At 66.4% G+C, this 57,671-nt stretch carries 47 protein-coding genes, 1 other RNA gene and 1 pseudogene (1 of these 49 running past the window's edge); 9 read left to right on the forward strand and 40 right to left on the reverse strand.

Going from position 1 to position 57,671, the window contains the following annotated elements:
• On the forward strand, positions 1-217 hold a 217-nt coding region (locus BLU54_RS24060), incomplete at its 5' end, for a hypothetical protein (protein ID WP_211435391.1).
• A 1,617-nt stretch (positions 218-1,834) separates the two neighbouring features.
• Here BLU54_RS24060 and phaR read toward each other — a convergent pair.
• The 7 genes and pseudogenes from phaR to BLU54_RS21690 all read right to left on the reverse strand — a co-directional run.
• Positions 1,835-2,311 (reverse strand): annotated as a pseudogene (phaR, locus tag BLU54_RS24325) (polyhydroxyalkanoate synthesis repressor PhaR); the annotation flags it as partial.
• Positions 2,312-2,389: 78 nt separating this feature from the next.
• Positions 2,390-3,133: a 3-ketoacyl-ACP reductase gene (locus tag BLU54_RS21665; RefSeq protein ID WP_091913006.1), complete on the reverse strand. Its 744-nt coding sequence runs from the start codon at positions 3,131-3,133 to the stop codon at positions 2,390-2,392.
• 44 nt (positions 3,134-3,177) lie between these two features.
• The gene (locus BLU54_RS21670) at positions 3,178-4,356 is read right to left on the reverse strand and encodes an acetyl-CoA C-acetyltransferase (protein WP_091913008.1); all 1,179 of its coding nucleotides are present in this window, start codon (positions 4,354-4,356) and stop codon (positions 3,178-3,180) included.
• A gap of 48 nt (positions 4,357-4,404) precedes the next feature.
• Positions 4,405-6,078, reverse strand: a complete 1,674-nt coding sequence (phaC, locus tag BLU54_RS21675; protein ID WP_235838079.1) for a class I poly(R)-hydroxyalkanoic acid synthase — start codon at positions 6,076-6,078, stop codon at positions 4,405-4,407.
• A 558-nt stretch (positions 6,079-6,636) separates the two neighbouring features.
• Positions 6,637-6,897: a hypothetical protein gene (locus BLU54_RS21680; RefSeq protein WP_091913014.1), complete on the reverse strand. Its 261-nt coding sequence runs from the start codon at positions 6,895-6,897 to the stop codon at positions 6,637-6,639.
• A 58-nt stretch (positions 6,898-6,955) separates the two neighbouring features.
• Complete coding sequence (gene pgeF, locus BLU54_RS21685) at positions 6,956-7,852, reverse strand: peptidoglycan editing factor PgeF (protein ID WP_091913016.1); 897 nt, start codon at positions 7,850-7,852, stop codon at positions 6,956-6,958.
• A complete protein-coding gene (locus BLU54_RS21690; RefSeq protein WP_091913018.1) occupies positions 7,852-9,048 on the reverse strand; it encodes an RluA family pseudouridine synthase in 1,197 nt (398 codons plus the stop codon). Before BLU54_RS21690 ends, pgeF begins: the two co-directional genes overlap by 1 nt.
• Positions 9,049-9,756: 708 nt before the next feature.
• On the opposite strand from BLU54_RS21690, the gene BLU54_RS21700 reads away from it, so the two are divergent.
• Positions 9,757-10,566: an outer membrane protein assembly factor BamD gene (locus tag BLU54_RS21700; RefSeq protein ID WP_091913020.1), complete on the forward strand. Its 810-nt coding sequence runs from the start codon at positions 9,757-9,759 to the stop codon at positions 10,564-10,566.
• A 560-nt stretch (positions 10,567-11,126) separates the two neighbouring features.
• On the opposite strand, the gene BLU54_RS21705 is transcribed toward BLU54_RS21700, so the two are convergent.
• Positions 11,127-13,439 (reverse strand): ATP-dependent DNA helicase, encoded by a 2,313-nt coding sequence (locus BLU54_RS21705; RefSeq protein WP_091913171.1) that lies wholly within the window; start codon positions 13,437-13,439, stop codon positions 11,127-11,129.
• A gap of 209 nt (positions 13,440-13,648) precedes the next feature.
• A complete protein-coding gene (locus BLU54_RS21710; RefSeq protein ID WP_139169793.1) occupies positions 13,649-14,599 on the reverse strand; it encodes a colicin transporter in 951 nt (316 codons plus the stop codon).
• Positions 14,600-14,880: 281 nt separating this feature from the next.
• Here BLU54_RS21710 and BLU54_RS21715 point away from each other — a divergent pair, with 281 nt between their 5' ends.
• On the forward strand, positions 14,881-17,259 hold the full coding sequence (locus tag BLU54_RS21715) for a Tex family protein (RefSeq protein WP_091913024.1): 2,379 nt from the start codon (positions 14,881-14,883) through the stop codon (positions 17,257-17,259).
• A 557-nt stretch (positions 17,260-17,816) separates the two neighbouring features.
• On the opposite strand, the gene BLU54_RS21720 is transcribed toward BLU54_RS21715, so the two are convergent.
• The 18 genes from BLU54_RS21720 to ndk all read right to left on the reverse strand — a co-directional run bounded on the left by BLU54_RS21720 (position 17,817) and on the right by ndk (position 37,635).
• On the reverse strand, positions 17,817-19,715 hold the full coding sequence (locus tag BLU54_RS21720; RefSeq protein WP_091913026.1) for a potassium transporter Kup: 1,899 nt from the start codon (positions 19,713-19,715) through the stop codon (positions 17,817-17,819).
• Between the two features lie 42 nt (positions 19,716-19,757).
• Complete coding sequence (locus BLU54_RS21725; protein ID WP_091913028.1) at positions 19,758-20,318, reverse strand: phosphoribosyltransferase; 561 nt, start codon at positions 20,316-20,318, stop codon at positions 19,758-19,760.
• A 5-nt stretch (positions 20,319-20,323) separates the two neighbouring features.
• Entirely contained in the window at positions 20,324-21,664 is a 1,341-nt protein-coding gene (locus tag BLU54_RS21730; protein ID WP_091913030.1) for an adenylosuccinate synthase, read from the reverse strand.
• Positions 21,665-21,853: 189 nt separating this feature from the next.
• On the reverse strand, positions 21,854-23,014 hold the full coding sequence (locus BLU54_RS21735; protein ID WP_091913032.1) for an ATP phosphoribosyltransferase regulatory subunit: 1,161 nt from the start codon (positions 23,012-23,014) through the stop codon (positions 21,854-21,856).
• 93 nt (positions 23,015-23,107) lie between these two features.
• The gene (locus BLU54_RS21740; RefSeq protein ID WP_235838080.1) at positions 23,108-23,311 is read right to left on the reverse strand and encodes a DUF2065 family protein; all 204 of its coding nucleotides are present in this window, start codon (positions 23,309-23,311) and stop codon (positions 23,108-23,110) included.
• A gap of 11 nt (positions 23,312-23,322) precedes the next feature.
• Positions 23,323-24,213 carry a protease modulator HflC gene (hflC, locus tag BLU54_RS21745; RefSeq protein ID WP_091913037.1) on the reverse strand — a complete coding sequence of 297 codons (891 nt, stop codon included), beginning with the start codon at positions 24,211-24,213 and terminating at the stop codon, positions 23,323-23,325.
• A gap of 12 nt (positions 24,214-24,225) precedes the next feature.
• On the reverse strand, positions 24,226-25,554 hold the full coding sequence (gene hflK / locus BLU54_RS21750; protein WP_170845264.1) for an FtsH protease activity modulator HflK: 1,329 nt from the start codon (positions 25,552-25,554) through the stop codon (positions 24,226-24,228).
• A gap of 109 nt (positions 25,555-25,663) precedes the next feature.
• Positions 25,664-26,824 (reverse strand): GTPase HflX, encoded by a 1,161-nt coding sequence (gene hflX / locus BLU54_RS21755; RefSeq protein WP_091913039.1) that lies wholly within the window; start codon positions 26,822-26,824, stop codon positions 25,664-25,666.
• 87 nt (positions 26,825-26,911) lie between these two features.
• Positions 26,912-27,154: an RNA chaperone Hfq gene (hfq, locus tag BLU54_RS21760; protein ID WP_091913177.1), complete on the reverse strand. Its 243-nt coding sequence runs from the start codon at positions 27,152-27,154 to the stop codon at positions 26,912-26,914.
• Positions 27,155-27,351: 197 nt separating this feature from the next.
• Positions 27,352-28,692: a ribosome biogenesis GTPase Der gene (gene der, locus BLU54_RS21765; protein ID WP_091913041.1), complete on the reverse strand. Its 1,341-nt coding sequence runs from the start codon at positions 28,690-28,692 to the stop codon at positions 27,352-27,354.
• A 275-nt stretch (positions 28,693-28,967) separates the two neighbouring features.
• Positions 28,968-30,170 (reverse strand): outer membrane protein assembly factor BamB, encoded by a 1,203-nt coding sequence (gene bamB / locus BLU54_RS21770; protein ID WP_091913043.1) that lies wholly within the window; start codon positions 30,168-30,170, stop codon positions 28,968-28,970.
• Positions 30,171-30,291: 121 nt separating this feature from the next.
• A complete protein-coding gene (locus tag BLU54_RS21775) occupies positions 30,292-30,921 on the reverse strand; it encodes a YfgM family protein (protein ID WP_091913045.1) in 630 nt (209 codons plus the stop codon).
• Between the two features lie 452 nt (positions 30,922-31,373).
• Complete coding sequence (gene hisS, locus BLU54_RS21780; RefSeq protein WP_091913047.1) at positions 31,374-32,744, reverse strand: histidine--tRNA ligase; 1,371 nt, start codon at positions 32,742-32,744, stop codon at positions 31,374-31,376.
• A gap of 27 nt (positions 32,745-32,771) precedes the next feature.
• Positions 32,772-34,049 (reverse strand): flavodoxin-dependent (E)-4-hydroxy-3-methylbut-2-enyl-diphosphate synthase, encoded by a 1,278-nt coding sequence (gene ispG, locus BLU54_RS21785; protein ID WP_091913050.1) that lies wholly within the window; start codon positions 34,047-34,049, stop codon positions 32,772-32,774.
• Between the two features lie 59 nt (positions 34,050-34,108).
• Positions 34,109-35,197: a helix-turn-helix domain-containing protein gene (locus tag BLU54_RS21790; RefSeq protein ID WP_091913052.1), complete on the reverse strand. Its 1,089-nt coding sequence runs from the start codon at positions 35,195-35,197 to the stop codon at positions 34,109-34,111.
• Positions 35,198-35,199: 2 nt separating this feature from the next.
• Positions 35,200-35,982, reverse strand: coding sequence for a hypothetical protein (locus tag BLU54_RS21795; RefSeq protein WP_091913054.1), 783 nt, complete (start codon positions 35,980-35,982; stop codon positions 35,200-35,202).
• A gap of 26 nt (positions 35,983-36,008) precedes the next feature.
• Positions 36,009-37,127, reverse strand: a complete 1,119-nt coding sequence (gene rlmN / locus BLU54_RS21800; RefSeq protein ID WP_170845265.1) for a dual-specificity RNA methyltransferase RlmN — start codon at positions 37,125-37,127, stop codon at positions 36,009-36,011.
• Between the two features lie 82 nt (positions 37,128-37,209).
• Positions 37,210-37,635: a nucleoside-diphosphate kinase gene (gene ndk, locus BLU54_RS21805; RefSeq protein WP_091913056.1), complete on the reverse strand. Its 426-nt coding sequence runs from the start codon at positions 37,633-37,635 to the stop codon at positions 37,210-37,212.
• Positions 37,636-37,863: 228 nt separating this feature from the next.
• Here ndk and BLU54_RS21810 point away from each other — a divergent pair, with 228 nt between their 5' ends.
• Positions 37,864-38,565 (forward strand): Bax inhibitor-1/YccA family protein, encoded by a 702-nt coding sequence (locus tag BLU54_RS21810; RefSeq protein ID WP_091913058.1) that lies wholly within the window; start codon positions 37,864-37,866, stop codon positions 38,563-38,565.
• A gap of 356 nt (positions 38,566-38,921) precedes the next feature.
• On the opposite strand, the gene rlmD is transcribed toward BLU54_RS21810, so the two are convergent.
• From rlmD to BLU54_RS21870, 11 genes are all read right to left on the reverse strand, one after another.
• A complete protein-coding gene (gene rlmD / locus BLU54_RS21820) occupies positions 38,922-40,298 on the reverse strand; it encodes a 23S rRNA (uracil(1939)-C(5))-methyltransferase RlmD (protein ID WP_091913062.1) in 1,377 nt (458 codons plus the stop codon).
• 416 nt (positions 40,299-40,714) lie between these two features.
• Positions 40,715-41,500: a 3'-5' exonuclease gene (locus BLU54_RS21825; RefSeq protein ID WP_091913068.1), complete on the reverse strand. Its 786-nt coding sequence runs from the start codon at positions 41,498-41,500 to the stop codon at positions 40,715-40,717.
• 4 nt (positions 41,501-41,504) lie between these two features.
• Positions 41,505-42,779 carry an RNA polymerase sigma factor RpoS gene (gene rpoS, locus BLU54_RS21830; protein ID WP_235838081.1) on the reverse strand — a complete coding sequence of 425 codons (1,275 nt, stop codon included), beginning with the start codon at positions 42,777-42,779 and terminating at the stop codon, positions 41,505-41,507.
• A gap of 36 nt (positions 42,780-42,815) precedes the next feature.
• Positions 42,816-43,715, reverse strand: coding sequence for a peptidoglycan DD-metalloendopeptidase family protein (locus tag BLU54_RS21835; RefSeq protein WP_091913069.1), 900 nt, complete (start codon positions 43,713-43,715; stop codon positions 42,816-42,818).
• Between the two features lie 5 nt (positions 43,716-43,720).
• A complete protein-coding gene (locus tag BLU54_RS21840; RefSeq protein WP_091913183.1) occupies positions 43,721-44,572 on the reverse strand; it encodes a protein-L-isoaspartate(D-aspartate) O-methyltransferase in 852 nt (283 codons plus the stop codon).
• A complete protein-coding gene (gene surE / locus BLU54_RS21845) occupies positions 44,569-45,315 on the reverse strand; it encodes a 5'/3'-nucleotidase SurE (protein WP_091913070.1) in 747 nt (248 codons plus the stop codon). The genes BLU54_RS21840 and surE overlap by 4 nt, the downstream gene beginning before the upstream one ends.
• Positions 45,316-45,365: 50 nt before the next feature.
• Entirely contained in the window at positions 45,366-45,968 is a 603-nt protein-coding gene (recR, locus tag BLU54_RS21850; protein WP_091913071.1) for a recombination mediator RecR, read from the reverse strand.
• Between the two features lie 690 nt (positions 45,969-46,658).
• The gene (locus BLU54_RS21855) at positions 46,659-46,985 is read right to left on the reverse strand and encodes a YbaB/EbfC family nucleoid-associated protein (protein WP_091913072.1); all 327 of its coding nucleotides are present in this window, start codon (positions 46,983-46,985) and stop codon (positions 46,659-46,661) included.
• Between the two features lie 86 nt (positions 46,986-47,071).
• On the reverse strand, positions 47,072-49,822 hold the full coding sequence (dnaX, locus tag BLU54_RS21860) for a DNA polymerase III subunit gamma/tau (protein WP_091913086.1): 2,751 nt from the start codon (positions 49,820-49,822) through the stop codon (positions 47,072-47,074).
• A gap of 224 nt (positions 49,823-50,046) precedes the next feature.
• An RNA gene (ffs, locus tag BLU54_RS21865) (signal recognition particle sRNA small type) lies at positions 50,047-50,145 on the reverse strand.
• 44 nt (positions 50,146-50,189) lie between these two features.
• Complete coding sequence (locus tag BLU54_RS21870; RefSeq protein ID WP_170845266.1) at positions 50,190-50,876, reverse strand: response regulator transcription factor; 687 nt, start codon at positions 50,874-50,876, stop codon at positions 50,190-50,192.
• Positions 50,877-51,368: 492 nt separating this feature from the next.
• On the opposite strand from BLU54_RS21870, the gene BLU54_RS21875 reads away from it, so the two are divergent.
• Positions 51,369-52,568: an alpha/beta fold hydrolase gene (locus tag BLU54_RS21875; RefSeq protein WP_091913090.1), complete on the forward strand. Its 1,200-nt coding sequence runs from the start codon at positions 51,369-51,371 to the stop codon at positions 52,566-52,568.
• 11 nt (positions 52,569-52,579) lie between these two features.
• Here BLU54_RS21875 and ribA read toward each other — a convergent pair whose 3' ends face one another.
• Together ribA and BLU54_RS21885 are read right to left on the reverse strand one after the other, a co-directional pair.
• Positions 52,580-53,251 (reverse strand): GTP cyclohydrolase II, encoded by a 672-nt coding sequence (gene ribA / locus BLU54_RS21880; protein WP_091913091.1) that lies wholly within the window; start codon positions 53,249-53,251, stop codon positions 52,580-52,582.
• Positions 53,252-53,271: 20 nt separating this feature from the next.
• Complete coding sequence (locus BLU54_RS21885) at positions 53,272-54,573, reverse strand: NCS2 family permease (RefSeq protein WP_091913185.1); 1,302 nt, start codon at positions 54,571-54,573, stop codon at positions 53,272-53,274.
• A 541-nt stretch (positions 54,574-55,114) separates the two neighbouring features.
• Between BLU54_RS21885 and BLU54_RS21890 the strand changes: the two genes are divergently transcribed.
• The 4 genes from BLU54_RS21890 to BLU54_RS21905 all read left to right on the forward strand — a co-directional run.
• Positions 55,115-55,402, forward strand: coding sequence for an HU family DNA-binding protein (locus tag BLU54_RS21890; protein ID WP_091913092.1), 288 nt, complete (start codon positions 55,115-55,117; stop codon positions 55,400-55,402).
• 132 nt (positions 55,403-55,534) lie between these two features.
• Positions 55,535-55,852: a hypothetical protein gene (locus tag BLU54_RS21895; protein WP_091913094.1), complete on the forward strand. Its 318-nt coding sequence runs from the start codon at positions 55,535-55,537 to the stop codon at positions 55,850-55,852.
• Positions 55,853-55,896: 44 nt separating this feature from the next.
• Positions 55,897-56,133 carry a DUF2795 domain-containing protein gene (locus BLU54_RS21900; RefSeq protein WP_091913096.1) on the forward strand — a complete coding sequence of 79 codons (237 nt, stop codon included), beginning with the start codon at positions 55,897-55,899 and terminating at the stop codon, positions 56,131-56,133.
• A 1,024-nt stretch (positions 56,134-57,157) separates the two neighbouring features.
• Positions 57,158-57,671 carry the 5' portion of a BPSL1445 family SYLF domain-containing lipoprotein gene (locus tag BLU54_RS21905; RefSeq protein ID WP_091913098.1) on the forward strand. It continues 71 nt past the right edge of the window, so 514 of the gene's 585 nt are visible here — the first part of the coding sequence; the start codon lies at positions 57,158-57,160; the stop codon falls past the right edge of the window.

Consider the following 57,671-nt stretch of genomic DNA (forward strand, 5'->3'; position numbering starts at 1 on the left):
CGGGGTTGCCGGGGTTGCCGGGGTTGCCGGGGTTGCCGGGGTTGCCGGGGTTGCCGGGGTTGCCGGGGTTGCCGGGGTTGCGATCGCTTCCGACCGTTCGATCGATTCGGCCTGCCGTTTCAGCCAACGGTCAAGGCTAGGCGTGCACGACGAGGCGGCGTACTTGTCGGCGCCCTGTGCCTCGTACGACGCCTGTCTCGCGCTTCGCCTGATGTAAGCCTGCCGGGCCGCTCGCCTTCCTGCGCCAGGACGCGGCGCGACGTCAGCGTGAGACACGCTGGCATCCGCGGTGACTTAGCGTAATAGGAGCGCACGTACTCTGGTGATCGTCCGGACTCGCCTCTTGCCGACCACGCGTGCACCGCGCTGCCGTGCCTCAGCTTGGGACTGACGGCGCAGACGCCGCGAACCTGGTGCGATCTGACGGGGATCGGAAGCGCTGGCGCAACGGTCGCGCAGTGATCGCACGCGGCCGATCGACGTGATCGTGCACGACGCATTGCAATGAACGGTGCTCGAGGCACATCTCGATCGGATGCCGTATCCAACCCCGTTGCCCCTGACCGCAATCAAGCAAGGGACCGGGCGATGGCGATGCCGGCACCTGCCGCAGAGGTAGGTGCGGCCGTGCTGCCAACACTCGTGCAAAAACGCAATGCTAACGGCGCCCCCTTGAACAGCGGTGCATCGATGCGTGCCAGATCGCGCTCAGTGTTCGCGCAAGGCATGGCGCGCCGTTCGCCGGCCCTGTAGGAAGGTCCGCCAGGAAGGTCCGCCGCGTATCTGTCGCGGCGAGCAACGGCTGGTCCACCGAGCATTGCCGTCCGTCGGATGGTCCACCGCCGATGACAAAGAATTTGAGACGCGGCACTGCTATTGGGCGCGAGGACGCAGCAGGTGGCGCTTGACGTCCCGATGCCACGACCTGCGGGAAATCGGGCCATGCAGAGGGCTGGCCGTGGCCACTCTTGGGCCGTGACCAGGGCCAAGCTTGGCTCAAAGACGAGAGTACCTTGCGGGGCATAGGCTGCAACGGGCCTGCGCGTCGAAGCCTAGTCCTGCGCCCCGGCGTCCTCGACTTGCCCCACTTCCTGACAGGCATTCCCAAGCGCGAGGTGCGAAGCGCTTTCTCGGCCGGTCGCTGGCCGCGGCCACGCTGCCGCGACTGCTCGCCCGCTCCAACGACTGGCGTTCCAATGTCTGGCGTACTGAGGACTCGGGCACTGAGGACTCGGGCACTGAGGACTCGGGCACTGACCACGCGCGCACTGACCACGCGCGCACGGACGACACGGGCACGGACGCCGCGATCCCAACCGCCGCCCCGCCAGCGGCTCCTACTCGGCGTAGGAAATATCGAGCGCCACGATCCGCTCCGCTAATATCAGCGGCGGCCGGTTGCCATCGCTTGAACCGCGAAGCCGGCGGCAAGGCCGGACCGTAGTCAGGCAGCGAGTCAGCCTTTCCCGTTGCGCCCGGCACGAGCATTGCCGGCTGTCCGCCCGCCCGATTCGCTTTTTGACTTGGCCGGCTCGCTCTGTTGTTCGCCTTGGACGCGACGGTTTGGGTCGCCGGGCGCAGTGCCCGCTGCTGGTTCCACCGGGTCGGGCGCATCGCCGCGCGCTCGGCCACCGTCGCCTTCCCCGACTGCATCGGGCGGCACTACATCCGCCTCGGCCGCTTCGACCGCCTCGGCTGCCTCATCAGCGTCGTCGGCCGGCGCGTCGGGGTCGGGTGCTTCATCCGCCTGCGGCTGATGGCCCGGCGAAGCGGTCGCATCCGCAGGCGCACTTGCCGAGCCGAAGCCGAACCCGGGCGCGAAGCCGCCGAACAGACGCTGCGACTGCGCCTGCATCTGTTCGATCATCTGGCGCGACTGATCCATGTAGCTCGTCATCAGCGTCTGCATGGCGGGCGGCTGCCCACGCAGCATCTGCGACCAAGCATCCGTGGTCCCCGCGGACGGCATCTGCCCGGCCAGGCGCTCTTGCATCTCGACGAAGAACTGCATGTTCTTCTCGAGATAAGCACCCATCATCCCCTGCATCGCATGACCATAGAACCGGATCATCTGCGCAAGCATGGCACTGGACAACATTGGCATGCCGCCGGCCTCTTCTTCCAGAATGATCTGGAGCAGGATGCTGCGCGTCAGGTCGTCGCCGCTCTTCGCGTCGACGACGACGAACGGATGCGCGGCAATCACCAACTGCTTTACGTCGGTCAGCGTGATGTAGCTGCTGGTCGCCGTATCGTACAAGCGTCGGTTCGGATACTTCTTGATCAGTCGTTGCGAAGCTTGTGCTGCCATCCGTTTTCCTGTGATGCGGCGCGCCGGAATGGGCGCCAGCGGCCGGTGGCCTTCGCGGCGGCCACCGACGAAAGGCGGTCAACCCATATGCAGGCCGCCGTTCAAAGAAAAGTCCGCGCCCGTCGAAAAGCCGGAGGCCTCCGAAGCCAACCAGCCGACGATGGACGCGATTTCCTCCGGCCGCCCGAGACGCTTGACCGGAATCGTGGCAACGATCTTCTCCAGCACGTCCGGACGGATGCCGCGCACCATGTCCGTGCCGATGTATCCCGGCGACACTGTGTTCACGGTGACCCCGCGGGTCGCGACTTCCTGCGCCAGGGCCATCGTGAAGCCATGGATCCCTGCCTTTGCAGTTGAATAATTGGTCTGGCCGAACTGGCCTTTCTGCCCATTCACCGACGAAATGTTGATGATCCGACCGTAGCCACGGTCGACCATGCCGTCGATGACCTGCTTGGTCACGTTGAATAGACTGGTCAGGTTCGTGTCGATGACCGCGGTCCAATCGGCATGCGTCATCCGCCGGAAAATCACGTCACGGGTGATACCGGCGTTGTTCACGAGCACGTCGACCTCGCCCACTTCCGCCTTTACCTTGTCGAAGGCAGCCTTGGTCGAATCCCAATCGCCGACGTTGCCTTCGGAAGCAACGAAGTCGAAACCCTGGGCACGCTGATCGGCCAGCCAGCTGTCGCGGCGCGGCGAGTTGGGGCCGCAACCGGCGACGACGCGATATCCGTCGCGATGCAGGTGCTGGCAGATCGCAGTGCCGATGCCGCCCATTCCGCCAGTCACATAGGCGATGCGTTGCTGGTTCATTCTCCCCCCTTTCTCGTTTTCGGCGCCGCGTCAGCGTGCCGGGTTCAGCGTTCCAATGCCATGGCGACGCCCATGCCACCACCAATGCACAGCGAAGCAAGCCCACGCTTTGCTTCACGGCGTTTCATTTCGTAAAGCAAGGTGACCAGGATGCGGCAGCCGGACGCGCCGATCGGATGGCCGAGCGCGATCGCGCCGCCGTTTACATTGGCTTTCGACGTGTCCCAGCCCATCTGCTGATGGACGGCGATCGCTTGCGCGGCGAACGCTTCGTTGATTTCCATCAGATCGAGATCTTCCGGTCGCCAGCCGGCACGCTCCAGACACCGACGCGACGCCGGCACCGGCCCCATGCCCATCACCGCCGGATTGACGCCTGCGTTGGCATACGCGCGGATCGTCGCCAGCGGCGTCAGCCCCAGGGATTCGGCGCGCTCACGCGACATCACGACCACCGCGGCGGCGCCGTCGTTGATTCCAGATGCATTTGCCGCGGTTACCGTGCCTTCCTTCGCAAATGCAGGCTTCATCGCGGCGAGCGTTTCAGCCACGACGCCATGCCGGACGAATTCGTCATGCGAGAAGCGCAGGGCCTCGCCTTTCTTCTGCGGGATCTCGATAGGAACGATCTCTTCGTCGAAGCGCCCACTCTTCTGCGCGGCCTCCGCCTTGTTCTGCGAGTCGGCTGCGAAGCGATCCTGTGCCTCGCGCGTCACGCCGTATTCCTTCGCGACGTTCTCGGCCGTGACGCCCATGTGGTAACGGTTGAAGATGTCGAACAAACCGTCGTGGATCATCGTGTCGACAAGCTTGCCATCGCCCATCCGGATGCCATCACGCGAGTTCATCAACACGTGCGGCGAAGCGCTCATGTTCTCCTGGCCACCCGCCACGATCACGTCGGCCTGCTCCAACGCAATGGCCTGGGCGGCGAGCATCACGGCCTTCAACCCGGAGCCACAGACCTTGTTGATCGTCATCGCAGGCACGCTGACATCCAGGCCGGCGGCAAGCGTCGCCTGCCGCGCCGGGTTCTGACCCGCGCCGGCCGTCAGCACCTGACCGAAGATGACCTCATCGACATCCGTCGCCGGCACGCCACCGCGCGCCAATGCCTCGCGGATCACTGCCGCGCCCAGCTCGGGCGCCGCCACCTTGGCCAGGCTGCCACCGAAACGGCCAATCGCAGTCCGCGCCGCCGAAACAATCACAACTTCTTTCATCACTCCCCCCATTGAATTCGTTTGGCCGACCTGTGCGCCTCGTACTGCTCAGGCCGGCTCGGCCACGTAGCGCCCGGGCGCGGGCTCGATCGGCTCATAGCCCGCTGCGCCAAGCGACTCGCGCGCCGGCACTTCGCCGCCGCCGTGTTGGCCCAGCCACGCATGCCATGCGGGCCACCAACTGCCCGCGGCTCGGGTTGCCTGGCCGAGCCACGCGTCGGCCGATGCGTCGGCAGCCGCCGATGGCGCCGCCCAATAATGGCGCTTGTTCGCAGCCGGCGGGTTGATCACGCCCGCGATGTGGCCCGAGGCGCCCAGCAGGAAGGTACTCTCCCCGCCGAGCAGCTGCCGAGACGCATAGGCGGTCTGCCACGGCACGATATGATCCTCGCGCGAGGCAAAGATGAACGCCGGACAGCGTATCCGGCCAAAGTCCACCGGCACGCCACATACCTCCAACGCATCCGGCTCCCTCAGGCGATTCTCCAGATAAGTATGACGCAGATACCAGCCGAACATCGCGCCGGGTAAATTCGTACTGTCCGCGTTCCAGTACAACAGATCGAATGCGGGCGGCGTCTTGCCGAGCAGGTAATTATCGATGACAAACGGCCAGACGAGATCGTTGGGACGCAGCATCGAGAATGTCCGCGCGAATTCGGTACCGCGCATCAGACCTGGCTTGGGCGCGAGCGAACCGATCGTGCGCTCGCGCATCGAGACATGGTCCTCGTCGATGAAAACGTCGAGAACACCGGTGTCGGCAAAGTCGAGCATCGTGGTGAGCAACGTGATCGACTCGCACGGCTGTTCGCCGCGCGCAGCGGCGACGGCTGCGGCAGTGGCGAGCAAGGTGCCGCCCACGCAGAAGCCCATCGCGTTGACGGTGTCGGATGCGCTGATCGCGCGTGTCGCATCGATTGCTGCCAGAACGCCGTCGCCGATGTAGTCGTCCCAACTGAGGCCGGCCAACGATTCGTCGGGGTTGCGCCAGGACACCATGAAGACCTGGAACCCTGCCTCCAGTGCGCCGCGGACCAGCGAGTTCTTCGGCTGCAGGTCGAGAATGTAGAACTTGTTGATGCACGGCGGCACGATGATCAGCGGGCGTGCCTGGACGGACGGCGTGACCGGACGATATTGGATCAACTGAAACAGGCGGTTCTCGTACACCACCGCGCCCGGCGTGACCGCCAGTGATTCGCCCACCTTGAACGGGGTCGGATCGACCTGAAGAATCTGTCCGTTGGCCGCATCGCTCAGCCATTGGCCGATACCCTTGCGAAGCGTCTCGCCCTCGCTCTCGACCAGCGCCTGCATTGCGCGTGGGTTGGTCATCAAGAAATTGCTCGGTGCCGCCGCCGCGGTCCACTGCTCGACCATGAAGCGGATGCGCTCTCGCTGCTTGCGCCCCCCCTCCACCGCATCGGCCAACGCATGCAGGTAACGGCTGTTGAGCAGGTAGATTGCGGCAATGCCGGCCGAGCCGGGCTGCGCCTGCCAGGCGGTATCGACGAAGCGCTTGTCATCGAACCCTGACGGCACCTCGCCACGCGCGAGAGCCGCGTTGAGCGCCGCGAAGTCCCGGGCGTACGAGGCCTGCAGCGCCGCCAGCCGCTCTGGATCGATCAGATTTTCCAGATCGCCGCCAAAGGACAGCAGGTGCGCCGGCTGCGCCGCGGCTGGCGCTTGGGTATCGTGGTCTGCAGTGGTGGTTGACATGGTGGACTCGATTCCTTGCGCAGCGCGTGGCCGGACGTGACTTGAGATGGCGTAGCGTGGCGTGAGCATCACCCGCAGCGGCGCCGCGACGATACAAGGCTGCACAGATACAACTCTGCGACAACCTGAGGCCGCCGAGCCGCATCGTCAGTCAGTCGTGCATGCATCGATGACGCGCATGCTGTTCGAGCGTCGACGACACACTGGTAAAACTGCCATGCCGAGCCGACCGAAACAGTGCGCCGGCACTCACGCCGCCACTAACGCTTCTACTCCACGCTTACGCTACCGCTCCACGCTTCGGCTCATTTTTGCCCGCGCGATCTACCCTGTCAACGCATCTTCTGAGGCATAGGCCATCTGGACGACTGCCTTGGCGTGCGTCCTAGGGTTTTCCTTAGCATTGCTTTGCAGCGGCTTGCCGATGGTCGAAGGTCCTGCCGCAGGCACCGCCGCGCCAGGCAATGCGTGCTTCGGCCCAGGATCTGCAGGGTCAGGATATGCAGGTCAGGTGGCGCGGCAATCGGCAAGGCGCAAGGCGATATGGCGATATGGCGATTAGGCGCCAGTTGCCTGGTCGGCGCGCGAGGCGTGATGTACCGATCCCTGAACAAGCGTCGGAAAGCGGTCGCGCTCAACGCTCTTACGCCAGGCAATCGGATCGAACAGCACGCGGTGCGGCGAAAACGTATGGCGCAAGCGTTCGAGCAACAGTCCTGCATGATCCGAGACAGCGGCGCCAACGGAGCCGGGCCGGGCATCGTCCCCCGTGATCGAGGGCGACGAGGCGCCCGCCAAACTCGGCGCCGAAATCTTCATAACTGACAGGTAGGCAACCATCTGTCCGCGACAGAAATCGCAGCGCTGCTGCGTCGGATCAAGCCAGCCAGATCGCGGCCGCCATGCGGCCAGTGCGCCCGTCTCGACGATAGGAATAGAAGCGTGGCTCCGAGACCGTGCAAAATCCGCCGCCCGAGACGTCCTCGATGCCCTTGCGCAGCAGTCGGAGGCGGGCCAGCCGGTACAGATCGCAGAAGTATTTGCCGTCTCGTTGGCCCGGCTGAAACGCAGCGAGCGTCTCGGCCTGCTCATGCGCTTGCGCGCGTGCAAGGAACTGCTCGCGCACTTCCGCACCCACCTCGAATGCCTGCGGACCGATGGCGGGGCCCAACCATGCCACGACGTCGTCGTGAGCCGCCGGAACGCTTCCGGTCGCCGTCCGACGCAGCGCGTCGACCGCGCGCTCGATCACGCCATCGGCCAGGCCGCGCCACCCCGCGTGCGCGGCCCCCACCGCTCTGCCGGCGCGGTCGGCGAGCAATACCGGCAGACAATCGGCCACCATCACCACACAGCACGCCGCCGGGTCGTCGGTCACGCTGGCGTCGGCGCGTGCCGTTGCGCCAGCCGCGGCGAGCGCGGCGTCCATGCAATCGACGGCTGCGTCGGCGCTTGCATGGACGACCTCCGATCCATGCACCTGCTCCAGCCATGCGATGTTTCGACCGTGACCGACATAGGCGCTGAAACGCGCGCGGTTATTCGCCACATGCGTGCGGTCGTCGCCGACGTGATACGCCAGGTTTAGCCCGTCGCCGGTCGTGCGCGTCGCTCCTGCCGACGTGCCTCGCCCGGCGTCGAATGGCGCAGTGCTGACGCCACCTGCGCGCGTGGTGAAGACGGCCCGAACGCGGGCCGGCGGCTGCCAGTCCGGAATCAGGCATTCCGACGCATCCAGCGGCGTGACGTCGGCTGGAACGTGATCGATGCCCATCAGCGCAGGTCTCCAAGCGGCGGGAGCGAGAGATCGCTCGCATCGGCGGCGGACACAATGTCGTCCGGCAGCGCCGACGTCCAGTGGACCGTTTCGCCGCTGACCGGATCCTGTAACGCCAAGCGCCACGCGTGCAGCGCCTGGCGCGCGATTGGCGACGCCGCGCCGGCACCTGGCAGACCTCGCATGTATAGCGTGTCGCCCAGTAACGGATGGCCAATATGACGGCAATGGACGCGGATCTGATGGGTCCGGCCGGTTTCGAGATCGCAGCGAAGCGCGGCGACCGGTCGTCCGCGCCAGGCGCCATAGGCGACCGTCTCGAAGTGCGTGCGGGCCGGCTTGCCAGCCTGTCCTTCGACAACCGCCATGCGCAGCCGATCGCGGCTGTCACGGCCAATCGGCGCATCGATGGTGCCGTGAGACGGCGGCTTGCCCCACACCAACGCGAGGTACTGGCGTTTCACCGTACGCGCTTGCAACTGCCGGACGAGATCAGTCTGCGCCTGCAGGGTACGCGCGACCACGATCAAGCCGGACGTGTCCTTGTCGAGCCGGTGCACGATGCCGGCGCGCGGCAATGCAGCCGCCGCATCGCCATAGCGATGCAACAGGCCGTTGAGCAGCGTGCCGGACCAATTGCCGGCACCGGGGTGGACGACCAACCCTGCTGGCTTGTCGATCACCGCCAGTGCATCGTTCTCGAAAACCACCTCCAGCGAAACCGGCTCCGGTCGGAACGCCTGCTGATCGGCCCCGAGTGTCGGTCGAACCACGATGGTCGCACCTTCAATCGGCGTGTCCCGTTTGCCGGCGACGCGGCCGTCGATCTCTACGCGCCCCGCCTCCAGCCAGTCCTGAAGTCGACTGCGGGAATATTCGGTGAAGAGACGTGCAAGCACTTTGTCCAGGCGGTGACCCGCCCATTCGTTCGGCACCTGCGCCCGGATGGGCGACGCTTCGACGCTTGCTGTAGCAGCCGCCTCGTCGTCCTCGTCAAGATCACCGCCCGGCGGCGCTATACCCAAGACCCCGCTTGTGACGGCTTCGCTGTCTGCAACTGCCGCGTCACGAGGCCCGGCAATCGCCGGGTCCGGGGCGTTCGAATGCAGGCCGGATGCCGCGTATGGCGACACCGTGGCTGGGTCGGCGAGCACCGATGGGCGGGCAGTCGACGAAGGAGAAGTGCTTTTCATGACGAACAACGTTTGGATGGTGCGCGGCGCTGGCTACCCGAGGCTACCTGCACAGGCAGTTGGCGCCCGGCAGGTCCGGCCGTCCGATGGCTGGGAACAAGACCGCAGACTACACGCACGCAGCGCAATTCGGAACCCGGCCATACGTCCGGCACGCCGAGCGCGCGATCGATGCATCGGTTGCACCTTGCGGCGGACGCGCGCGGGCAGCAAAACCGGACAGGACCGGTGGCGTCGATGCGCGCGTGATATGGCGCCGACGGCGGTCGAAAGCACGGACCGTCAAGCGATGGTCGCGGCATCGGAGCGGTGCAACGCTCCTAGCCCCATCTTCCCGCCCAACGCAGTCTGGCGGAGGGGCGCGAGCGCCGAGTCATCTCGCCAGCATCGCAGCGAATCTTCCCGGCGTCGGTGCGTCGGTGCGTCGGTGCGTCGGTGCGTCGGTGCGTCGGTGCGTCGGTACGTCGGTACGTCGGTACGTCGAGGCGCCTAGCGCGCGGCGGAACCCACCCAGTTGACGTGTCGCAGGGCGCCGGGACCGGGACGCGGCGACACGTTGGCAGGGTCGCGACAGCGCTACCTCGCAGTTGCCGGCGCCGATAATGAACGGCCAGCTTCACTTATCCCATACGGGCTACGTCGGCGCGGCGGGCGCTTAGGCTATAATCGCCCGCTGCACGTGCCCCGACGACCGACGTTCCAGACGACATGCGAGCCCAGCAATTCTTCAAAATGGTGACCACGGTCACCGCCGCCGCGGCGATCGCGGGCTGCGGTGGTCTGCCGGAAAAGACCGACGAGACGGCGGCGCTGTCGACCAACGACCTCTACGCGCAAGCGCGTGACGCTTACGAGAGCGGCGACTGGTCGAAGTGCTATCGCTACTTCGACGTCCTGCAAGGGCGCGACCCCTTCGGTCCGTACGCGCAGCAGGCGCAGCTCAATGTCGCCTATTGTTACTACCGCGACAACGATACGGACAATGCGAACCAGGCGGTCGACCGCTTCATCAAGCTGCATCCGGATCATCCGAATGTCGATTACGCCTACTACCTGAAGGGCCTGATCAATTTCAACGATGATCTTGGCCTGTTCGGTCGTTTCAGCGGACAGGACCTGTCCGATCGCGATCCAAAATCGATGCGCGATTCGTACGAGGCGTTCAAGACGATCGTCGATAATTTCCCGAAGAGCCGCTACGCGCCCGATGCGGCGCAACGCATGCGCTATATCGTGAATGCGCTGGCGACTCACGAAGTGCACGCAGCGCAGTATTACTACAAGCGTGGCGCATATGTGGCGGCGGTCAATCGCGCCCAGCAGGCGCTGACGCTCTACCAGGGCGCGCCCGCCACCGAGGAAGCGCTGCACGTGATGGTGCAGGCCTACCAGGCACTGGGCGAGACGCAACTGGCCGGCGACACGCAGCGCGTGTTGGCGGCGACCTTCCCGGACAGTCCGTATGTGACGGGCAAGCCGCGTGACGGCGCAAAGCGACCCTGGTGGCGTCTCTGGTAAACCGGACGCCGCGGCTCAGCCAGCTGGACTTGCAAGCGCGGCGCGTCCGTTTCGACTGACGCCCGCCTATACGGCCCTTCGCGTTGCGCTTGTTACCTGCGATCCGGCCGTGGCGATCGAAACGCGGCGTCGGCGGTAGCAGGAGGCATCTTGCCCGCCCGCAAGTTCGCTCGCCCTCTCGCCAAGCAAACGTCCTCGCCACAGGGCAGCAGTATCTTCTCAGCACGTCCATAACCGCGCTGTGCTCTGGTGGCCCGGGTCATCCAAGAACGATTGCACTGCGCCGCGATGCATGTTTTCGGCTGCTCGATCAAACCGACCGCCGCGTTCGCTGACCGTTGCCACATGGACGCAGCGCCCTGGGCATGCACACACTCATCCCGTACAGCGTGCCAAGCGGATCTCGGCCTATCCGGCGATGTATGCTGGCAACTCGGGTTGGACGAGGCGGTGGGGTTTGAGTCTCTGGGACATCGATGAATGGTTCGGGTCCAACCTAATCAGTATATATTTTAGATGGAACGTGTTCGTGGAGGCTTCCCCACGCCTTGCTGACGCGTTCAGCCCTGCGCGCTCGCCTCGTCCTCGAGGAAGGCTTTAACCAGGGTCTCGTCGCGGCTGCGCGAGAACGGCGGCAGACTTTGCCAGATGCGCCGCCCATACGGCTTGTCGACCAGACGCGGATCGCAAATCATCAACACACCGCGGTCGCTTTCAGAGCGGATCAGCCGCCCCGCCCCCTGCTTGAGGGTGATGACCGCCTGCGGCAACTGATGGACTGCGAACGGGCTCAGCCCACGCTTGGCCAGCGCGTCGAGGCGCGCAGCCAAGACCGGATCGTCGGGTGAGGCAAACGGCAGTTTGTCGATAATGACCAGCGACAGCGCGTCGCCGCGCACGTCGACACCTTCCCAAAAGCTCTGCGAGCCGACGAGCACTGCATTGCCAAGGGCCCGGAAGCGGTCGAGCAATTCGGTTCGACTGGCATCGCCCTGCTTCAGCAGCGGGAACGTCAAGCCCTTGGCCAGCAACGCTTGCCGAAGCGATTCGCTGAGACGCTCGACCGCGCGCAACGTCGTACACAAAACGAACGCACGACCCCGCGATGCCTCGATGAGCGGCAGCGAAGCTGCCAATACGGCGTCCATGTAGTCCGGTGACGATGGCTGAGGCAATCCCTTCGGGACGTAGAGCAAGCCCTGCCGCGCGTAGTCGAACGGACTTGGCAGCGTCATCGACCGCGTGGCGTCCAGCCCCATCTGTGCCGCGTAGTGGCTGAAGTCCTGCTTCACCGACAAGGTGGCCGACGTGAAGATCCACGCGCGGGGCGGGCCTCGCCGTTGCCGACGGAAGATCGGCGCCACGGAAAGCGGTGTCTGGTGCAGTTGCACCGCCTGCGAGAAGACTTCGAGCCATCGCACGGTCTCTGGCGCAGCGTCGTCGCCGCGCTTTGCGCGGTCTGCTTCCCGCTGGGCCTGGGCCTTTGCGCGCTGTGCTTCGAGTCGCGCCACATCTTCGGCGTTCTGCAGGCTCCAACCTTCCTTAGATGCCGTGGCCGCCGCGAGCAGATCCCGTCCGGCATCGTCGGCGCCCTCCTCCACTTCCGCAGCCGCAACGCCAGCCCGCCAGCGGGCCAGGCCATCTTGCAGCTTGCGCGCCCGCTTGGCGCAGTTGTCGAGCGACTCGGCGCGGGCCGCCTGTTGCATGGTCAGATCGGCCAGATCGTCCAGTGCGTCCTCGAGCGCGTCGAGCGCTTCGTGGAACGGATGTGCGTCTCCCAGTTGTTCCAGCGATGCTCGAAGATTGCCGGCACCGAAGGCGAGCCGCAGATCCCTCACCCGTTGCTCCAGCGCAGTCGTCAGATCGCGCCAATCCCCGGCGTCGCGGGCGAACGCGAGCCCCTCGGTCAAGGTATCGCGGGCCAGCTCCAGCAGTTGCCCGGTGGAGATCGTTTCGCCGAAAAACAGCGTCGCGGTCTCCGGCAGCTGATGCGCCTCGTCGAAGATCACGGTGTTCGCGCTTGGCAACAACTCGGCCATCCCGGAGTCGCGCAGCCGGATGTCGGCGAAGAACAGATGGTGATTGACGACAACGACGTCGGCCTGCTGCGCTTCGCGCCGCGCCAACATGACATAACACTTTTTATAGTGCTCGCATTCCTGGCCGAGACAATTATCCCGAGTCGACGTCACCATCGACCAGATCGGTGCATTCTCAGGAACGCTGGCCAATTCGGCCTTGTCCCCGCTCTGCGTGACCTTGGAGAAGCGAACGATCTCGCTCAGGTGATGCGCATCTTGACGCGACGGCAGGCGCGCGCCGTCGGCGGTGCGCTGCAAATAATGCAGACATAGATAATTCGAGCGGCCTTTTAGCAAGGCCACCGCGACCGGTGCCGCAAGTGCGTCGCGCACGGTCGGCACGTCTCGGGCGAACAGCTGGTCCTGCAGGTGCTTGGTGCCGGTGGAAACGATTACCTTGCCGCCCCACCGCAGCGCAGGCACCAGATACGCGAAGGTCTTGCCGGTCCCGGTGCCTGCCTCGACGATCAGCGTATTGCCATCGTCCAAAGCCCCGGACCGAACTGGCCCGTCGCCCTCGACCGGGTCGGCAGCCCTGTTTCCGCCGCGGCCTTGCTCCGCGCCCGCTCGCCCCCCGGGTTCGCCGCCCTCGCCCGCGAGGCCGTTCGCGCCGTCGTCCAGTTGAGTGTCGGATGCGGTATGGGATCCGGTGTCCGAGGCGCCGTCCATCGCCGCATCGCGGTCATCCTCGGCCTCGTCGCGCGGATCGCTGCCGTATCCGCTAGTGGCGCGAACCCGGCCCAGCGCGGGCGGCGTGCTTGCTTCGATGGCCGCCGCGATGGCCAAGGCCATCCGCAACTGCGACTCCCGCGGCCGGAAGCCGGGGATGCGGGTGGACAACGAGCCGTCCTCACCGAACAACTCGGCCAGTTCTTCGGCGCGCGATCGACTGAGCGCGAGCCCCGCCTTGCGCAGTGCGGTCCGCGCCTCGCGTGCAACTTCGCGCGCGTCGAAGCCGCGCTCCTCGGCTTCTGCCGCTTGCTCAGGCGGTGTGGACCGCGTCACTTGCCGGGCCTGGGCGTGCTCACGCCGGGTGCCGGACTGGGCGTCGAGACCGGGCCAGGGGCCGGTGTCGGGGTTGCTGCCGGCGGGGGTGCGGATGCCGTGTCGGCGGCGGACGCGGCGCGTCTGGCCGCATTCGCGCGCCGCGCCTCGACGCGCTGCCGGTTCTCCTCGGCGTCGCGTTGCTTGGCCTCGTAGCGCGACGCGTTGTCAGCGCGACGCGCGGCCGCGGCGGAGGCGCCGGCCGCCGCTTCGCTTGCCTGGGCGCGTCGCTCGGCCTGCTTCTGCTCGTACGCTCGCTCGTTCGCCGCGCGCTGCGGCGCCTCGGCGGCACGCTGGGCGGCGCGCTGAGCCTGTGCCTGCTGTCGCGCCTGATACTGCGCCTGGTTGCGTTGCTCCTCGGCCTCGCGCCGGGGTGCATCGGCCAGCCTTTGTTGCTCGCGCTGCGCCTCACGACGCTGACGCGCCGCGGTCCGCAACGCGCGGCTTTCGTCCTCGATGGCAAGCTGTTCGACTCGCAACGCGGCTTTCTCGCTGCGCATCGCCTCCCGCGCCTGGTCCAGGCAACGGTTGACCAGGAAGCGTGCGTAGCAGTCGTGCTGCTGCGTCTGGTAGCGCCGCATCATGTCGTCGTTGCGCCGCGCCACATCCGCGCGCCGTTCGTCGAGCGCCGCCTGTTCACGCCGATCGTGCGCCTCCGCCGCCGCGTATGCGTCAGGACCGGACGCGACGGCTGGTGCGGACGCGGACGCTGGCGGAGCGGTCTGCGCCAGCGCGGCCACCGGCACGGCCAGGGCGCCGGCGAATACGGCCAACGCGGCGGCCAGCGCGGCGGTCAGCGGTCTGAGCGACGCTAGCGATGGCGTACGCGTGCAACGCATCGGCGTGTCGGCTTGCTCGGGGGATGCGGCGGCAGCGGCACGGCGAAAGAGAGGGGCGACGGGCTTCAACGGGAGACTTCTCGAACTGCGAATGGACGGGAGTGCGCACCAGCGCATCGACCTTCGACGTCGGCACCGCACCGCCGAGCGGAGGCGGCGGAAACGTCGATGGCGGCAGCGTCCGATTCTATCATTGGCACCCATGCCGGCGAGCGCGGCACGCGCGCCGCACTATGGCAAAATCCCCGGTTGTCGCGGCGGCGCGCGCGGGTTCGCTGCTCGCCTCCGGTACGGCCGGGACCAGCGCCGCACGACGCCGACCGGCCAATGTTTGACAGCCTACGCCCTTCATGACGGACACCTTCGACAACAAAATCGTTTCCCAGATCGCTGCCGAATTGGCGGTGGCACCGCGCCAGGTCGCGGCCGCCGTGCAGTTGCTCGACGACGGCGCCACCGTGCCATTCATCGCCCGGTACCGCAAGGAAGTGACCGGCAATCTCGACGATGTCCAACTGCGCCATCTCGACGAGCGCCTGGTGTACCTGCGCGAGCTGGAAGAGCGCCGCAGCGCCGTTCGCCAATCGATCGACGAACAAGGGAAGCTGACCGGGGAGCTGGCTGCGGCCATCGATGCTGCCGCCAGCAAGCAGACCCTGGAAGACCTTTACCTGCCCTATCGCCCGAAGCGACGCAGCCGGGCCCAGATCGCCCGCGAGGCCGGTCTCGAACCGCTCGCGGACGCGCTGCTGGGCGATCCGCGCAATGATCCCGCCGGGCTCGCCTTGCAGTACGTCGATGCCGCGCGCGGTGTGGCGGATGGCCGCGCGGCCCTGGATGGCGCCCGCGACATTCTCGCCGAGCGCTTTGCCGAGACGGCCGAGGTGCTCGCCGCGCTGCGCGAGGACCTGTGGCGGCGCGGCGTGGTGCGCAGCACCGTCGTCGAAGGACGCGAGCGCGACGAGGATGAGAAATTCAGGGATTACTACGACTACGAGGAGCGCATCGCGTCGATCCCGTCTCATCGCGCGCTGGCCCTGTTCCGGGGCCGCAATCTCGGCATCCTGGCGGCCAAGCTGGGCTTGGGCGAAGCGCTCGACGCGCAGACGCCCCACCCGATGGAACTGGCGATCGCCGAGCGCGTCGGCATCGTCCAAGACGGTCGACCGGCCGATAAATGGCTCGGCGACGTCTGCCGGTGGTGCTGGCGCGTGAAGCTGCAGCCGGCGCTCGAGAACGAACTGTTGCAACGCCTGCGCGACACCGCCGAAAGCGATGCGATACAGGTTTTCGCGCGCAACCTGAAGGACCTGCTGCTGGCGGCGCCGGCCGGCCCGAAGGCCGTGATCGGTCTCGATCCCGGGCTGCGGACCGGCGTCAAGGTTGCGGCCGTCGATCGCACCGGCAAGCTGCTCGCGACCGACACCATCTACCCACATGAGCCGCGCCGCGACTGGGACGGCGCGATCGCCCGTCTGGCGCGTCTTGCGGCGCAGACCGGCGCCGAGCTGATCAGCATCGGCAACGGCACCGCATCGCGCGAGACCGACCGCCTGGCCGCGGAGCTGATGCGCCTGCATCCGCAACTTGGTCTGAAAAAGATCGTCGTCTCCGAAGCCGGCGCATCGGTGTACTCGGCGTCGGAATTTGCCTCTCGAGAGCTGCCCGAGCTGGATGTGTCGTTGCGCGGGGCGGTCTCGATCGCGCGCCGACTCCAGGACCCGCTGGCGGAACTGGTGAAGATCGACCCGAAGGCGATCGGCGTCGGGCAATATCAGCACGACGTGAATCAACGCGAACTGGCGCGGGCGCTGGACGCGACGGTGGAGGACTGCGTCAACGCGGTCGGCGTCGACGTGAACACCGCATCGGCTGCCCTGCTCGCCCGCGTCTCTGGCTTGAATACGACGTTGGCGCGCAATATCGTCGACTACCGCGACGCAAACGGCGCATTCCGCACGCGCACCGCGCTGCGCAAGGTGCCGCGTCTGGGCGACAAGACCTTCGAGCAGGCCGCCGGCTTCCTGCGCATCAATCAAGGCGACGATCCGCTCGACCGCTCGGCCGTGCACCCGGAAGCGTATCCGGTCGTGCAGAAGATCCTGGCTGCGGTAGGCCGAACCGTCGATCAGTTGCTCGGCGACCGCGCCCAGCTCACGCGCCTCTCGCCGCAAGCATTCGTCGACGAACGCTTCGGCTTGCCGACCGTGCGCGACATTCTCGTCGAGTTGGAGAAGCCGGGGCGCGACCCACGTCCGGAATTCAAGACAGCAGTGTTCGACGAAGCCGTCACGACCGTGGCCGATCTCGAACCCGGCATGGTGCTGGAAGGCGTGGTGAGCAACGTCGCGGCGTTCGGCGCTTTCGTGGACATCGGCGTCCACCAGGACGGTCTGGTTCACGTCTCCGCGATGTCGACGCGCTTTGTGCGCGATCCGCACGAAGTGGTCAAGGCCGGGCAGATCGTGCGCGTGAAGGTGATGGAAGTCGACGTGAAGCGGCAACGCATCGGCCTGACCATGCGACTGGACGACGAACCGGGCGCTGCTGGTGGCGCCGCCGGGCCGGGTGCCGAACGCCGGCGCGACGGTCAGGACCGCGGCCAACCCGGTGCCCAGCGCAGCGGGCAAGGCGCGCGCGGCCGTAGTGGGCGCGACGGACGCGACGGACGCGAAAGCACCGGCGAGAGCGCGATGGCGGCGGCATTTGCGAAGCTGCGCGGCAAGTAGCGGCCTCGATAGGTTCAGACGCTTGCGGCGGGCTTCAAACGCCGTCGGGACGTCGGCAGTCGATGCGATGCGCGTCGACTCCCCAGGTCGCAGACCGTCGGCCCGCACGGGCGGCATGCGGGTCGAAACGTCGCCGGCGCGAGTACAGCGGCGCCTGTGCAGAGAGGATGCGGCGCCGTCGGCTGCCCGGTACTAACGTCGTTCGACGGCCACGCCGGACGGTGCGTGAGATCGGCCTCAAGCAGCTTGGCAAGCGCGACGGCGGCCTGCGAGGCGTGACACTTCGCGGCGGGAGGCGTGTTGCGTACGCGTGTCTTGCGAGGCGTGTCTTGCGACGCCTGAAACGGGCCGCGCCATCGGACGCCCCGGCCGTCTCGACCGCGTCAGCGGACTGCCAGTGCCGTTGCTGGCGTCGCATCGCGGTGCTCGATGGGCCGAGCGCTGAAGCAAGCTCGGCATGTTTCCCGCCTTCGCGTGACTTGGCCCAACCCTGCGCTGACCTGCGCTCCGCGGACGCGCCGCAGCCGGACCGGCGCGTCCGCGCCGGCGCCGGCATGTCATATTTCGATCTTGGTGCCCAGTTCGACGACGCGATTGGCCGGAATGCTGAAGAAGTCGGTCGGCTTCGCGGCGTTCTGATGCATCCACGCAAAGATCCGTTCACGCCATACCGACATCCCTGGCAGTTCGGTCGGCACCACGGTTTCGCGGGCCAGGAAGAACGAGGTATCCATCAGTTCGAAGCGCATCGACTGCGTCTGTTCAAGCAGCTTCAGGACTTCCTGCACATCAGGTGTTTCGTTGAATCCGTATTGCACGCGCGCGAGGTAGACACCCTCGCCGAACGACTCGAGCACGAGCCGGTCCGCGTCGGCAACATAAGGGATGTCGCGCGTCCTGAAGGTCATCAAGATCGTGCGTTCGTGCAGCACCTTGTTGTGCTTCAGGTTGTGCAGCAAGCCGACCGGCACCTGCGAAGCCGATCCGGTCAGGTAGATCGCCGTCCCGGACACGCGGTATGGCGGGTGCGCGAGCAGCCCGCTGATGAACGGCTTGAGCGGGATGCCGTCCGCCGCCGTGCGTTCCTTGACGATCTGCCGGCCCTTGTACCAGGTCATCAGCAGGAAGAACAGCAACGCACCGATGCCGAGCGGCAGCCACCCGCCATCCTCGATCTTGATCAGGTTGGCGCCGAAGAACGCCAGGTCGACGATCAGCAGGATGGTGATGAGCAACGCGACCCAGTGTTTCGGCCAGTTCCACACGCGCACCATCACGACGCAGACCAGCAGTGTCGTGATCAGCATGGTCGCGGTCACCGCGATACCGTAGGCAGCGCCCAACTGGTTCGAGCTCTTGAAGCCGAGCACCACGCAGACGATGATCGCCAGCAACAACCAGTTGACCAGCGGGATGTAGATCTGGCCGATTGCCTTGGCCGACGTGTGCATCACCTTCATGCGCGGCACGTAGCCAAGCTGGATGGCCTGGCTGGTCAGCGAGAACGCGCCGGAGATCACCGCTTGCGAGGCGATCACGGTGGCGAGCGTGGCGAGGATCACAAGCGGCAGCAAGCCCCAGCTCGGCGCCAGCTTGAAGAACGGGTTCTCGATGGCCTCGGGCGTGCGCAGCAGCAACGCGCCTTGCCCGAAATAATTGAGGATCAGGGCCGGCATCACGAAGGTGTACCAGCCATAGCGGATCGGCTTGATGCCGAAATGGCCCATGTCGGCGTACAGCGCCTCGGCACCGGTCAGGACCAGCACGACGGACCCCAGCACCACGTACGCCTGCAATGCGTGGTCGTGGATGAACAGATAGGCATGCCACGGGTTGAGCGCCGCGAGAATGCTCGGCGTCCGGGCGATGTGATAGGCGCCGAGCACCGCGAGGGTCAAAAACCAGACGATCATCACCGGGCCGAACAGGCGGCCGACGATTTCCGTTCCCCTGCGCTGGATCCAGAACAGGCAGACGAGAATCACCAGCGTGATCGGCAGCACGAACCGGCTTAGCGAAGGCGCCGCCAGTTGCAGGCCCTCCACCGCCGAGAGCACCGAAATGGCCGGGGTGATCACCGCATCGCCGTAGAACATGCACGCGCCGAAGATGCCGAGCATGGTCAGGATGCGGGCCGCCTTGGCGGTACGGTCGCGCCCGCGCAGCGACAATGCCATCAACGCGAGAACGCCCCCTTCGCCGTTGTTGTCGGCGCGCATCACGAAGAGCATGTACTTCAGCGCGACGACGATCACGATCGCCCAGAACAGCAGCGAAATCACGCCGACGATCGAGCCGTGCGTGAGCGCCACGCCGTGTTCGGGGCTGAATGCCTCTTTCAGCGAATAGAGCGGGCTGGTGCCGATGTCGCCGAACACCACGCCAATCGCCGCGGCGACGAGCGGCAATGAGGCCCGGCGGCCTGCGCCGGGGTACGAAGGATGGTTGTCGGTCATACGCTGCGATTCCCGTTCAGGAAGGGCGCCGGCCGGCGGCGGTCATTCGGCGTGCCCGACGCCGCGATTGATCCAGGCGCTCAGCCGTTCCGGCCTGACCGAATCCCAGGCCTCGAAAGGCTGATGGATCCACGGATTGGTCGGCAGGAAGTCGACATGATAGTCAGGCTGGGTGACGGAACATGCCTTGTACCACAGCACTGCGGACCGAACGTCGGTGACCGCGGGATAGTGATCCGCGAGGTGGGCCTTCACCCGGGCAAGCGTGACGCCCGAATCGACCAGATCGTCGACCAGCAGCACACGACCACCCAACGCGCCGCGCGTCACGGTGATGTACTGGGCGATATCCAGATCGCCCTGCACCGTGCCTTCCGCTTCCCGATATGAACTGGTCGCCAGGATCGCCAGCGGACAGTCGAAAATGCGCGACAGCTGGTCGCCGACGCGTAGGCCGCCACGGGCAAGGCACAGAATCTGATCGAAGCGCCAGCCCGACTCATGCACCTTGAGCGCAAGAAGATCCACCGTGCGGTGGTAGTCTTCCCAGCTCACCCACAGATGCGCGTCGTCGCTGGCCGGCAGCGATTCGTTGCGGCTCATCTCGCTCAATCCTTGAACGGATGGCGACGCAGGATGGTTTCGTCCCGATCCGGACCTGTCGACACCATGTCGATCGGCACGCCGACGATCGCCTCGACGCGTTCCAGGTAAGCCCGCGCGTTGGCGGGCAGCGCCGCCCAGTCGTTGATGCCGACCGTGCTTTCCGACCAGCCGGGGAAGCGTTCATAGATCGGTTCGCACTCGGCCACGGCGGCGGCGCCACGCGGCAACAGCGCGACTTCCTCGCCGTTGACGCGATAGCCGATGCACAACTGCACTTCCTCGAAGCCGTCGAGCACGTCGAGCTTGGTAATGCAGAGCCCCGAGACACCATTGATCTGGATCGACCGGCGCAGCGCCGCTGCGTCCAGCCAGCCGGTGCGGCGCGGCCGTCCGGTCACCGAGCCGAACTCCTTGCCGACGTTGGCAAGCGTCACGCCGAGCGGATCCTGCCGTGCCGGATTGTCGTTGTCGTACAGTTCGCTCGGGAACGGACCGCTGCCCACGCGCGTGCAATACGCCTTGGTGATGCCGAGCACATAGTGCAGCTGGTGGGGGCCGATGCCGGCGCCCGCCGCCGCGCTGCCCGCCACGCAGTTGCTGCTGGTGACGAACGGATAGGTGCCGTGGTCGACGTCGAGCAGCGTGCCCTGCGCGCCTTCGAACAGCAGGCTTTCGCCACGCTGGTTGACCTCATAGAGTCGCGTCGATACATCGGCGACCAACGGGCGCAGCTGGTCAGCGTAACCGAGCATCGTGTCCAGCGTCGTCTGGAAGTCGACGGCCGGCTGACCGAGGTACTGCGTCAGGATGAAGTTATGGTATTCGAGCGTCTCGGCCAATCGCGCGGCAAAGTTCTCGCGGTCGAACAGGTCCTGCACGCGCAGGCCGCGACGGCCAACCTTGTCCTCGTAGGCCGGACCGATGCCGCGGCCGGTGGTGCCGATCTTGCCCGCGCCACGCTTCGCCTCGCGGCCCTGGTCGATCGCGATGTGCGACGGCAGGATCAGCGTACAGGCCTCGGAGACGAACAGCCGCCCGCGCACGTGCACGCCGGCCGCCTCCAGCTCACCGATTTCCTTGAACAGCGCTTCCGGCGACAGCACCACGCCGTTGCCGATATAGCAGGCCACGTCCTCGCGCATGATGCCCGACGGGATCAGGCGCAGGATCGTCTTCTTGCCGCCGATGATGAGCGTGTGGCCCGCATTGTGCCCCCCCTGGAAACGGACCACGCCCTTCGCATGGTGAGTCAGCCAGTCGACGATCTTGCCCTTGCCTTCGTCGCCCCACTGGGTGCCGACGACGACGACGTTGCGTCCCGGTTTCGAAGAGTTGCCAGACATGTTCAGAGTGAGCCTAGTTAAAGCGGTATTTTACTCGGCGTTACGCCGCGTGAACCGACATGGGCGGAAAAGTTGCGCCGAAAACGACGCCTTGCGGTGGAAATCGCGCATTGCGTCGCGCCATTTCCACAGGCGGACGGCGCGCCGGGCGGGCGCTACCGCACCGCCGAGGTGCCGCCGAGGCGCCGTTCAGCGCACGCCGGCGCGTGCGACCACCTGCCACTGCCCGCTGCGCGACACCAATTCACGGTCGCAGTCGAACTCGTCGACGGCGCGAGGATCGCCGGGCAGCGCCTGGATGACGATCTCGCCTGCGTCGCGCAATGCGGCGATGCGCTCCCGCAACGCGGGATCGTCTCCAAACGGCGCGAATATCGCGCTCGGATACGCTTCGATCGGCGAAATGCGCACGACTTCGCGCAGATCCAGCGAAAACCCGGTAGCCGGCCGTTCGCGGCCGAATTTCGCCGCGACATGATCGTAGCGACCGCCGCGCGCAAGGGCGGACGAGACCCCGTCCGCATAGATCGAGAACATGGCGCCGCTGTGATAGCGGTAGCCGCGCAGGTCGGCGAGGTCGATCAGCACCTGTGCGCCCCTGGCCTGCCTGGCGAGGTAGGCCAGATCGTCCAGCGAACGGCGAATCGCCGGGAACGCCGGCAATTCGGCCCGCGCGCGTTCGAGCACATCCGCCTCGCCGTACAGCTTCGGCAGCGCCCGCAGCGCCTGCGCGATTTCCGCGGGCAGGTCGGCGGTCAGTTCGACCAGCCGGGGCACATCCTTGCCGCCCAGCGCGGCGAACAGTTCGTAGGCCCGGGCGCGGGCTGCCGGCGACGCGTCGAGCAGCGCTTCGAGCACGCCGGCGTGGCACAGATCGAGACGCACGTCGGTCAGACCAGCCAGCGCCAGGCTGTCGATCGCCAGTTGCTGGACTTCCGCGTCGGCTTCCAGTCCCGCGTGCCCGAAGATTTCCGCGCCGACCTGGTACGGCTCCCGCGTCGCATGAAGGCCCACCGGCCGTGTTTGCAAGACGCTGCCCGCATAGCACAGGCGCGTCACGCCTTGGCGGTTCAGCAAGTGTGCGTCGATGCGCGAGACCTGCGGCGTGATGTCGGCGCGGATGCCCATCGAGCGACCCGACAGCTGGTCGACCAGCTTAAACGTGTTCAGCTCGAGGTCGGGACCGGCGCTCGACAGCAACGACTCCAGATACTCGAGCATCGGCGGCATGACGAGTTCATAACCATAGGTCCGGAACCGGTCGAGCAGGCGGCGGCGCAGCTCCTCGAGCTTGCGGGCTTCCGACGGCAATACGTCGGCGATGTTTTCAGGCAGCAGCCAGACGGACATCTTGAAATCCAGAAACGATCAGAAACGAAGAAGGAGGCAGCAGGCAGCCGGAACGAGCAGCGTGCGGCCCGCCCATGCCGACCGCGTCGCACGTCAATGCAGCCAGAACACTGCCATGAACATCAGCAGCCCGACCAGCAGCGCGACCAGTCCGGCCGCGCGAATCTGGCCGACCGACAATTCGGCCAAGCGACTGAAGGCCGCCTTCCACGCCGCCGGCGCGGCGAATGGAAAGATGCCCTCCAGGATCAGCATCAAGCCGAAGGCCAGCCCGAGCGTCAGCCAGAAAGACGGCACGATGCCCCCGCTCAGCGCGCCGCCGCCGGCCTACCGCCGTCGGCACTGCGCATGAAGCGGAACAGCGGGCTGGACGGATCGGCGACGATCACGTCGCTCTTGTTCGCGAAGCCGTCGCGATAGACCTGCAGGCTCTTATAGAACGAGTAGAACTCCGGGTTCTTGCCCAGCGCGTCGCCATAGATCGACGCGGCTTGCGCATCGCCCTCGCCCATCTTGCCCTGCGCCTGCTTGTAGGCCGTGGCCAGGATCACCTCGCGCTGCCGATCCGCGTCCGCGCGAATCTGCTCCGCTTCTGCGGCGCCGGTCGAGCGCAACTGGTTGGCGACCTGCTTGCGCTCCGCGATCATCCGCCGGTACACGGACTCGCTGATCTCGGCGAGCATGTCGACCCGCTTGAGGCGTACATCGACGATCTGAATGCCGACCGCGCTGGCATCGCGCGCGACCTTGTTGCGCACCGTGTGCATCACGGCCTCGCGCTCGTTCGAGACCACCTCGCTGACCGTCCGCTTGGTGAATTCCTCGTTGAGCGACGAGCGGATGATCTGCTTGAGGCGATCCTCGGCCAGCGCGCTGTCGCCACGGAAGCTGATGAAATAGCGACGCGCGTCCACCACGCGCCACTTCACGAACAGATCGACGAGCAGGTTCTTCTTTTCGGCGGTGATGTAGCGATCCGGTTCGGCGTTGTCGATCGTCTGGATGCGCTTGTCGATCGGGACGATGCGTTCGAACGGCGGCGGCAACTTGAAGTACAGGCCGGGCTCGGCGATCACGCGTTTGACCTCACCGAGGCCGAACACGATCGCGAAACGCCGCTGATCGACGACAAACAGCATCGACGAGGCGATCAGCAGCAGGACGACCAGCGCCACGATGGCAGCAATGATGCGATTCATGGGGCCTCCAGCTCAGCGCACGTCGTCATAGCTGCGCGTACGGCTGCGCAGCGAATCGCGTCCGCTGCGCGCCGCCGATGCATCCGCGGCACGTGCGGCCGGCGCTCCGGCAGCCGGCGCCGACGGCGCGGCGGCGCCAGCGTCGTCGGCCGTGGCCTGCGCGGGCGCGGCCGACGCAGCGGTCGCGCCGATCAGCTTGTCGATCGGCAGAACGGTGAGATTGTTGCTGCGGCCGTCGACCAGCACCTTGGAAGCTCGCGAGAAGATCTGCTGCATGGTATCGAGATACATCCTTTCCCGCGTCACCGCGGGCGATTTGTTGTATTCGGCGAGGATGGCGCCGAAGCGTTCTGCATCCCCCTGCGCCTGTGCGACGACCTTCGCCTTGTATCCTTCGGCCTCCTCGACGATGCGCGCCGCCGCTCCGCGCGCGCGCGGCACGACGTCGTTCGCATAGGCCTGCGCCTCGTTCTTCTGGCGTTCGCGGTCCTGCCCGGCTTTCACCGCGTCGTCGAAGGCGGCTTGCACCTGCTCCGGCGGCTGCACGTTCTGCATCGTGACGCTGGTCACCAGGATGCCGGTGCGGTACGCGTCGAGGATGCGCTGGATCGACTGCGTGAGCTGTTGCGCCACCTGCTCGCGTCCTTCGTAGAGCACGTAGTCCATCTTGCTCTTGCCGACGATCTCGCGCACCGCGGTCTCTGCCGCCTGCGCCACGTTGCTCTCGGCGTCGGCGTTGTTGAACACGAAGTCCGCGGCGTTCTTGATGCGGTACTGGACCGCGAAGCGCACATCGATGATGTTCTCGTCGGCGGTCAGCATCGACGAGTCCTTCAGATTCGTGTCGCGCACCGCGCCGCCCCGGCCGATCTCGATCGAGCGGACCTGGGACATGTTGACGATCTCGTTCGACTCGAACGGATACGGCAGACGCCACTGGATCCCCGCGGGCGTGGTGTAGGTGTATTTACCGAAGCGCAACACCACGCCGGCCTGCCCCTCGTGCACGATGTAGACGCCGCTGCCGAGCCAGGCCGCGAGCAGCACGGCGACGACCAGCGCGATGCCGATCCGGCCCGACGGCGCCGAGCGGCCCGAGCCACCGGCGCGCGGCGGCTCGCCCGATGGGCCGTTACGGCGAAACAGGCGGTTTAGGCGGCGATTGAAATCGCGCCACAGTTCGTCGAGGTCGGGCGGACCGCCGCCTTCGTTGCGATTGCCGTTCTTCCCTTCGTTGCGGGACGGATCGCCGCCCTCGCCCCGTCCCCAGCGTGGGTCGTTGAGGTTGAACACGGCACGCGCACGCTGCCAGAAGGTTGCAAGGTTCTCGTTGTATGCCATGACACAGCCGTGTGAACGCGGAAGCGTGAAGAACCGGGCCCGCTTTGGACCCACGCGAGAAAAACGCCGTCCGGGCAAGCGTTTGGAGACGCCTGCCCCGGCGACGGCGTTATGCCTGATCGGACTCCGCTTGCCCGTCCGTCGTCGAATCCGACGACGGCATGACGGACGCGTCAGCCCGCGGGTGTTCTACCCGCCCGGCCACGGCCTCGGCGATCGCGCCGCGCAGCGCGTCCAATCCCTGGCCGCTGCGGGCACTGATGAAAACGCGGGAAATCTTACCATACTCATCCCGCTCCACCGCCGGTCGATCCTGCAATTCCGGCACTGCATCGATCTTGTTCCAGACCATGATCTGCGGTACCCGGGTGGCGCCCACCTCGTCGAGCACTGCATCGACCTCGACCGCCTGTGCCTCGCGCACCGCGCTCGACGCGTCCACCACATGCAGCAGCAGATCCGCCTGCGCGGTCTCCTCAAGCGTCGCCCGGAACGCGGCGATCAGTTGGTGCGGCAAGTCACGGATGAAACCGACCGTGTCCGAAATCACGATGTTGCCAGCCTCGCCCAGATACACCCGGCGCGACGTGGTGTCGAGCGTGGCGAACAACTGGTTCGCCGCGTACGCTTGTGCCTTGGTCAGCGTATTGAACAACGTCGACTTGCCGGCATTGGTGTAGCCGACGAGCGATACCGAGAACGCACGGTTTCTTTCCCGCGCGCGGCGCTGGGTGCCATGCTGGCGCGCAAGCCGGCGCTGCCGTTCGCGCAGATACTTGACCCGCTCGCCAAGCAGGCGACGGTCGGTTTCGAGCTGCGTTTCGCCCGGACCGCGCAGACCGATGCCGCCCTTCTGGCGTTCAAGGTGAGTCCACGCGCGCACCAGGCGGGTGGACAGGTATTGCAACTGCGCCAGTTCCACCTGCAACTTGCCTTCGGCACTCTTCGCCCGCAGCGCGAAGATGTCCAGGATCAGGCTGACCCGATCGATCACCCGAACCTCGAGCACGCGCTCCAGGTTGCGCTGCTGGCCGGGCGTCAACGTGTGGTTGAAGATGACCAGCTCGACTGCTTCGGCGATGACCGCCTGCTTCAGTTCCTCGGCCTTGCCGCTGCCGATGAACAATGCAGGGTCAGGCCGGCTGCGCTTGCCGGTGAGCGTGACGACCGGGACGGCACCGGCACTGGTGGCGAGCAGCGCGATCTCTTCCTGGCTGGCGGCGAAATCGGTCTTGCCGAAATCGATGGTGACGAGTGCTGCGCGTGTCAAATTGGCTGGTTCACAAGAAAACGACGCGCTGGAAAGCCGCGCGTCGTGAAATAAAGGGCAATCCGCCGGAGCGGATCGAACCAGCGTTCAAGCTGTCTGTTCGGGGGGGGGCGGGAGATGTATCGGGCGGCTCGGAACGATGGTCGAAATCGCGTGCTTGTAGACCATCTGCGTCACCGTGTTCTTCAGGAGCACCACGTACTGGTCGAACGAGTCAATCTGACCCTGTAGTTTGATGCCGTTCACGAGATAGATCGAAAGCGGTACGTGTTCTTTACGCAGAGCGTTCAAAAACGGGTCTTGTAGCGATTGCCCTTTATTCTGGCTCATAAATAACTCCCTCTTGTTATCCGGTTGATCGGGGGCGGTAAGGAAACGCATCACACGTCGACCTCACTATAGCCCATTCTGTTTCGCCGCGACCGCAGTGTGGAATAGATCGCGGCAGCGTGTCCCGGTGTGTTCCCCACACCGCACGACGCGACGCCGGCACCGTCTGAATCGGCCGGGACGGCGGCGCAAACGGATCAGTCGTCGCGGTCTGCGTAGGGATTGTGACTGGAACGAAACTCTATTCGTAATGGAGTGCCTTCCAGCCTAAAAGTTTCACGGAAACGCCCTTCGAGATACCGCTTGTAAGAATCCGTAATGGCATCGAGCGCGTTGCCGTGGACCACCACGATGGGCGGATTCTGCCCGCCTTGGTGAGCATAGCGTAGTTTCGGACGCACCGGACCGCGCCGGCGCGGCTGCTGGAATTCGACCGCCTCGATCAGCGCGCGCGTCAGCTTTGGCGTAGGCAACTTCGACATGGCCGCGGCGTATGCGTCGTCGACCGATCGCATCAGGTTGCCAATGCCAGTGCCTTCAGTGGCCGAAATGTAGTGCGAGCGCGCGAAGCCAAGGAACTTCAGCTTGCGGGCCAGATCGGTCTTTGCCCGCTCCCTGACATGCTCGTCCAGGCCATCCCACTTGTTCACGCCGATCACCAGTGCACGCCCCTGTTCGACGATGAAGCCGGCGATGTGCGCATCCTGCTCGCTGATGTCCTGCCGCGCATCGAGCAGCAGGATCACCACGTTGGCGTCGGAAATCGCCTGCAATGTTTTGACCACCGAGAACTTTTCGATCGCTTCGAAGACCTTGCCGCGCTTGCGCAGGCCAGCGGTGTCGATCAGCGTGTAGGGGCGGCCCTGGCGTTCGAACTCGACGTAGATCGAATCGCGCGTGGTGCCCGGCATGTCGAACGCGATCACGCGCTGCTCGCCGACCAACGCGTTGACGAGTGTGGATTTCCCCACATTGGGGCGTCCGACGATCGCGATCTTCGTGCCGCGCGTATTTGTCGCATCGTCGTCGGCTTCGGGCTGACCTGCGTAGGCAACTTCCAACGCCTCGTTCATCAGGTCGGTTACGCCGTCGCCATGCGCGGCCGAAATGGCGCGCGGATCGCCCAGGCCGAGCTCGTAGAACTCGGAGGCCACCGCGCTGTACTTCATGCCCTCCGCCTTGTTGACCACCAGGAACACCGGGCGGCCGGTCTTACGGAGGTACGCCGCGATGGCCGCATCCTGCGGCGCCAGCCCCTGACGGCCGTCGACGATGAACACGACGATGTCGGATTCCTCGACAGCCTGCCTGGTCTGACGCGCCATCTCGAGGAGGATGCCCTCCTTGGCGACCGGCTCGAAGCCGCCGGTGTCGACAACGAGATAAGGCCGCGCGCCGACCCGGCCTTCGCCGTAGTGTCGGTCGCGAGTCAAGCCCGGGAAATCGGCGACCAGCGCGTCGCGCGAGCGTGTCAGTCGGTTGAACAACGTCGACTTGCCGACGTTCGGACGCCCGACCAAAGCAATGACGGGTTTCATCGGAAAGCCTGCTTCGGGTAAGCCACGATCCGGCTTGGATGGTGGCAGAAAACAATAAAAGGCGCGCCGCGGCGCGCCAGGAGTAAGCGGCTCGGCACTCGGCGTCGCGGACGACCAGGGTGCCTGCCGCCGAGCGGCGCGGTCAGTCCGCGCTGCTCGGCGTCGACGACGCCGCGAGCTTTGCCGTCGGTGCCGCCGTCGGTGCTGCCGCCATGACCACCGTCATGGCCGACAGCAATGCTGCCGGCCTGGCGAACGACCGTGCCACGCTGCCGTTACTGCGGCTGGAACGCATACAGGTCGCCATCGCGGGTTTGCACGATCAGCGTCTGCCCGGCCACCACCGGTTGCGCGAAAATCGCGCTGCCGTCGGTCTTCATGCGGGCGATCAGCGTACCGTCGTCGCCCGACAGGAAATGCACGAAGCCCTTGTAATCGCCGACCGCAACCGCGCGGCCGATGATGGCCGGCGTGCCGAGCTGGCGATTCTTCAACTGGTCGTTCTGCCAGCGACGCTTGCCCGAGAATGCCTCGTAGGCGTTCAGCACCGACCAGTCGTCCGCCGCCACCACCATCTGCTCGTTCAGCGCCAGGCCGGCATAGCTGGAGAACGACTGCTCCCAGGCCGGGCGGCCCGACTCGACATCAAAACAGCCGAGCTTGCCTTGGAACGTCACCGCGCAGGTCAGGCGGCCGACCAGGGCAGGCGCGCCCGACACGTCGTTGATGCGCTCGACCTCGGTCACGCCGCGCGGGAACGAAACCGGCGTCTGCCAGAAGGGATCGCCGGTCTGCACGCTGATCGCCGCCAGCGAACCGCCGGGGAAGCCGGCCAGGACCGCCGATTGGCCAGCGAAGATCATGCCCTGGGTGGTGCGCAGGTTGAGCGGCACCGCGCGATTGCGGAACTGCCATTGCTGCTCGCCGGTCTGCGCGTTGAAGGCCGTGATCCGGCCGTCGACCGTACGCACCACGACCAGGCCATTGCCGACCAGCGGCGCCGACAGGATCTCGCCCGACACGTTGCCACGCCAGAGTTGCTTGCCGTCCTCGCCGAGCACGATCACGTCGCCGTTGATCGCACCGACTGCCGACAGGTGGCCGTCGCTGCCGACGCCGGCGGACAGATCCGCATCGAGCTTGACGCGCCAGATGACGCGGCCGCTCGCCGCATCAAACTTGCCGACTGAGCCGTTGGCGCCCGCCGCGTAGACCGCCTCGCCCACCACGATCGGCTGGAACAGATACCGTCCGGCCTTGCCGACACTGGCGTTCCAGGCCTGCCGTACGTCGAGCACCTGCTTGAAGTCGACCAGCGGCGTCGGCTCACGACGCACGTCCTTCGACGAGCACGCCGCCAGCAGGCTGGCCGACGCAATCGCCGCCAGACACACCGCACGTCCCGCGCGCGCGAAGCGGCCGCGACGCGCGGCAGCGGATTGACGGTGACTCGGACAGTTGTTCGAGGAAGGCTGCATTATCGAATGGACTCCGCCTGCCAGGCGTACACGACGCCGTTGCTTTGTTGAATGAATGGATGATCGGGGTGCGCACGGTAGGCTGCCGGCGCGCCGCGCCGGTCAGCGGAAACCGCGCCGCTCAGCCGCCGTTCGCGTCGATCTTGAACTGCACGAGCTCCTTCAGGGAAGCATCGCTTGCCGGCAGCTTGGCCAGCGCGAGCCGGTAGGCGTCCCGCGCCTTGTCGCGCTGCCCGCTCGCCTGCAACAGGTCACCGCGACGGTCCGCGAACAGCCCCTCGAAGGTAGCGACCGGCGCCTTGTCCAGCAGCGCCAAGCCCTGCGCATAGGCCTTCTCGTCGAGAAGCAGGCCGGCCAGGCGCAGACGTGCGACATCGCGGTAGGCGGCGTCGCCGCTGTGGTCGACGACCCACTGCAGCTGCGCCTTCGCGCCGGCCGCATCGCCTGCACGCTGCAGTGCCGCGGCGGCTGTCAGACCGCCCATCGGCGCGTACGGCGTACGGGCGAAATTCGATTCCATGTCGGCCGCGATGCGGGCGACCTTTGCCTTGTCGTTGGCCGCCGCGGCAGCCTGGAGCTGCTCGTAGAGCTGGGCGCCGCGCGCTGCCTCGCGTCGCTGCCAATAATTCCAGCCGTTGTAGGCGGCCAGGGCGACGAGAACGATCAACGCGACCCAGGTCACGAGATTGCCCCAGCGCGCCCACCATGCCTTTACCTCTTCCAGCGTTTCCTGTTCTTCGTGATAGCTCATACACGCTCTGCTGCTGTTTCTGGATCAATGCGACGGAAACGAATGCCCCGCCCTTCCTGCTCTGCCTGCCTGGCCGCTCCGCCGGTCGCGGCGCATTCTTCAGGGCCGCCACTGGCGGTCCGCGGTCGGTGGCACGGTGAGTTTCGGCTGCGACCAACTCGCTCCAAGCCCCGCTCGCTTCGGCCTCGGATCAGCCTGAGCCCGGCGCCGACCGTGCCTGGGTCGGGCGCCACCCAACGCCAGGCCGGCCACCGCCGCAACGCAGCGTCGACCACCCGATTGCGTTACAGCAAGGGCCGCCGCGCGGCCGCCACGGCACCGTTGCCACAGCGCAGTTGTCGCGGCGCGGTCGCCACGGCGCGGCTTCCACGTTGTAACTGCCACGGCGCGACGTCGCTCGTGGCTCGCCGTCCATCGCTCATCGCTGATCGGCCGGCAGCCGATCGTGCGTCTCAGTGAAGCGTGTGTCCGCCTGAAGATTCGCCGTCGTCGGCATCCGCTGCATCGGACGACGAGTCCCCGGTCAACGCGTCGGCCAGATGCGAAGCAAGCGCGTCGAGTGCGACGCTGCGCTGGCCCTCGCCCGCACCGGCGCGCAGGGGTTTCACCGACGCCACGTCACGGGCAATTTCGTCGTCGCCAATGATAACCGCGAACACCGCGCCGCTCGCGTCCGCGCGCTTCATCTGTGACTTGAAGCTGCCCGCCTGCCCATCCGCCCCGGCATGGACGATCACATCGAAGCCGGCACTGCGCAGGTGCTCGCCGATCACCGAAGCCTTCAACGCGGCTGCATCGCCCTGATGGACCACATAGACGTCGCAACCGTCCGCTTCCATCTCGGGCGTCGTTTCCTTCAGCAGTTCGATGATGCGTTCGACACCCATTGCCCAGCCGCAGCCCGGTGCCGGCTTGCCGCCCAGTTGCTCGATCAGCGGATCGTAGCGGCCGCCGCCGGCCACCGTTCCCTGCGCGCCCAGCCGATCCGTCACCCACTCGAAGACGGTGAGGTTGTAGTAATCGAGCCCGCGTACCAGACGCGGGTTGATCCTGAACGGAATGTTGTTCTCGCGCAGTCGCGCCTGCACGCCCTCGAAGTGGGCAAGCGATGCATCGCCGAGGAAGTCGATCAGGCGCGGCGCCGCGTTGACGATGTCCTGCAACGCCGGATTTTTCGTGTCGAGCACGCGCAACGGGTTCGTGTAAAGCCGCCGCTTGCCGTCCTCGTCCAGAGCGTCCGCGTGCTGCTCCAGATACGCGATCAAGGCCTCGCGATGACGCGCGCGCTCGTCGGCCTGGCCGAGCGAGTTCAGTTCCAGCCGGATATCCGTCAGACCAAGATCGTCCCACAGCCGCTGGCACATCAGGATGATCTCGGCATCGACGTCGGGACCGGCGAAGCCCAATGCCTCGACACCGACCTGGTGGAACTGGCGATACCGACCCCGCTGCGGCCGCTCGTGGCGGAACATCGGCCCCATGTACCAGAGGCGCTTCGGGCCGTCGTAGAGCAGATTGTGCTCGATGGTCGCCCGCACCACCGCCGCGGTGTTTTCGGGACGCAGCGTCAGGTGCTCGCCATTCAGCGCATCGACGAAGCTGTACATCTCCTTTTCGACGATGTCGGTGACCTCGCCAATGCCGCGTGTGAACAGCGCGGTGTGTTCGACGATCGGGGTACGGACTTGCCGATACCCGTAGGCGGCCAGCATCGCCCGCACCGCGCGTTCGAACTGCTCCCAATAAACCGCTTCTGCCGGGAGCAGGTCGTTCATGCCCTTCACACCGGACAGTTTTTCGATTTTCTTCTTGCTTTCAGACATGTTCTCAGGTCGCGGCTTGCGCCAACATCAGGACACTTGGGCGGCGCCGTAGCGGCGCTCGACATACTCGTTGACGATCTGCTGGAATTCCTCGGCAATACGCTCGCCGCGCAGCGTCTTGACCTTCTCGCCGTCGATATAGACCGGTGCGGCCGGGTTTTCGCCGGAGCCAGGCAGGCTGATGCCGATGTTCGCGTGTTTCGATTCGCCGGGGCCGTTCACGATACAACCCATCACCGCGACGTCCATCTGCTCCACGCCCGGATAACGATTGCGCCACACTGGCATCTGCTCGCGCAGATAGGTCTGGATGCGCGAGGCCAGCTCCTGGAATACCGTGCTCGTGGTCCGGCCGCAGCCGGGACAGGCGATGACCATCGGCGTGAATGCCCGCAAGCCCATCGTTTGCAGGATTTCCTGCGCGACCACCACTTCGCCGGTGCGCGGCGCGCCCGGTTCCGGCGTCAGCGACACGCGAATCGTGTCGCCGATGCCTTCCTGGAGCAGCACGCCCAGCGCCGTCGACGACGCGACGATACCCTTGGAGCCCATTCCGGCCTCGGTCAGGCCGAGATGCAACGCATAGTTGCAGCGACGGGCGAGCGCCCGGTAGACCGCGATCAAGTCCTGGACCGCGCTGACCTTGCACGACAAGATGATCTGGTCGGCACGCATGCCGAGATGCTCGGCCTGCGCGGCGGACTCGAGCGCCGAGCGGATCAGCGCCTCGTACATCACCCCTTTCGCGCCCATCGGCTTCGGCCGACTGGCATTCTCGTCCATCATGCGCGCAAGCAGCGCCTGATCCATGCTGCCCCAGTTCACACCGATCCGAACCGGCTTGTCATGGCGGCAAGCGGCCTCGATCATCTGCGCGAACTGCGTGTCACGCTTGCTGCCCTGGCCGACGTTGCCGGGGTTGATCCGATATTTGGACAGCGTCGCCGCGCACTCCGGGTACTCCGTCAACAACAGGTGGCCGTTGTAGTGGAAGTCGCCGACCAGTGGAACGTCGACGTTCATCCGGTCGAGCTGCTCGCGAATCGCAGGCACCGCCGCCGCCGCCTCGCGGGTGTTGACCGTCAAGCGCACCAGTTCGGAGCCGGCCTGCGCCAACTCCTTGATCTGGATCGCGGTTCCGATCACGTCGGTCGTGTCCGTGTTGGTCATCGACTGCACGCGCACCGGCGCCGTGCCGCCGATCACTACACTGCGTCCTCCCCAACGCACGGCGACGGGCGTTGCCGCGCGACGCGGCAACGGGCCGGTCGCGGCCTCGTCCAGGTTTTCAGGACTGTCTTGCATCGTCTTCGCTGTATCGGGTGGCAGGCGGACCGGCGAGGCCCGCCCGAATCTTGGGAAATTCAGGGAAGGTCGACGCGCGCCACCTGGCTGCGCCCCTTCGTGTACCGCTGCAGATCGATGGTCTGGCCGTCGACGGTCAGCGAATTCAAGCCGGCGACATTGCCGACCACGATCTGGATCGGTCGAACCGCCTGCAGGTTTTGCGGGCTGCCCGGCCGCACGGTGCCGGAAAAGACTTCCTTACCGCCTTTCTGACGCACGCTGATCCAGCTGTCCTGGCGCACGTCGACGACGACATTCGCGCCGCTGACGCCGGACGCGTTGGCGGTCAGCGAAGCCGGGGTGACCGCACCCGACTGCTGCGGGGTTGCCGCCGCACCCGATGCTTCCGGCGGCCGCACCGGACTGGCCGGCAGCACGGTGGGTGCGCCAGGGGTCGGCGACACGGTCGCGCCGGGCGCCACCGCCGGGTTGTCAGTGGCCCCGGCCGTTCCGGTGCCGTCCGTTCCCACCGTTGCGCCCGTTGCGCCCGTTGCGCCCGTTCCGCCCGTGCCCATCACGCCGCTGGTCGGCAGCGCCGTGGTAACGGTATCCGAGCCGCCCAACTGCGTCGTCGCAGTCGTGCCGGTCGCCTTGCCACTGCCCTGCCAGCGCGCCAGCCAGCCATTCGGCTCATTGGCGAGACGCCAGACGACCAAGGCAACCAACACCGCCACCACCGCGACACCGCCGATCAGCCAGGAGCGCCGGTCGGTGCGGCGCGTGCTCCAGGTCAGCGGCACATGTGCACGCCGCAGGCCGGTGCTCGCGGCCGGCTCCGGCAACGAGAAGTCGGGCGACAGACCACCCGAGCGCTTCAACGCGGTGACGAGCGGGGCTGGATCGATTTGCAGAATCTTTGCATAGCTGCGAACCAGGCCGATTGCAAACGTGACGTCGGGTAGGACGGACAGGTCGCCCGCTTCGAGGCCAGCCAGCTTCGCGACCGGCACTTTCAGGCGCGCCGCCATCTCGTCGACCGAACGTCCCTTCTGCATCCGCGCGGCCGCCAACTGTTCCCCGACAACGCGCGCATTCTCGTCGACCGGCTTTCCGGCGCTGGTCGACGATCCGGCGCCGTCGATACCGCGCTGCGATAGATCAGTCATCGTTATTCCTTGTCTTGCATGGCTTCTTGCTTCGCTTCTCGCAGGTCGTGCAGTGGTCGACAGTGCGTCGAGATTCTACCCCGCGCGCCGGCCCGGCGGCATGTTCCGTCGCTTCCGCCCTTCGCCATGCGCCCGCGGCGCGCCAAACCGCCCTGGTCCGCGCCGACGGCGCAGCGTCTGCGCGTGCGCTGGCGGGCATCGCGCCGACCGGCATCCGCGCCGCCGCGACAGCGCCGGAGGATCGCTTCGACAGCGCCCGCGCCAGCTTCGCCGGCGGCTGGCCCATGCCCGGGCATCGGCCGGCGCAGATACCGCGACAGCGCGTCCATCGCCTCACGGCGCTGCCGCCCATCCGCACTCGCGCACAGCAAGGTGGCAAGGTTGGCCGCTGCAGCAATGCCTTGCGTCTCGGCGAACGCCAGCCGATCCGCGGGGGCCGCATCGCCGCCCTGCCCGAACAGCGCCATGAAGAAGGCCAGCGCGTGGTCGCGACGACCCAACGCGGCGCTTGCGAGCGCCGCCAGATGCAACGCAAAGGGATCGTCGGGGATCGCAGCCAGCGCGCGCCGCGCTTCGAGCAGCGCCACATCGGCTCGACCATCGTTCAAGTAGGCCGCGGCCAGCGCCCGATGCGCGGCGGCGCGCGCCTCGGCGGGCGACCCTGCGAGCGAGACGCCCGTCTCGCTGGCGAGCACCGGACGCTGACGTCGCGCCTGCGGGCCGCTGCCGACGTCGGCACAGGCGACCAGCGCCGCGGTGACTAGAAGCGGCGTCCAAACCCTCATCCCTGCCTCGCGCCTGGCCAATCCGATTACGCCTGCGCCGATGCCACGATCGGAACCACGCGCGCCTGACGCTCGGCAAGCCGCGTGCGGTCCTGCACCGTCCCGGCCAACTGGCCGCAGGCCGCATCGATGTCGTCGCCGCGTGTCTTTCTGATGGTCGTCACCAGTCCGGCGTCGATCAGCACTTCCGCGAAACGCTTGATCGCGTCGTTGCCGGATCGGAACAGCCCGGACTCGGGAAACGGATTGAACGGTATCAGATTGAATTTGCAGGGCACGTCGCGCACCAGTGCGACAAGTTCCCGGGCATGCGAGACGCTGTCGTTGACGCCGTCCAGCATGCAGTATTCGAACGTGATGAAATCTCGCGGCGCGTGCGCGAGATAGCGCTCGCAGGCGCCCATCAACTCACGCAACGGGTATTTACGATTGAGCGGGATCAGGCTGTCGCGCAGACCGTCGTTCGGCGCATGCAGCGAGACCGCGAGCGCGACCGGCAATTCGCGCGACAGACGGTCCATCATCGGCACCACGCCGGAAGTCGACAACGTCACACGTCGACGCGACAGTCCATAGGCGTTGTCGTCGAGCATGAGGCGCATCGCCGGCACCACGTTGTCGAAGTTGAGCAGCGGTTCGCCCATCCCCATCATCACGACGTTGGTGATCACGCGGTCCTGGGCGTTACCGCGCGCGTTGCGCAGCGCGAATTCCGCCTTCCAGACCTGCCCGATGATCTCGCCAACGGTCAGGTTGCGGCTGAAACCCTGCTTGCCCGTCGAACAGAAGCGGCAGTTCACCGCGCATCCGGCCTGCGACGACACGCAGAGCGTGCCGCGCCCGGTTTCCGGGATGAACACCGTCTCGACGGCATTGCCATTGCCCACGTCGAGCAGCCACTTGCGCGTGCCGTCGGCGGAGACGTGATCGGTGATCGCAGCGGGCGCAGCGATGCGCGCGCGGCCGCTGAGCTTGGCGCGCAGCGACTTCGCCAGGTCCGTCATGTCGGCGAAGTCGTCAGCGCCGCGCTGGTGGATCCAGCGCTGCAGTTGCTTGGCCCTGAAAGCCTTCTCCCCCAAGCGGTCGCAATAATCGACCAGCCCAGCGGCGTCGAAATCGAGCAGGTTGATGGAGTCGGCTGACATGATGGCCTCGTTGTCGCTGGCCGCTGTACGACCGTGAGGGCCGTCGTGGCGGCTTGCGCCCGCCCCAACGGCCCTGTGCAGCTCAGCGCGAATAGACGTTGATTTCCGGGAAGAAGAAGGCGATTTCGCCCTTGGCCGTCTCGGCCGCATCCGAACCGTGCACCGCGTTCGCGTCGATGCTGTCGGCGAAGTCGGCGCGGATCGTGCCCTTGTCGGCCTTCTTCGGATCGGTCGCGCCCATCAGTTCGCGGTTCTTCAGAATCGCATTCTCGCCTTCGAGCACCTGGATCATCACCGGGCCCGAGATCATGAAGCCGACCAGATCCTTGAAGAACGGACGCTCGGCATGCACCGCGTAGAACTTCTCGGCATCGGCCTGCGACAGCTGCGCCAGACGGGCGGCCACGATCTTCAGGCCAGCGCCCTCGAAGCGGCTGTAGATCTGGCCGATCACGTTCTTCGCCACTGCGTCCGGCTTGATGATCGACAAGGTGCGCTCGATTGCCATGAAAACCTCAAAAAAAGAATAAGTTATTGGGAAAAGTGCAATCTGGCATTATAGCATGATCGGTTGTATCATTCGCTGTAACCCTTACAGAACTGTAAGGCGCGGTGCGAGCGCCCGCCACTCTGCCACTTGGCTATAAGATTGCATCTGAGCCGGGCGTCGCGATGGCGATGACGTATCGATGGCGCGACCCGCGCCGGCGTTCGAAGCACTTAACCTGGAGCGTATATGAACGACTTTCGGTCCTACGACTTTGGCCGCAATGGCGCGATCTCGGCGGTCGAGGTCCGCAACAAGGTGTTGCGCAACACCTATTGGCTGCTTGCGCTATCGATGGTCCCGACCGTGATCGGCGCGTGGCTCGGCGTCGCGACGGGTCTGTCGAACGTGATGATGCTGCGTCCGGGCATGACGTTGATCGCCTTCGTGGTGATCGGCATGGGCCTGATGTTCGCGGTTCAGCGCAACCGGGAAAGCGGCGTCGGCGTGGCGCTCCTGCTTGTCTTCACGCTGTTCATGGGCGTGATGCTGTCGCGCCTGGTCGGCTTCGTGCTCGGCTTCCAGAACGGCGCGTCGCTGATTGCGATGGCCTTCGGCGGCACCGGCGTGATCTTCGCGGCGATGGCAACCGTGGCCACCGTCTCGAAGCGCGACTTCAGCGGCCTCGGACGCTGGCTGTTGATGGGCGTGATCGTGCTGCTGCTGGCGGCCGTGGCAAACATGTTCCTGCAACTGCCGTCGCTGGTCCTGACCGTGTCGACGCTGGCGATCGTCATCTTCTCGGCGTTCATGCTGGTCGACATCCAGCGCGTCGTCAACGGCGGCGAGACAAACTACGTCTCGGCCACGCTGGCGATCTATCTGGACCTGTACAACGTGTTCTCGAACCTGCTTGCTCTGCTCGGCATTTTCGGCGGCAATCGCAACTGAATCCTGCCAGCATAAGCGACGCCCGCTAGCACCGGGTGTCGACGAAGGCCGCCAGTCAACGCTGGCGGCCTTTTTCATTGCCGAGCCGCAGCGGCGGGTCAGCGCGCGGCATTCGATGTACGGGTTCGCTCCGGCTGACGGTTCCAAGCGGCGCGTGCGACGCGGCGGCGGTCCGCGCGGACCGTCCGGACCGTGTGAACGGCGTCGACCTGCCGCGACGGCGCATGTCGAGGCATCCGCCGCTGCCGGCCCCGGCGCCGATCACCGCCCTGGCGACCGCGCGCGCGAAACGGCTCTCGCCACCGAGGCACGGCGCGTTGCGCCTTCCGTCCACCGAGGGATCGGCGCTTGCTGCCTCAGGGCCGCTCGAACAGCGCGATCGATTCGACGTGGGAGGTGTGCGGGAACATATTGACCACGCCGGCGCCTCGCAATACGTATCCCGCTTCGTGCACCAGCAGGCCGGCGTCACGTGCAAGGGTCGCCGGATTGCACGAGACGTAGACGATGCGCGCCGGCAGGAACGCGTGCTCGCCGGCCGCCGCCAGCTCGGCCAGTGTCTTGGCGATGGCCAGTGCGCCTTCACGCGGAGGATCGATCAGTGCCTTGTCGAACGGTCCCAGGTCGCGCCAGGTCTGCACGTCCATCTCGAACAGGTTGCGGCAGGCAAAGTCGGTGCGGTCGGCAACCCCATTGCGACGGGCGTTGTCCAGCGCGCGCTCGGTCAATACGGTGCTGCCCTCGATGCCGAACACCTGGCCCGCCCGGCGTGCGAGCGGCAGCGTGAAGTTGCCAAGCCCGCAGAACAGGTCGATCACACGGTCGGTCGAAGTCGGCGCCAGCAGCTTCAACGCCCGCGAGACGAGCACGCGATTGATCGCATGGTTCACCTGCGTAAAGTCGGTCGGGCGGAACGGCATGCGGATATCGAACTCGGGCAGCGTGTAGTCCAGCGCCGGCTGCTCCGGATAGAACAACTCGATCGAATCCGGTCCTTTGGGCTGCAACCAGAACTGCACGCCGTGTCGATCCGCGAAAGCGCGCAGCAATGCCGCATCGGCGTCGTTGATCGGCTCCAGCACGCGCAGCACCAGGGCCGTGACACTCGCCCCGACCGCGACTTCGACCTGCGGCATACGGTCCCGGATCGACAGCCCACCGACGAGTTCGCGCAACGGCACCAGTAGCGCCGAGATGGCCGGCGGCAGCACTTCGCAACTGGTCATGTCGGCGACGTAGCTGCTCTTCCGCTCGTGGAACCCGACCAGCACGCCGCCCTTCTTGACGACATTGCGCACGGTCAGCCGTGCGCGGTATCGGTAGCCCCACGACGGCCCGTGGATCGGCCGGAACATGACCTCGGGCCGGTTCTTGCCGAGGTGCCAGAGGTTGTCTTCCAGCACACGCTGCTTGGCGGCGACCTGACCCCGCACGTCCAGATGCTGCATCGAACAGCCACCACACACTCCGAAGAAACGGCAACGCGGCGTGACCCGTTGCGCGCTCTGCGTCAGCAAGCGCGACAGCGTCGCCTGTTCGAACGACGGCTTTTTGCGGTAACTCGAATATTCGACGGTTTCGCCAGGCAGCGCGCCTTCGACGAAGATCACCTTGCCGCCGTGGCCATGTTCGTCGGCATCGCGCCGGGCGACGCCGCGGGCGTCCATGTCGAGCGATTCGATGGTGGCAATGAGCGCGGCACGCGGTTCGTCTGCCCGCTTTGATTGTGTCACGGTGGGAACCTGCTGAAAGTCGGAAACGCGAGATTGTATACGTGTCGTCTGGTGCAACGTTGTCTGCACGTTACGCGGCGTGCCACGCCAGCCACGCGGCGCGACGCCGGTCGCACGGCGGCGGCGGCACCGCGTCGGAAACAGGCCGGGCGCGCCGTCGATTCAAACGCGCCCGGCCATGCGTCAGCTCGCGGCGCTTCATGGCCCTTGATGGCCCTTGATGGCCCTTGATGGCCCTTCATCATGCACAGGCCCCGCCCAGGGGCGCCGTGCCGCGGTTGCCCCTGCCTGTGCTGACACATGGCGCGAGCGGCTACGTCGCGTTGCGGCAGGCACCAGGGCCTGCCGCATGAGGCCCACTGCATCAGGCCCACTGCATCAGGCATCAGGTCCACCACATCACGCATCCGACACGCTCAGGCGTCGTCCGGACTGAAGCCGGCCAGATAGTCGGGCCATTGTGCGCCCGACGCCTCGGCCAGCGCCGCCTTGACTACCGCGACTTCTTCCAGATAGGCCGCCCGGGTGAAGATGCCGCGCAGCAGCTGGAAACGGCAGTACATCAGATAGGTATTGACCACGTCCGTCTCGCAGTACGCGCGAATGTCGGCCAGCCTGCCCTCGCGATACGCGGGCCAGACCTGCGAGCCGTCCATGCCCTGCTTCCCCGGAAAGCCGCACAGCTTGGCCAGCGCATCGAGCGGCGCGTTCGCACGGCTCTGATAAAGCGCAAGCAGGTCCATCAGATCGGTATGACGCTGGTGATAGCGGCTGATGTAGTTGTTCCACTTGAAGTCGCGGTCTTCTTCTCCCTGGTCCCAATAACGCGGCGCCGCAAGCCCGTGGATCAATGCGCGGTAATGCAGGACCGGCAGATCGAAGCCCGCCCCGTTCCAGGACACGAGCGTGGGCGTATACCGTTCAATCACCTTGAAGAACGACTGGATCAGCGCCGGCTCGCCGTCCTCGGGCGTGCCCAGCGATCGCACGCGGAAACCGTCGTTGTCGCGAAACACACACGAGATCGCGACGATGCGCTGCAGATGGTGCGGCAGGAACTCGGAGCCGGTGCGTTGCCGCCGTTCGGCGAACGCCTGTTCGGCCACCGCCTCGTCGGACAGATTCGACAATGCCGGTTCGAGTTTGCGCAGGCCGTGCACATCCGGCACGGTTTCAATGTCGAAGACGAGAACGGGAATCACAGGGTCAGAGTACGGAATCCTTGCCGACGCCGTTCGACGCGAAGTGCCGTTTCAGCCGGACCAGCGCTTCCTGCTGGATCTGGCGCACCCGCTCGCGAGTCAACGCCATTTCGGCGGCAAGCTGTTCCAAGGTCGAGATTTCGTTGTTGTTCAGGCCGAAACGGCGCTCGATCACGTAGCGGTGCTTGTCGGACAAGCGTGACAACCACAGCCGCATCAGCGATTCGACCTCCCGGTTCTGCACCTCTGCCTCGGGCGCCAGGCTTTCCTCGTCGGAAAGCATATCGAGCAGACTGCTGCCCGGATCGATATCGAGCGGCGCATCGAGCGATGCGGTGTGTTCGTTGAGGGCCAGGATATCGGCGATGTCGTCCACCGATTTGCCGGTCAGATGCGCGATGTCGTCGACACTCGCCTCGCGGCGGTCGACGCTGCTTCGTTCGAGGTGGCGCTTGGCGCGCAAGACCTGATTGAGCTCGCGAATCACATGGACCGGCAACCGTACGGTGCGCGCCTGGTTCATGATCGCGCGTTCGACGCTCTGCCTGATCCACCAGGTTGCGTACGTCGAGAAGCGAAACCCGCGCTCGGGCTCGAACTTCTCGATCGCATGCATCAGACCGAGGTTGCCTTCCGCGATCACGTCGAGCAGCGGCAGACCCCGATTCGTATAGCCTTTTGCAATGCTGACCACGAGGCGCAGATTGCGCTCGATCATCACCTGGCGCGAGTCGAAATTGCCCTGCTTGGCCAGCGTCGCGTGGTGCTGCTCTTCTTCGGGAGTCAGCAGCGGTTTGACGCTGATGCTGTTCAGGTAATGCTGAACCGTGTCGGCCGTCAGTTCCGACTGCAGCAGCGCCCGATACTCGACCGGGTCGTTGCCTTCGGTGCCGCGTTTGGCCGTTTCCCCGCTGCCGGCCGACGCCGCGCCGTCCGAGCCGTCCGAGCCGCCCGAGCCGTCCGAGCCGTCCGAGCCGTCGACCTCGTCGACCGTATGCGCGTCGTCGCTGCTCGTGGTCTCGCCGCCGTCGAGCGCCAGCGCGTCGTGCCGCGCCTTCGCTGCGTCGTGCCGCGCCTTCGCTGCGTCGCGCCCATCGTTCGTCCCGCCGCCCTTCGTCGCCTTCGGCCGAACGGCGTCAGGCGAAGCGGCGGCGCCGGGCGCCGGCTCGGCACCATCGCCGCCGGTCGAGCGGCGACGCACGTCAACACGCGCCGCGACCGCCGACGAATCGGTCGGTGCCTGGGCGGACAGGTTCGGCGCGCGCTTCGGTTTTTGCATGGCCGTGGCTCGTCTCCGGCCCGCGTGAGCGAGCCTTTATTGCGGCGGCAGGTAACTCAGGGGGTCCACCGGCTTGGTTTGCTTCCGAACTTCGAAATGCAATTTGACGCGATCGGTTCCGCTGCTGCCCATCTCGGCAATCTTCTGCCCGCGGGTCACTGCGTCGCCTTCCTTGACCAGCAAGGTCTGGTTGTGCGCATAGGCGGTAAGGAGCGTGTCGTTATGCTTGATGATAATCAGATTGCCATAACCGCGCAGGCCGCTGCCCGCGTACAGCACGCGCCCTTCCCCGGCCGCCAGCACCGGCTCGCCCGCCGTCCCGCCGATATCCACGCCCTTGTTCTTGCCACCGTCGAAGCGCGCCAGGATCGGGCCGCGCGCGGGCCACGACAGCGTCACCGGTCCAGTGCCCATCGGCGCACTGTTGGCGACGGCGGCGCCGGCGTCCGGCGGGTTGCTGGCAAGCGGCGGCGGCGTGCTGCCCGTGGCCCCGACGGGCGGCGGCGGCACGTAGGCCGGCGCTGCGCCGAGCGGCGCGCTCTGCACGCCCGAGCTCGCCAGCGGCGTGGTCGTCACGCCACCAGGAGCGCCGGCGGCGCCCGGGGGCGCCACGCGCAGCAATTGGCCGACTTCGATTGCATTCGGGTTGGTCAGATTGTTCCAACCCGCGATGTCGCGATAGTTCTGTCCGTTTTCCAACGCGATGCGGTACAGCGTATCGCCCGGCTTCACGCGATAGAAGCCGGCTGGCGCCGGCCCCGTCGCCTGCTGTGTCGCGAGGTCGCCGGTCCCGCCTGCGCCGCCGGAGCGATCGACGACAGGTGCGCCATCCATTCGAGACGCGCACGCAGTCAGGACTGCGACGGCAAGCACGCAGGCCACGCCGTGCAGCCTCGGCCCACCCTTCGTCCTGCTGTTTCTCGTCAACGTACTCATCGGTATCAGCTCACTCCGAATTTCATGGGAACAAAATTGACGGGGTCGAGCAGCGTCTCGCGCCAATGCGCGGCGGACGTCTTCTCGACCAGGATCAAATGCTGCACGTGTTCGCCGACCGGCGCGACCAGTCGTCCGCCGACGGCCAACTGCTCGATCAACGCGGTCGGCACGTCAAGCGCCGCAGCGGCGATCACGATCGCGTCGAATGGCGCCGCAATCGGCAGACCGAGATGACCATCGCCGTAGTGCAGGCGGATGTTGACGCGTCGCAGCGGGCGCAGGTTGCGCTTCGCACGCTCGTGCAGCCACTTCAGGCGCTCGACCGAATAGACGTCGTCGGCGAGATGGCTCAGCACCGCCGCCTGGTAACCGCAGCCAGTGCCGATTTCGAGCGCACGCCCGATGCGCCGGCCGCCCGACGCCAGCGCCAGCATCCGCGCCACCACCGACGGCTTGGAAATCGTTTGTTGCTGACCAATCGGCAATGCGGCGTCCTCGTAGGCCTGGGCGCCGAGCGCGGAGTCGACGAAGCCGTGACGCGGCACCGCGCGCAACGCGTCGAGCACCAGCTCGTCCCTGATCCCGGCCGTCCGCAAACGTTCGACCATGCGGTTCATCAGGCCCTCGTGGGCCGCGCCTGCCCCGTTGGCGGCGCCCGCCCCGCCCAGCGGCTGCGGCCGGCTGGCCAGCCCGACCGCAGCCGCGCGGGCGACGGACTCGGCCGCCCTGACCACCGACGCGGGTGCCGCCGAACGCAGCGGCTGCGGGCGACGGGCGGCCGCACCCGGGGCCGTGCCCTTGGTCATCACATCCGACAGGGCGAGAGGGAATCGCTTGCCGCGCGGTTGCGTCATGACATCGCCGCCCATTCGCCCAGCGCGCCGAGCTGGCGCTGGTGCGTGAGATCGAGTTGCAATGGCGTCAGCGACACGAAGCCGTTTGCCACCGCATGGAAGTCCGTGCCCTCCGTCGCATCGCGGACTTCGCCGCAGGCACCGATCCAGTAGATCGCCTGGCCGCGCGGGTCCTCGCCGCGGATCACCGGCTGCGACGGGTGCCGCTTGCCCAGACGCGTCACGCGCCACGGACCGATGGCCGGCGCGGGCAGCGATGGCACGTTCACATTCAGGAGCATCGGTGCCGGCAGCGGTGCGCCGGCGTGGCGAGCCACGATATCGCGCGCCACGCCGGCGGCGGCATCGAGATGGGCCCAGCCGTGTTCGGCCAGCGAAATCGCAATCGACGGGATGCCAAACAGGAAACCTTCGGTGGCGGCCGCCACGGTACCCGAATACAGGGTGTCCTCACCCATGTTCGGGCCGTTGTTGATGCCCGACACGATCAGGTCGGGCCGCCAGTCGAGCAGGCTCGTCACGGCGACGTGGATGCAATCGGTCGGCGTGCCGTTGACATACAGGAAACCGTTGGCGGCAGTCCGCACCGAGAGCGGACGCGACAAGGTCAGCGAGTTCGACGAACCGCTGCAGTTCTGTTCGGGCGCGACCACGGCAATCTCGCCCAGTCCCTCCAGCGCTTCGCGAAGCGCTGTGAGTCCGGGCGCAAGATAACCGTCATCGTTGCTCAGAAGTATCCGCATCAGCCGATTGTAACCGAGGTTCGCCCGCCGTCGCGTCGGCGGACAGGCGTTCAGACCGTGCGTCGATCGACCATCGCGCGCGCGATGGTGCCCACGTCGACGTACTCCAGCTCGCCGCCCATCGGCACGCCGCGCGCGAGACGGCTGACCGACAGGCCGCGCGCCTTGAGCATCTGCGCCAGATAGTGCGCGGTGGCCTCGCCTTCGTTGGTGAAGTTGGTCGCGAGCACCACCTCCTTCACCACGCCGTCTTCCGCCCGACGAATCAGGCGGTCGAAATGGACGTCGTTCGGTCCGATCCCGTCCAGTGGACTCAGGCGTCCCATCAGCACGAAATACAGCCCGCGGAAGGTCAACGTCTGTTCGAGCATCGCCTGGTCGGCGGGTGTCTCGACGACGCACAATACGCTGGCGTCGCGCGTGTCGTCCGAACACAGCTCGCAGATCGTCGCTTCGGTGAAGGTGTTGCAGCGCTCGCAGTGGCGCAGGCCCTGGCTCGCGCCGAGCAGTGCCTCGCCCAGGCGCACCGCGCCGCTGCGGTCATGCTGCATCAGATGGTAGGCGATGCGCTGGGCGGATTTCGGACCGACGCCAGGCAGCGCGCGCAGCGCCTCGATCAAGGCACTCAGGGATGAAGGCGGCTTGGTCGCCATCGTGCGAGGCTCCAAAAGATTCCCTAATGAAAACAGGACCCGAAAACAGGACCCGAAAGCGAGACCGGAAAGCGAGACCCGCCGGCAGGACCGTCGAGTCGACGGGCGACCTGGCGCGACGGCGACCGTGACACGCGATCGAACGGGCGCGCGGGCGACACGTCGGCGTCCGATCCCGCAGCCAACGATGCGGCCAACGATGCGGCCGATGACACGGCCAAGGACGCGCCCAAAGACGCGGCCGATGTGGCAGCCCGCCTCGCCGGCTCGGCCCGCCAGAACGATCGGAGCACGGTCCCGCAGTGGCCCACCGCGCCCACTGTGCTTCTGCTATGTCTTGCCACAAGCGCACGGCCGACTCGCGTTGCACTAGCCAGCGCGGGAGCGCGCGTTTCCAGCACCGCTACCGCCTGGAACCGACTGGCCGGCCGCTTCGAACCCGCTGGCAAGCCGCCCACACCAAGCCACGAACATAGCGCCACGAACACCGAACCGTGAACACCGAACCGTGAGCACCGCACCGGGAGCACCGAACCGGAAACATCGACCCGGAACCATGGAAGCGGAAGCTTCGAGCCGCGAACGTCGCATCGACGCGGATGACCTATGCGCGCCGCCGACCGTGCGTCGAATCCGGCACCGCGGCGGCCTGCCCCGATCCGGAGCTGAGGCGCACCGCGCTACGCTTCCTCAGAACGGCATCTTGAAGCCCGGCGGCACCGGCAGGCCGCTGGTAACGCCGCCCATCTTCTCTTGCGTGACGGCTTCCGCCTTGCGCGCCGCGTCGTTCAAGGCTGCTGCGATCAAGTCCTCGAGCATTTCCTTGTCGTCGGCGAACAGGCTGTCGTCGATGAAGACCCGGCGCACCTCGTTCTTGCAGGTCATCGTGATGCGACACAGGCCGCCACCGGCCTCGCCCGTCACCTCGATGTGCTGCAAGGCGTCCTGCGCCTGCTTCATCTTGTCCTGCATCTGCTGGACCTGCTTCATCAGGCCGCCGAGTTGTCCTTTCATCATCGCCTTGGCTCCAAAATCAGTATTGTAAGGGGTGCGCAGGCCGCCGCCGCGGATTCGCGCGGCGGTGGCGGGTGTGACGTTGCCGGTCAGGGAACGATGGGTTTGACCGAGCCAGGCACGACACTGCCGTCGAAGTCGCGCAGCAGGGTTTGGACGAACGGATCGTCGGCGATCAGCTTTTCCGCTTCAGCCTGCAGCGCGGCGCGGCGCGCGCGCTCGACCAGGGCGGCCGTATGCCGGGCGGGACCGACTTCGACCTCGACCGCGCAGGGCAGGCCAAGACGTTCGACCAACGCCTCGCTGACCTTGTCGACGTGTCCGCCCTTGCTCAATGTCGCAACCGGCACTGCGAGCACGACGCGACCGGCGTCGCAGCGCGTCAGTTCGCTTTGCAACGCGAGCTGCTGCGCCAGGCCGCGCAGCGGCAGCGAAGCGGCCAACGCGGGCCAGTCCCCGTCCACCCCGAGCGGATCGAGAGACACGACAGGTCCATCGTACGGTACGTCGATGACGGCATCGGGCGCGATGCGTGCCGTTGGCGGCGCCGCTGGCGAGCCTCGGGTGGCGACCGCCACTGCGTTCATCGCGTTGTCGCCGGCCGACGGCCGTCGCGCCTGCGCCGGCGTCGCAAGCGGCCCTGCCTTTGCAGCGGGGGTGTCGTCCCCAAAGGCGTCGAACGGCAGGTCTTCCCACGGCGGTATGTCGCCCGCCGCCTCGGCGAACGCATGATTGGCCGTCAGTTCGTCGGAGACCGAGGCGGCCACCGGCGCAACCCGCGCCACCGTGCGGGACGCGGGCGCCGCCTCTGGCGTACCGGCGCGCGCAGCGGCCCCGACAGCCGCGTTCGGCGCCGGCTCGCGCGGTGCGCGTGCGACGGCACTGGCCGAGGCTGAGCGTCCGCCTGAAGGGTGAGCAGACGACGCCAAGGATGGCGCGGCAGGTGCGGCAGGTGCGGCAGGTGCGGCAGGTGCGGCAGCATGCGACGACGGCTTCAGGCCACGCAGGGCGTCGAGCATCTGTCGGGCTGGCGAGCGCTCGCCCGCGGTCGCTCCGCTGCCCGTGGTGTCGGCCATGTCGGCGGACGGCGCACTGGCCGACGGCGCCGGCCGAAGCAGGCTCGGGCGCTCGGGCGGCGTCGGTGTGGCGATTGCCGTATTCGCATCCAGTTCGGACCCGCCGTCGGACGACAAGCCGGGTTGTTGGGTCGGAGTCGGAGTCGGGGTCCAAGTCGGGGTCGGCGTCGAGGCCGGCTGCGCCGCCTGTCTTGCGTCGGCCCCGCGTTCCACCTCCGCCTCGCCGCGATGCGCTGCGCCGTGACCATCCCCGCTCGGCGGGGCCAGCGACGCCGCCGGTAGGCCGATGTCGTCGGTATCCGCCCAGGCTTCGTCGTCGGACAGGGCCTGTGGCGCGGCCTCTTCGGCACGGACGCGGGCCACCCCGGCGAATGCCTTCGAGGGTGCCGCGTCACCCTTTGCCGCTGTTGCCGCTGTTGCCGCTGTTGCCGCTGTTGCCGCCGGCGACGCTGACGCCGGTGAAGTCGGCGTTGACGAGGAGACCGATGACGCAGTAGGCGATAACGCGGCCGGCGTGGCGGCGTGCGCCGCCGCAGTCGCCCCCGCAATCCTCCCATTAGTCGCCCCGTCAGTCGCCCCGTCAGTCGCCCGGTCAGTCGCCCGATCGGTCGCCCCAAGGCCGAGGCCGGGCAACGCGGCGCGCGCGCGCGGCGGCACCGGCGCGCCGCCCGTGACATCGCTGCCGGGCGCGAACGCAAGCATGCGCAGCAATGTCATCGTGAAGCCAGCGTATTCATCGGGTGCCAAGGGCAACTCGCTGCGCCCGAGCGTCGCAATCTGGTAGAACAGTTGCACCTGTTCGGCTGGCCAGGTTGCCGCGAAGCGTTCGACTTCCGCAACGTCGACGGCGTCGGGCAGCAGCGACGCGGGCGCGAACTGCGCCCAGGCGATGCGGTGCAGCCATTGCGCCAGATCCTGCAGCGCGACGGAGAACGACAGGCTGCGGCCGGCCATTTCATCGGCGAGCGCCAGCAGACCCGGACCGTCGCCGGCCGCGAGAGCGTCGAGCAGGCGCACCAGATAGCCCTGGTCGAGGGTACCCAGCATGCCTCGCACCGCCTCCTCGCTGACGGTTCCTGCCGCATAGGCAATCGCCTGGTCGGTCAGCGACAGCGCGTCCCGCATGCTGCCGTCGGCCGCGCGCGCCAGCAAGCGCAGCGCCGGCGTTTCGTAGGCGATCGATTCGGCGCCCAGCACCCGCTCAAGATGACCGACGATGTCGGCCGGCGGCATCTGCTTCAAATTGAACTGCAGGCAGCGCGACAGGACGGTGACCGGGATCTTCTGCGGGTCGGTGGTCGCCAGGATGAACTTGACGTAGGGCGGCGGCTCCTCCAGCGTCTTGAGCATGGCGTTGAACGCGTGATTGGTCAGCATGTGCACTTCGTCGATCATGTAGACCTTGAAGCGCGCATCGACCGGTGCGTAGACCGCTCGCTCCAGCAGCGCCGCCATCTCGTCGACACCACGATTCGACGCGGCGTCCATTTCAACGTAGTCGACGAAACGCCCGGCATCGATTTCACGGCACGCGCGGCACACGCCGCACGGCGTCGCGGTGATGCCGGTCTCGCAATTCAGCGCCTTGGCAAGAATTCGTGACAGGGTGGTCTTGCCGACGCCTCGCGTGCCCGTGAACAGATAGGCATGGTGCAGTCGCTGCTCGGAAAGCGCATGACTCAGCGCGCGCACCACGTGGTCCTGCCCGACGAGGGAGGAAAAATCGCGCGGCCGCCACTTCCGGGCCAACACCTGATAACTCATTGGGTCATTCCCGAGATTCGCCGGTCACCGTCGGATCGGCGCCCACTGTCGGCGCGGCATCGCGGCGCGTCCCCTGGATCCGACCTTTGGCCTGGCATCGCCGCACAGCGTCGGCGCTGCATCCACGACGCTGCCCGCCCGTCGCAAAACCACGCGAATCGAGATGCCGGACACGACAGGATGGGAAACAGAGACAGCCACGTGGATCACGTCCGGCTGGTAGAAGTGACGAGCCTAACCCTCGGCACTGGTGGAAAACGGCTGTGGCTGCTTCGTTCCCGACCTGACCAGGTTGACCGCGCCGCCATGCGAGGAGGCCCGTCACTGAGAATTCTAGCACGGCCAATGCCGCCTCGACCAGTCCCGTTCACTGCCCGGACGAGTCGCCGTCCAAACCGGTGCGCGCCCGCGGACTGGCAAGGCCAGCCGTCCCGGTGCCGACGCCGAACGAATCGACATGACGAAGGTGGTCGGCAAGCTGGACCAGGTTGGTGATGCCGAGCTTGCGGAACACATTGCGCTTGTGCGCGCTGACCGTCTTGTGACTGATGAACAGCGCCCTGGCGACCTCCTTGTTGCACCCGCCATCGACCAGCCGGCGCGCGACGGCCAGCTCCCGGTCGCTGAGCGCGGCCAGCCAATCGGACTCGCTTGCCAGGTGATAGCCCACCTCGTCCGGGAAAAACCGATAACCGGCGAGAATCGCCAGGCATCCCTGCCGGACCTGTCCCGGTTCGCAACACTTGTAGATGTAGCCGTGCGCGCCGGCGCTCATCGAACGTTTCAGCGGCAGCGCGCCCGTGTGCATCGACAGCACCAGGACCTTGATCGGCCTCGCAAGCCGCCTGACACGTTTGATCAGTTCGTAGCCGTCGATGCCGGGCAGGTCGATGTCGATGATGACCAGGTCGGGATGCATGGTTTGTATCAATGCCCACCCTCTGCTGCCATCGTCCGCTTCGCCCACGATATTCAGGTCAGGATCGCCGTTCAGCGATGCCCGTACGCCCAGCCGAACGAACGGATGATCGTCCACGATGATGATGCTAGCCAACTCAACCTCCTTGCTGTCAGCCGCCAACCATGACGGCGGACGCGCCGCTGCGGCGGCGTGCCCCCCCGAAAGTATGCCAGCCATGCTACGCAGTCCCAAGTATCAGACCGTGCCCACCGCGATCCGCCGGTGGCACCAGGCGATGAAAGGAAGTGACGCGAGGAACTGCAATACCGCCCCCCAAGAAGCGACACGCGGCGGTGACATTCCTGCGTGACATTCCTGCGTGACATCCCAGGGTGACATTCCTGCGTGACATCCCAGGGTGACATGCGGCCGCAGGCCGGATCGTCTTCGCTCGTGCGGCGGGAACGGCGATCACCGGTGCCGCGGACGCGATCGCGCATGCAAGGCCGCCCCGCACCCGGTCCGGGCGGCACGCCTACGCCAGGCCAGGTGCGCGTTCCCGGCAACGTTGCTGGCGCCGGGCGACGACACTCGGATGTGGAGTTCCATTAACATGGGGGACTGCTGTTTCGAACCGATCCTCGCATGTCCAATCCGACTCGACATCCCCGCTCGCTGATCTCGCTGATCTCGCTGATCTCGCTGGCGTGCGTGGCGCTCGCTTGCGCCTCCCACGCGTCGGCGCAAACCGCCGTCACGCCCAATAGCGGCGTGGCAGCCACCGGCGCTTCGTCCGTACCTTCCGCCTCGTCCGTCGTTGGCCGCGACACGCAACCGGCCGGCGCGGCAACGCAGCATGCCTCAGACGCTGACACGCCGAGCGCGACGGCGGACGGCGCGACCGAGGCCGGGCCAACGACACCGCTCGGCATCGGGCTCGAAGGGCTGCCCTACCCCGCACCGGTCTCCCTGTTGCCACTGGTCAACGCCGGCCAGGACGTACGCACGGCCTATATGGACATTGCAGCGCGTGGACAACCGAACGGTCGCACCATCGTCCTGCTGCATGGCAAGAACTTCGGCGGCTTCTACTGGCGTCGCGTGATCGACGTTCTGAGCGCCCAGGGCTTCCGGGTCGTGGTGCCCGACCAGATCGGCTTCGGACGCTCCAGCAAACCCGATCTCGCGTACAGCTTCGATCTGCTCGCCGCGAACACGATCGCGCTGCTGGACCACCTACGGCTCGGTTCGGTGATCGTGCTCGGCCATTCAATGGGCGGCATGCTCGCCATTCACCTGGCGAGCTCCTATCCGGACCGCGTACAGCGGCTCGTCCTTGAGGATCCGATCGGTCTGGAAGACTACCGGCAGCACATTCCGCCGCAAACCATCGAGGCACGCTACGCCGCGCAACTGAAGGAAACGCCCCAGGCCTACCGCGACTATGTCGCCGGCTATTTTGCCGGCCCGTCGCAAGCTATCGATTGGCTTGCCGAACCGTACATCCGGCTCAAGCGCAGTGCGGAATATCCACGCTTCGCGAAGGCGTCCGCGCTGACGTCACAGATGATCTACCAGCAGCCGGTGTTGGCCTCGCTACCGCGCATCAAGGCGCCGACCTTGCTGATCGTCGGCGGCAAGGACCGCACCGCGCCAGGCAAGGCGCAGGCATCGGCGGCCGAGCGGGGCAAGCTGGGACAGATGCCGCAACTGACGCGCGACGCCGCGCGAGCCATTCCGAATGCGCGCGTTGTGGAGATCCCCGATACCGGTCACATTCCGCACATCGAGTCGCCGGAAGCCTTCGATCGGGCGGTGACGGCGTTTCTCGCGCCGGGGCACTGAACGGACGACGGTCAGCGAGGGGCGTCGGCGCCCGATGCGTCGAGTTCGAGCATATGGCCCAGGCGCTGCTGCTTGGCCTGCAGGTAGCGACGGTTTTCCGGGTTGACATCGACGGTCAGCGGCAGGCGCTCGGCGACGACGATGCCGGCGCTCTGCAGGGCGTCGATCTTGCGCGGATTGTTGCTGAGCAAACGCACCGCCTGCACCCCGAGGTCACGCAGCATCGCCGCCGCCGCGTCGTAGCGGCGCGCGTCGACCGGCAGTCCCAATGCCGTATTCGCGTCGACCGTGTCACGCCCGGCGTCCTGCAGCATGTACGCGCGAATCTTGTTGGCCAGGCCGATCCCCCGCCCCTCCTGGCCGCGCAGATAGAGGACCACGCCAAGCCCCGCCTGCGCCACGCGATCGAGCGCCGCACCGAGCTGCTGCCCACAGTCGCAACGCAGCGAACCCAGCGCATCGCCCGTCAGGCACTCGGAGTGAAGGCGCGTGAGCACCGGCTCGCCCCCGCTCACCTCGCCCTTCACGATCGCCAGGTGTTCGACGTCGCTGGTTTCGTCCCGGAACGCGATCGCGAGGAATTCGCCATGGAGGGTCGGCAAGCGAGACGTCGCGACGCGCGTGACTCGCGCCGGTTCCACCGGTTCACTTGGGGGCAACGTCGAAACGGAAGGCAGGGACATGGAAAGCGGCGAGACCGGCCCTAGCCGGCGGCAAGGTAGACGAAACGGAAAACGAACAGCGCCGCGATCACCCATACGACCTTGGCAACGTCGCGCATTTTACCGCATAGCAGCTTCAGCACCGCGTAGGCGATGAAACCGAACGCGACGCCGTCGGCGATCGAGTACGTGAACGGCATCGTCAGCGTGGTCAGCGCCGCGGGCACTGCTTCGGACGCGTCCAACCAGTCGAGATCGGCCAGATCGCGCAGCATCAGGCAGGCGACGTAGAGCAACGCGGGCGCCGTCGCATAGGCCGGCACGGCGCCGGCCAATGGCGAGAAGAACAGCGCGAGCACGAACAACACCGCCACGACAATCGCGGTCATGCCCGTGCGTCCACCTGCCTGGACCCCCGACGCACTTTCGACGAAGGCGGTGGTCGACGACGTGCCGAGCATCGCGCCCGCGACGATCGCCGTGCTGTCGGCCAGCAACGCCCGATTGAGACGCGCCATCTTCCCCTGCGTGAGCAGGCCGGCGCGGTTCGCCACGCCCATCAGCGTGCCTGTCGCGTCGAACAGTTCGACCAGGAAGAAGACCAGCACGACATTGACGATGCCGGTGGACAACGCGCCCTTGATATCGAGCGCGAACAGGGTCGGCGCGATCGACGGCGGCGTCGAGACCACGCCGTGGAACACGTTCTGGTCGAAGATGAAACTGAGCACGGTCACCAGCAGGATGCCGAGCAGGATGGCACCGCGAACCCGCCAGTAGTCGAGCGCAACGATCGCGAAAAAGCCGATTGCCGAGAGCGCGATGGCGGGCTTGCGCAGGTCGCCGAGCGCAACGAAGGTTGCCGGATGCGCGACGACGTAGCCCGCCGACTTCAGTGCGATGAGCGCCAGGAACAGTCCGATGCCGCTGGTGATCGCAATGCGCAGCGAGCGCGGAATGCCCCGCACGATGGCCTCGCGCAAGCCGACCAGACTGACCAGCAGGAACAGGCAGCCCGACAGGAACACCGCGCCGAGGCCCGCCTGCCAGCTGAAACCCATGCCCTTGACGACCGTGTATGCGAAATAGGCGTTTAGGCCCATGCCGGGCGCGCAGGCAATCGGATAATTCGCGTAGAGGCCCATCACCAGGCTGGCGATGGCCGCGACCAGGCAGGTGGCGACGAAGACGGCCTCGCGCGGCATCCCGGCATCCGCAAGGATGGACGGATTGACGAACACGATGTAGGCCATCGTCAGGAAGGTCGTCAAGCCGGCGAGCAGCTCCGTCTTGAAATCCGTCTTCGCTTCATCGAAGCCGAAGTAGCGTTTGATCGCCTGCATGGCGGCTCCAACGAAATCCAGAAAAAGATTGACCGCGCCACGCCGCCCGCCCATTCACCGCGCCAGGCGAAGCGCGCGGGCCACGGCACGGAACCCGATCCGACCGCGGTGCGCTGGCATGCCATGGCAGACCGGTGGCGGAGCGATACGGGTCGGCCAGCGTCGGAAAACCAGCCCGGCATGCCCCGGAAACCCGCGCGGCGCCTGCAGGACGGTCCGCTCAGCGCACGCCATCGACGATCCAGGCTGCTTGCGAGCGCGCCGTTTCCGCCGCCTGACTCGAGCCGGGCGTTACCGCGCGGGCGGGTTCGTGGTCGGCGTGGCCGGCTTGGCCGGTGTCAAGGGCGCCATGATATGCGATAACGCGCAAAGCCGCCCTTCGGCGCCTTTCAGCGCCCGCCACTGCACGTCGGCCGGACCGTCGCCGAAATACGACGCCTCGCTGCGTGGTTGCTCCAGGGATTTAAGTTCGTCTATGCTTGCCGACACGGCCCGTAGAGCGCCGTCGCATGCCCGATAAGACAGTCGACAGGAAGAGAACATGAATAAAAGCGAACTGGCCGAGAAATTGGCCGCCGAGCTGGAAGTGTCTGCATCCCGTGGCCAGGAAATCGTCAACGCCTTCGTCTCCGTGGTGACGCAGGCGCTCAGCCGAGACGAGAGCGTGCAAATCACCGGCTTCGGAACTTTCGCGCCGACCGAACGTGCCGCGCGCACCGGCCGCAATCCCGCGACCGGCGCTGCGTTGGAGATCGCCGCATCGTCGTCCGTGAAGTTCACCGTCGGCAGCGCGCTCAAGAACGCCGTCAACACGCAACGCAAGAAGTAAGGCCACGCGGGCCCCTGCCCGCCTGCCGCGCCTTTCCAAGTCGCCCTGCCCGTCGACGCCGTCGCGCGGGCTAGCGGTGCAGGCACGCTCAATGCTGATACGTTCCCGAGTCAGGTTAACGGGAGTACAGCGATGAAACGTCTCGCCCTTTTTTGCGCCATCGTGCTGCACGCCGGTATTGGCGCAACGATTGCGTCGGCCGAGCCGACCCACGCCCAAGCTGCTTCCGCGCATCGTGCCTTACCGCCGATCCCGCCGGCGCCTGCCGCCACCGCCGAGCGGCACGCGCGCGCGATCGATGCCGATGACAGCGACGGAACGCCGTTCATTGTTCGTACACGCAGCGAACGGACTGCGGACGGCGCGATCGAGCGCTGGCACACCATCGAACTGCCGGTGGTCGAATCGCCTTCGGCCGGCTTGCATCCGGTCGGCAACGTCGCCATCTGAGCGACGCTCCCAACGCTTTGCCCTCGAAAAGGAGACGTGCGACGATGAATCTGCGTTCCGCGATTGGACTTCCGTCTGACGACCAAGGTAGCCCTGATTCGTTTTCGGCCGTACTTGCCGAATTGCTGCAGTCCGTCGAGTTCCCGACCACCACCGATTGCCTGCGCGACGCGGCCCGCGGCCTTGGCGCAGGCAACGAGTTGAGCGCGGCGTTGCACGGCCTGCCCGAGCGAGAATATCAAGACGCCGACGACGTCACCACGGCGCTGGGTAATCGCTGAACTGACGTCACGTCGCGGTCACCTCTGGCAGTCGCCTCTGACGGTCACGACTCGCGGCCACATCTGCTGCTAACATCTGGCGCGGCCGAGCGCACGGCCGGCAACCGCCAAGCGGCTGTGGCAGTCACGCTTGCTTGCGCGTCGATACTTCCGCGGCCTGCCAGTCATCGATGCCAATCTGCGAGTCCTCGCCCGTCGCGCAAGAGGGCCGAAGGTAATCCCCGCCCCTTGAGATCGCTCGGTGTCCTGCGGCTGCGCCGTGGCTGGACAGCGACTGAGTCTCGCGTCTGGTCGCTGTCCGCGGCGATACCCTAGGCCGCATGCCGTCGCGCCGACCGCCCCACCGGCAGCCAGCTGATGAGCCGTCTGTGCCGAGTGCACTGTTCAACACAAGCGTCAGCAACATGATCGACGCGGCTTGGCACGCACAGCTTGACTCCATCGGGCGTGCTGCCGCATTTCGACTGAGCCCGCGTGCCAACGCGACATGAGCGCAGCCCAAGCCAAACGTAGGCGCAACACAGGCACAGCAGAGGCACAGCGCAGCACCAACCGATCGATCCGATACCTAGCGCGCAACAGGCTGCGGGAAACTAAGCAACGCAAATCCGAGACTGCCTGAACACTGTCGCACGCATGTCATTTTTGACCGATTGCATGCCGAAGTGCCGACCGTCGCAACTTACCTTTGGCTCGGCTTTGCAAACAAAGCAGTCCGCGGGCTCGCCTGCGCTCCGCTGCCTCAAGCGAAGCCCGGGAGAAATTTTCAATCGCAGCCAGCACTTACAGTTCGGGAGGGCGTCGGGCGCGGTGTCTACGCGCAGCTTCGGTAAGCCCGCCCGCATGACCGCCGTCAAGTTGGCGCGGATCGTGCATTGCTTACCGCATCGACGTTTCGCACGGATGCGAAGCGCGCGACCGCCTATCCGCTTCCCAAGGAGGTGCGGATGCGCGGAAACAGCAGGTCGGGCGGCGAGGCCGAAACCCGACCGGCAACGACGACTTTTGACTGGAGAAAAGAAAAATGCTGCGACGCGCTTTCATGATGAAGACTTCCGTAATGGTGGCTGCTGCCGGTATCTCGCTGGCTGCCTGTACGACCACGCCGCCGGCGGCGTCGCAGTCGGGCCAACTCGGCAAGCGTCAGGAAATCAACTCGGGCGTCGATTCGACCCTCGCCCGCCTGTACACGGCGGCGCCGGGTTCGCGTGAGCTGGTTGCCAAGGCGCGCGGCGTGCTGGTGTTCCCGTCGGTCGTCGCGGCAGGCTTCGTGGTCGGCGGCCAGTACGGCGAAGGCGCGCTGCGCGTCGGCGGCGCTACGGAAAACTACTACAAGACGCTGAGCGCGTCGGTGGGCCTGCAGATCGGCGCACAATCGAAGGCGCTCATCTTCCTGTTCATGACGCAGGAAGCGCTTGACCGTTTCCGCAACAGCAAGGGCTGGGCAGTGGGCGCGGACGCGTCGGTCGCCGTGCTGAAGATCGGCGCGAACGGCAACGTCGACACGAACAGTGTGCGCGCGCCGGTGCAGGCTTTCG

The sequence above is a fragment of the Chitinasiproducens palmae genome, from assembly GCF_900095735.1.
Taxonomy (GTDB): Bacteria; Pseudomonadota; Gammaproteobacteria; order Burkholderiales; family Burkholderiaceae; genus Chitinasiproducens; species Chitinasiproducens palmae.

Coding starts and splice junctions, on each gene's coding strand:
- pgeF (WP_091913016.1), bottom strand. CDS start 7,852: ATGGGCATCGATCACGTTCCAGCCGACGTCACGCCGCTGGATGCGTCG.
- BLU54_RS21775 (WP_091913045.1), bottom strand. CDS start 30,921: ATGAGCTATCACGAAGAACAGGAAACGCTGGAAGAGGTAAAGGCATGG.
- BLU54_RS21795 (WP_091913054.1), bottom strand. CDS start 35,982: ATGAGGGTTTGGACGCCGCTTCTAGTCACCGCGGCGCTGGTCGCCTGT.
- bamB (WP_091913043.1), bottom strand. CDS start 30,170: ATGCAGCCTTCCTCGAACAACTGTCCGAGTCACCGTCAATCCGCTGCC.
- BLU54_RS21715 (WP_091913024.1), top strand. CDS start 14,881: ATGACGGACACCTTCGACAACAAAATCGTTTCCCAGATCGCTGCCGAA.
- ribA (WP_091913091.1), bottom strand. CDS start 53,251: ATGTCCCTGCCTTCCGTTTCGACGTTGCCCCCAAGTGAACCGGTGGAA.
- BLU54_RS21665 (WP_091913006.1), bottom strand. CDS start 3,133: ATGAACCAGCAACGCATCGCCTATGTGACTGGCGGAATGGGCGGCATC.
- BLU54_RS21810 (WP_091913058.1), top strand. CDS start 37,864: ATGAACGACTTTCGGTCCTACGACTTTGGCCGCAATGGCGCGATCTCG.
- hisS (WP_091913047.1), bottom strand. CDS start 32,744: ATGTCTGAAAGCAAGAAGAAAATCGAAAAACTGTCCGGTGTGAAGGGC.
- BLU54_RS21790 (WP_091913052.1), bottom strand. CDS start 35,197: ATGACTGATCTATCGCAGCGCGGTATCGACGGCGCCGGATCGTCGACC.
- BLU54_RS21855 (WP_091913072.1), bottom strand. CDS start 46,985: ATGATGAAAGGACAACTCGGCGGCCTGATGAAGCAGGTCCAGCAGATG.
- ndk (WP_091913056.1), bottom strand. CDS start 37,635: ATGGCAATCGAGCGCACCTTGTCGATCATCAAGCCGGACGCAGTGGCG.
- recR (WP_091913071.1), bottom strand. CDS start 45,968: ATGGCGACCAAGCCGCCTTCATCCCTGAGTGCCTTGATCGAGGCGCTG.
- BLU54_RS21895 (WP_091913094.1), top strand. CDS start 55,535: ATGAAACGTCTCGCCCTTTTTTGCGCCATCGTGCTGCACGCCGGTATT.
- ispG (WP_091913050.1), bottom strand. CDS start 34,049: ATGCAAGACAGTCCTGAAAACCTGGACGAGGCCGCGACCGGCCCGTTG.
- BLU54_RS21730 (WP_091913030.1), bottom strand. CDS start 21,664: ATGTCTGGCAACTCTTCGAAACCGGGACGCAACGTCGTCGTCGTCGGC.
- hflK (WP_170845264.1), bottom strand. CDS start 25,554: ATGGCATACAACGAGAACCTTGCAACCTTCTGGCAGCGTGCGCGTGCC.
- BLU54_RS21890 (WP_091913092.1), top strand. CDS start 55,115: ATGAATAAAAGCGAACTGGCCGAGAAATTGGCCGCCGAGCTGGAAGTG.
- surE (WP_091913070.1), bottom strand. CDS start 45,315: ATGCGGATACTTCTGAGCAACGATGACGGTTATCTTGCGCCCGGACTC.
- BLU54_RS21720 (WP_091913026.1), bottom strand. CDS start 19,715: ATGACCGACAACCATCCTTCGTACCCCGGCGCAGGCCGCCGGGCCTCA.
- BLU54_RS21725 (WP_091913028.1), bottom strand. CDS start 20,318: ATGAGCCGCAACGAATCGCTGCCGGCCAGCGACGACGCGCATCTGTGG.
- der (WP_091913041.1), bottom strand. CDS start 28,692: ATGAAACCCGTCATTGCTTTGGTCGGGCGTCCGAACGTCGGCAAGTCG.
- dnaX (WP_091913086.1), bottom strand. CDS start 49,822: ATGAGTTATCAGGTGTTGGCCCGGAAGTGGCGGCCGCGCGATTTTTCC.
- BLU54_RS21670 (WP_091913008.1), bottom strand. CDS start 4,356: ATGAAAGAAGTTGTGATTGTTTCGGCGGCGCGGACTGCGATTGGCCGT.
- BLU54_RS21700 (WP_091913020.1), top strand. CDS start 9,757: ATGCGAGCCCAGCAATTCTTCAAAATGGTGACCACGGTCACCGCCGCC.
- hflC (WP_091913037.1), bottom strand. CDS start 24,213: ATGAATCGCATCATTGCTGCCATCGTGGCGCTGGTCGTCCTGCTGCTG.
- BLU54_RS21735 (WP_091913032.1), bottom strand. CDS start 23,014: ATGTCCGTCTGGCTGCTGCCTGAAAACATCGCCGACGTATTGCCGTCG.
- hfq (WP_091913177.1), bottom strand. CDS start 27,154: ATGAGCCAGAATAAAGGGCAATCGCTACAAGACCCGTTTTTGAACGCT.
- BLU54_RS21900 (WP_091913096.1), top strand. CDS start 55,897: ATGAATCTGCGTTCCGCGATTGGACTTCCGTCTGACGACCAAGGTAGC.
- BLU54_RS21840 (WP_091913183.1), bottom strand. CDS start 44,572: ATGACGCAACCGCGCGGCAAGCGATTCCCTCTCGCCCTGTCGGATGTG.
- BLU54_RS21875 (WP_091913090.1), top strand. CDS start 51,369: ATGTCCAATCCGACTCGACATCCCCGCTCGCTGATCTCGCTGATCTCG.
- rlmN (WP_170845265.1), bottom strand. CDS start 37,127: ATGTCAGCCGACTCCATCAACCTGCTCGATTTCGACGCCGCTGGGCTG.
- BLU54_RS21885 (WP_091913185.1), bottom strand. CDS start 54,573: ATGCAGGCGATCAAACGCTACTTCGGCTTCGATGAAGCGAAGACGGAT.
- BLU54_RS21690 (WP_091913018.1), bottom strand. CDS start 9,048: ATGAAAAGCACTTCTCCTTCGTCGACTGCCCGCCCATCGGTGCTCGCC.
- BLU54_RS21680 (WP_091913014.1), bottom strand. CDS start 6,897: ATGAAGATTTCGGCGCCGAGTTTGGCGGGCGCCTCGTCGCCCTCGATC.
- phaC (WP_235838079.1), bottom strand. CDS start 6,078: ATGTCAACCACCACTGCAGACCACGATACCCAAGCGCCAGCCGCGGCG.
- rpoS (WP_235838081.1), bottom strand. CDS start 42,779: ATGCAAAAACCGAAGCGCGCGCCGAACCTGTCCGCCCAGGCACCGACC.
- BLU54_RS21705 (WP_091913171.1), bottom strand. CDS start 13,439: ATGGCCTTGGCCATCGCGGCGGCCATCGAAGCAAGCACGCCGCCCGCG.
- BLU54_RS21835 (WP_091913069.1), bottom strand. CDS start 43,715: ATGAGTACGTTGACGAGAAACAGCAGGACGAAGGGTGGGCCGAGGCTG.